Here is a 56578-nt window from a genome sequence, read left to right as displayed (position 1 = left end):
CATAAACACGTCATCAGTACCGTCCTTGCCCTAGCAAATCTCATAACTGAACGCCCCGCCCCCAGGCGTCACAGAGGTGAACCTTGGAAACGTCGCTCGTCGCTCCCGCGCGCCCGCTTTCGTTGGTCGACGCGCCGTCGCGCAGTTCAATTGCGACTACTCACCGACACTGGCCCCGCCTTGTGGTCTTCGCGATACTGTCCTTCGCCGCCTACGCGTTCACGATCGCGGATACCCTCGGCGACGCGCTGGCCGGATCACGCGTTGTGGTGTTGCTCGTCCTACCGATTCTGATCGGCGTCATCGCCTCGGGTTACCGCCAAGCACCGCGCGGCGTAAGCGACACCGAGTCGGACTGGATCGTCGCCATCATCGCGGGCATCGTCGGGTTCACCGGCATCTATCTATTGCGCAATCGCATGCCGACGTTGGCCGTCCAATGGCAGATGGACCTGTGGGGCGTACTGCTCTGGATCGCGTGCTTGGTGGCGGTCATGTTCGGAGTCCGGCATGTGGTGCGGATGTGGCAGCTGTGGTTGTTTGCCCTGTGTTGCGTCAGCCCACTGCCTTTTCTGCTGACGGCCGCAGCGGTCGGCGGTTCGGACACCGCGGTGGCATTGCTGACCGCGGCTCTCGGCGCGACGGCAGTGTTTCTCGCCGGACGCTGCGCCTCGCTGGGGCGGCGACTGTCGGCCACCATGGTGTGCCTGGTCAGCGCAAGCACGTTAGTGCTGCTCGTCGAGAACCACTTGAGTCTCGCTGCCACGGTTCTGCTGGTCGCCGGCATCGTGCCCGTCGTCGTCACCGCGGTCATGTTGCTGCGTGATGCGCACTTGATGAGTAACGCGAGCAGCGCGTGGTCCGACATGCCGCACCGTTCACCGCTGGCCATGTTGATGCTGATCCTTCTGGCGGTGATGCTGCTGCTGATCAATCCTCCGCACGCGCGCAGCCAATACGCTTCTCCGGTCGCCGCCGACTGGGAGCAGCGCGCGGGCCTCATCGAGGCGGCGCACTTCCCGTTCATCACAAGGTATGTCGGCGCTGACGCCACATTCGTCCGCTACGGCGTACCTGCCAAGCGCGGAATGCCCGCGGCGGCCGTCGACGTCATCACCACTCACCGACTGCCCGCGCTCGCCGACTTCGACGACGCGATCTGGTATCCGAGCAGTAGGCCGATCGAATACCAATCGGCCGAAGGCCATTCGATGCCGGCTGGGGCCCGGATCATCCACAGCAATGCCGACGCCACCACTGACGCGGCCGATGCCAACTGGTATGCCGTCACTTGGATGTGGAAGACCGGAGATGCGTACCAACGTGTCACCGTGATCGTCAATCAGGCGCTCAGTAGCGATGCGCAGCCGCCGGTGCCAGCGGCGTTGTCCTTCCTCGATACGTCAATCAGGCCCGCGTTGTGGTTGGCTCGCCAGCAGCCTGACGGCGCCGGTCAGGTCGACCCGCTCGTCGTTGCGGGCGCAGACGCAGTGGTGAAGCTACTCGTGAATGCCTCAGAGACGGCGTCGAGGGTGCCGACCGGTGAATGAGACCAGCGACGCAGTCGTGCTTCCGGCGCATATGTCGGCACGCACACTTCTCGGCCGTACCTCGCTGGTCATCATTGGCTGCGCAGTGTTGCTTCTCGCAGGCACCGTGTACACCCTCCCACATCATGTGCCTCCGCTGATCACCCTGCTGATCGCAATGCTGTATCTGTGGTCGACGATCGACCGAAACTATCTGGTGCTCAAGGGCTTGAAGGCGTCCGCGCTGGTTCACGTGAGCGACGAAGAAGCCATGGCGCTGACCGACGACGAGCTCCCGGTCTACACCGTGCTGCTGCCCGTCTACGACGAACCTGCCATCGTGTCCAACCTCATCAACGGAGTGGGCAGGCTCGACTACCCCGGCGACAGACTGGAGATCCTGCTGCTGGTAGAAGAAGACGACATCGCCACGCAGACAGCGCTCTTCGATGCAGACCTCCAGTCCGTGCGGATCGTCCTGGTGCCACACAGCTTGCCCAAGACGAAGCCCAAAGCATGCAACTACGGTATGTCGCTGCCCGACCTCAAAGGCGAGATGGTGACCATCTACGACGCCGAGGACATTCCAGATCCGCTCCAACTTCGGCGCGCTGTCGCCGCATTCCGTCGTGTGTCATCTGAAATCGGTTGTCTACAAGCGCGGCTCGCGTACTTCAACGAGCGGCAGAATCTGCTCACCCGGTGGTTCTCGCTCGAGTACGACCAGTGGTTCGGAATCGTACTACCCGCTGTCGAAAAGTTGCGAGGCGTCGTCCCCCTCGGCGGCACCTCCAACCATATGAGAACCCGAGTGTGGCGCGAGATCGGCGGCTGGGACGAGTTCAACGTCACCGAGGACGCCGACCTGGGCGTTCGCCTCGCGCGGCACGGTTACCGGACACTCATCCTGGATTCGATCACGTTGGAGGAAGCCAACTCCGATGTGGTCAACTGGATCCGACAACGGTCGCGTTGGTACAAAGGTTACCTGCAGACGATGCTGGTCCACCTGCGTAGCCCGGTCAAGCTGCGCGATTCCATCGGCATCAAAGCGACTCTACGACTGATAAACATGACCGGCGGAGTTCCTCTGACTGCCGCCACCAACCTCGTCTTCTGGTTCATCATGCTGGTGTGGGTGCTCGGCCGACCGCAGTTCGTGGCTGAAGTATTCCCGCCGGTCACGTATTACATCTGCCTCGTGCTGTTCATTGTCGGCGCACCGCTGTCGATCTTTGTCGGCCTGGTCGCTACCCAAGCCCTCGGTAAACCCTATCTATGGTGGGCCGCGCTGCTGGCGCCACTGTACTGGCTCCTACAGTCTGTCGCCGCACTGAAAGCGCTGTACCAGTTGGTATTCCGGCCATTCTTTTGGGAGAAGACGGTGCACGGCCTCACCCATTCCACAGCCTCGACCCCCACCACTGGAGGAAGCTAATGCGCGCCATCGCGCGGGCGCTCATCGTGCCGCTTGCTGTCGTCGGCACCGCAGCAGTTCCGATCGTGCTACCTGCTGGTCCTATCGCATCAGCACAGCCCTATGAGACCGCGGCCGCCGAGCCGAATGTCACACCAGCGATCAGCCTGAGACAGTTGGGGCTTCCCGACAAGCTGGAACTGATCGGCTCCAATCAGTCTTTCGACACATCGATCCCAGTACCCCAAGGCATCGGACCGTCAATGTTGACCGGCCAGATCGGATCGGTAGTCAACGTAATCGATGGCCGTGTCGATGTCCTGGACGCGCGCGGCATCGTGCTCGGCAGCATCCCTGTGCCTGTCGGTGTGTCGACAGTGCCGTTCGCCGTCGAGATTACTGCCGCACAGGTGACCGAAGGACGCGCGCCGCTGAGTTTCATTCTGCGCGATAACAATCCACCTTCAAATAGCTGCACCCAACTGCCTTCGCTGAGCTTGAGTCAGCTCATGACCACATTCTCTGGTCCTACGCCAGACCCCATGACAATCGCGGGCTTCCTTCCACGCTACCTCGACCAGATCACGATTGGAGTAGGGCCGAACCCGAGTCGTGATCAGCAGCAGGCGGCGCTCGCGCTCGTTGCGAAGCTCACGCAATTGAGTCGACCCATCCCGGTCCGTATCGACGTCGACACTTCGTCTACACCGGTTGGGCGCACTGGCGGACCAACACGACGGTCGATCGAGATCCGCGAGGGCGACAACCCAGGGATCGCAGTCGAGAATCCCGGAACGCAAGGAGCGGTCCTCGCGATCACCGGGAAGGGTGAAGAACTCATCCGTCAGGTCGACCTCTTCGCCGACCGTCGATACGAGCTCGCACAAACATCGACTGCTTCGGTCACTTCAATGAAGACTCAGCTTCCTACAGCGGCATACACGCGCAGTTTCGGCGAACTTGATATGGCCGCTGAGGCAGAGGTATTGGGGGTGGACACGCTCTACGTCGGGTTCGATGCATCGGAGTTCGCCGTCGGCTCTATCGACCACGCACAGGTGCATTTCATCTCCAACTACACCTCTGTTACATCGGGAGATGCTTCCATTTTGATTCGCTCAGGAAGCACCGTGCTTGCATCTCGCAAGCTCGACGAGTCGGGTCTCCTCGACTTGTCCTTTGATCTTCCTGCGGAAACCATTGCGTCGAATGTCGGTCTCTCGCTGGAGATTCGCTACAACCCCGAAAGAGACTGCGCCCCACTCACCGACAGAATTACGTTTGCTGTCGATCCGCGGTCGACGGTTACCGTCACACCTGGTAGTCACAATCGCGGCGGGTTTCCGGTTCTACCAATGGCATTTGCGCCTGAGTTCGATGTCGCGATCGACCAGCCGGAGCACATTCGCTATGCCGCGCAGGCAATAAACCTGATGGGGCAACACTCAGCGGTTGCCCTGCGACCTCGTCTTGCGACACTCGACGAAGCCGCCGCGCGTGGCTCCGGCCTGCTGGTCGTCGCGACCGGCGAACAGCTTGCGCGCGCGGGAATGGAGCCGCCGATGCTTACCACTGGCGCCAGCGTCGTCGATGTCAACGGTTCCCCGATAACGGACGTCGATGTTCATGGTCCGCTTGGTGTGGTGCAGGCGTTCTCCCAGAACGGACGGACGGTGCTCGCAGTGAACAGCACGGGTGACTGGGGCCTGGTGGACCAAAGTTTCGATTACATCCGTGGTTTGGAGAATCGCTGGGCGTCATTGATTGGCGACACCGTTGCCACTGGCCCAGCGGGCGACACTGCCAGCCTGGCGGTGCGCGCTGGCGATGCCATGACACCGCAACCTGATCTTGGCGATGGTTGGAGGTGGTGGGTCTGGGCAACCATCGCAGGGGGCGCCCTCGCTGTGCTCGCCGCAATCTCGATCGTCGTCCTTCGAAAGAGACGCGCCACTCTATGAGTCGGCGATGACTGTCTACGTCGCCGAGGATGTCGAGGCGTCCCCGGAGGAAGTGTCGTCACCCAAACGGCGAATATCTTGGCCGCCGGTGCTGCTCTTCATCTTTCTGGTGGCGGGGTACGTCGTCGTCAACGCGGTATTGATCACGCGCTACAACCTCTTCGACGGCGACGGTCCAAGTCGGGTCGCCCACGCCGGCTTTGCGCTGATGAGTAGAGATCCGCACCTATCCGCGATCGGATTCGTGTGGAACCCGTTGCCAAGCCTGATTGAAATCCCGTTACTGCCACTGCACCAGTGGTGGCCGGAACTAAAAACTTACGGTCTGGCTGGCGCGATCCAAAGCGCGGCGTTTATGGCGGCCTCGGCGCTGCTGATCCGTCAAATTGCATTAGATCGAGGCGTCGGGCAGGTATGGCGCTACATCGCGGTGGCCGCGTTCGCGCTCCACCCGATGGTCATCACATACGGTGGCTCCGGTTTGAGTGAAGCCGCTGAGATCTTCTTCGTGTTGTGGTGCATTCGTCACTTACTCAAGTGGATTGATTCGCAGGCTGTCGGAGACCTCGCCCTGGCCGGAATCGCCTTGGGTTTGGGCTATCTCGCCCGCTACGAGGTAATCGTCGCCGCCGTCGGTGCAGCCGTGTTCGTTGCCGGCGTCACGTTGGTTCGCCACTCGTCACGGTCACCCGTGTCGTCAGCGGTTCTCAACGTGCTGATCGTAATGTTCCCTCTGAGTGTGGCATTCGTCGCGTGGGCCGCCACAGGATGGATTCTGACGGGCGAGCTGTTCGCGACGCTAACCTCCCAGTACGGCAACACCAGCCAGGTTGCGACGTCGCTGGCCCGTGACATCGGCATGCTGGATGCGTCGCACGAGTGGATGCTGCTCGCGATCAGAACGCTGGCCATGCAACCCTTCACGGGCTTCGCTGTGGCCATCGCTGTAGTAGTCGTCGTTTCGACCAGGCGAATCGACAGTCTCGTACCGATCGTCACCCTCGGATCGATATTGGCTTTCTCGCTATGGGGCGCCTACACCGATACGACCTTCGGATGGTTCCGCTACTACATGCCAGCGGTCCCAATGGTGATCGTCCTCGCGTTAGTTTGGCGGACCCCGAATGACGAACCGGTGAGCCGTTGGCGAATGAACACCATCCCGAGCAGATTCGGTGCGGCCATTCTCAGCGTTTCGCTCCTCGTTTGCATCCCCGTGTCGGCCATTTCGATGCTCAACAAGGACATCGGCAACCATCACCTGCAGTTCGGTCTGAACTCGCTGCTCGATCCCGATACGTACCCGCCGAACGAACAGTGGTATCGGCGAGTCGGCGTGGACGACCGCATCCTCGCGGCATATCTCGACCGGCAGAATCTGCCCGATGGGTCGGTGCTGATGGACACCTTCATGAACTGGGGAGTTTGGCTGGCTTCCAACGATTCCAAGCAGTTCATCATAGACACCGATTTCGACTACACCGCTGCCTTGAACCGCCCGTGGGACTTTGGAGTCAAATACCTGCTCGTCACCAACCCTGAGTACAACGCTGCGCCGGATACCGTACTTACTCGGTATCCGACGATGTGGGACGACGGCGCGGGAATCGGTGTTCTGGTCCACTCTGCCCAGGGCGCGTTCGGGCAGGAGCAGTGGCGCTTGTATCGAGTCGTCAAACCCGAAGTGGACGAGGAGTTCCTCAGGAACTCACCCTAAACCGGATAGCTGGCGGTCGGGTCGACCGGAACCTCGACGACGGTGGCCAGGCCGCGATGATCGGAGCCTGGCACCGGAACGGTGTACGCCGACGACGCAACGCAGTTGTAGACGAGTACGTGGTCGATGCCGATCATCGGCTTGCGCCACGGCTTGCTCGGGTACGTGCGGGTGAGGCCTGCGCCAACCTGTTCACCCGCATCGCGGTAGCCCTCGTCGAGGAACTTGCGGAACGGCTGCATATCGAAGGTGGAGTTGAGATCTCCGGCCACGATCACCGCACCCGATCCCGCGTCGCGCGCCACGTCGCGCAGGGTCGCCGGAAACCGGGCCATGTCGTCATTGAAGATCTGTAACGGCTGCAGCCACGGAGCGGCCAGATGCACGGCCAACAGCGTCGGCGCGAACCGCACTCCCGGCACCTGGATCCGGGCCCTCAGCATCGGCATCTGATAGCCCTCGATGTGCGCGGGGTCGATGATCGGGTACCGGCTCCAGATCCCGATGCCGAACGCCTTGGCCTCAGGGTTGAGCATCTGGTGCGGGAACGTCTGGTTCAACCCCACCGACGACAACCCGGTCGCGGCCTCCGGCGTCAGCTCCTGGATCACCAGCACGTCGGCCGACGAGCGCGCCAAGTCGGCAACGGCACTCGAATCCGCCTGCCCCATACCGAGATTGGCGGTCACCACCCGCACGGCAACGCTGGGTACATCCATCCGCTCCGGTCCGATGAACCGTGGCAGCTGCACACCGATCGTCGCCACACACAGCAGGGCCGCGGCGATGGACAATACCCAGCGCCGCGCCAGCGCGAACAGGATCAGAGCGACGACGCCCGCAGCCGTCAGGTACGGCGACGCCGCGGCGACCACGAGGACGGCCTCATTGGTGATCGGCAGATAGCGCGACGCCAACCCGACGGCACCGACCACGAACGCGAGCACGCCGAGGACGGTCGCGAACACTCGCCCGGTCAGCCCAGTCGACGCAGCCGCGGCTCCAGATCCTTTTGGAACAGCTCGAGGAAGCGGCGCTGATCGTGCCGGGGGTCGTGGAACACAAGGTGATTGAGGCCCCATTTGACGTACTGGCCGACCATTTCGACCGCCTCGTCAGGGTCCGATGCGACGATCCACCGCTTGGCCACCTGCTCGATGGGCAACGCGTCCGCCGCCTTCTCCATCTCGATGGGGTCGTTGATGCTGTGCTTCTGCTCGGCGGTCAGCGACAGCGGCGCCCAGAATCGGGTGTTCTCCAGCGCCAGCTTCGGATCGGGATCGTAGGAGATCTTGATCTCGATCATCCGGTCCACGCTGTCGGGGTCTTTGTCGGCGACCTCGGCACCCTCCAAGACAGCAGGGATCAGCTTGTCCTTGTACAGCTCCTCCCCCTTGCCCGAGGTGCAGATGAACCCGTCGCCCGCGCGGCCCGCGTACTTGGCGACCTGAGGTCCGCCCGCAGCGATGTAGATCGGGATGCCGCCCTCGGGCACGTCGTAGATCGAGGCGCCTTTGGTGTTGTAGTACTCGCCCTCGAAGTCGACACGATCACCGAGCCACAGCTCGCGCATCAGCCGGATGGACTCGCGCAAACGGGCATATCGCTCCTTGAACTCGGGCCACTCGCCCTCATACCCCGTGGCGATTTCATTGAGCGCCTCACCGGTGCCCACCCCGAGGAAGATCCGGTCCGGATACAGGCAGCCCATGGTCGCGAACGCCTGGGCGATGACGGCGGGGTTGTAGCGGAACGTCGGTGTCAGGACCGACGTACCGAGGAACAGCCGCTCGGTACGCTCGCCCACCGCGGTCATCCACGCCAGCGAGAACGGCGCGTGACCACCCTCGTGGCGCCACGGCTGGAAGTGATCGCTGACGGTCGCGCTGTCCATCCCGTGGGCCTCGGCGGCCACGCCGAGTTCGACAAGTTCTCGCGGGGCGAATTGCTCAGCCGACGCCTTATATCCGAGTTTCAGTTCAGGCACCATTTATTTCTACCCTCCTGCCTAGACTCGCGACATGGCAGCAGTCCTGGACGCCATCACAGACCGTGTCCACTTCGCCTACACCGACCTTGTCAACTGGACACTGGTCGCCGACGACGCAGGCGTGATCCTGATCGACACGGGATTCCCGGGTAACCGCGACGACGTGCTGGACTCGATGCGCCGGCTCGGTTTCGGCGTCGACGACCTCCGCGCAATCCTGTTGACGCACGCGCACGTCGACCACTTCGGTTCCGCTATCTGGTTTGCGAAAACCCATGGCACCCCGGTGTATTGCCACGCCGCGGAGGTCGCCCACTCCAGGCGGGAATATCTGGAACAGGCCTCGCCGGTCGACATCGCCAAGCACATCTGGCAGCCCCGCTACGTGAAATGGTCCGTCGCGATCACCCGCAAGGGCGCGTTGACGCACGACGGCATCCCGAGCGCTCAGGCGCTGACCGAAGACGTCGCCGCGGGGCTTCCCGGCGCGCCGGTGACTATTCCGACACCGGGACACACCAGCGGACATTGCTCCTACATGGTGGATGGCGTGCTGGTCTCGGGCGACGCGCTGGTCACCGGCCACCCGCTGGCGTCGCGGACCGGCCCGCAGCTGCTACCGAAGCTGTTCAACCACGACGAAGACGGCTGCCTGCGCAGCCTGAGCGCGCTCGGCCTTCTGGACACCGAGGTGCTGCTTCCCGGTCACGGCCCCGTGTGGCGGGGTTCGATCGCCGACGCCGCCAATCAGGCCGCCGCCGGCTGAGCCGGCAATCAGGCCAAAGTGTTGTAGCCCAGCAGGAACAACGCGGTGAGGCAGAGACCGCAGGCCACCACCACGGTGGGCATCAGGATCATGGCGTCGAGTTCGTCGTCGTCGAGCACGTCACTCTCGAAACGGCCGAACAACACCCGCGCGATGCCGGTCTTGCGGAACGTGCGCACCATCGCCTGTACCGGCTTGGTCTGGCGCCTGCGGCCGATGTACACACGCGAGGCCAGGCCGAGGATCGCCGTCAACGCGGCGGCGGCGAGAAGCAGAAACCCCACCGCAGGCTGTGACAAGGCCATCTCCACCCCCGGTGCCGCTTCGGCACCTGAAAAGCCAGCCTATAGCCCGAGATGATCCCGCAACGTGAGCCCGCAGTATCCGGTGCGGAACGTGCCACGCTCCTGCAGCAGCGGAACCACGCGGTCGACGAACTCGTCGAGCCCTCGCGGCGTGAGGTGGGGAACCATAATGAATCCGTCGCAGGCGTCCGACTGCACATGCAGGTCGATCTGCTCGGCGACTTCCGCGGCGGTCCCGACGAACTGCTCGCGACTGGTGACGGCGATGACCAGTTCGCGGATGGACAGGTTGCCCGCCTCGGCGCGCTCACGCCACGCGGCGGCCACCGCTTTCGGATCGCCGTGGCGCACCCGCCCCTGCGTCACGGTGGGATCGTCGGCCGGTTCGACGTCGGGTAGGGGCCCGTCGGGGTCGTAACCGGACAGGTCGCGCTGCCACACCTGTTCGAGCATCGCGATCGCTGTCTGCGGGGTCACCTGTTGATGCCGGATGTGGCGGGCTTTCTCCGCTGCGTCCTGAGCCGTGTCGCCGAGAACGAACGTGGCTGCGGGAAACACCTTCAGGTGGTCGGGGTCTCGTCCGTACGAGGCAGCGCGGGCCTTGACGTCAGCGTAGTAGGTCTGGCCCGCGTCCAGCGACGAGTGCATGGTGAATGCGGCATCGGCGTATTTGGCCAGGAATGCCCGGCCGTCGGCCGAGTCGCCCGCCTGCAGCAGGACGGGATGGCCCTGCGGTGCTCTGGGCAGGGTCGCGGCTCCGCGCACGTCGAACTGCGGTCCCCGATGCTCGACGACACGAATTCGGCTGGGGTCGGCGTAGATTCCGTTCTCGCGGTCGGCGATGACGGCATCGGCTGCCCAGCTGTCCCAGAACTCGCGCGCCACGGTGACGAACTCCTCGGCGCGCTTGTAGCGGTCGGAATGGTCGAGGAAGCCGCCGCGACGGAAGTTCTCGCCCGTGAAGGCGTCCGACGAAGTGACCATGTTCCAGCCAGCCCTGCCGCCGGACAGATGGTCGAGAGTCGCGAATTGCCTTGCCACTTCGAAAGGTTCGTTGAAGGTGGTGTTGATCGTCCCGGTCAGACCGAGCCGGTCAGTGACCGCGGCCAGTGCGGCGAGTACGGTGAACGTGTCCGGCCTGCCGACCACATCGAGGTCGTGGATGCGCCCGCGGTGCTCCCGCAGCCGCAGTCCTTCAGCGAGAAAGAAGAAGTCGAACAGGCCCCGCTCAGCAGTCTGGGCGAGGTGGACGAACGAGTCGAAATCGATTTGGCTGCCCGATTCTGGGGTGGACCACACGGTGGTGTTGTTGACGCCCGGAAAGTGCGCAGCCAAATGGATGGGCTTGCGGTCCTTTCCTTCCCGTCTCCTCATAGCCCCCACCTCTTCGCGAGGAGTTCGTGGCTGCGCAGCCGGTCGTCATGGTCGTGCGTGACGGAGGTGACGACGAGCTCGTCGGCCCCCGTGACTCGCTGCAGGGTCTGGAGCCCGTCAGCGACCTCGTCGGCATCGCCGACGAATTGTGTTGCGGTGCGGTCCTTCACGATCTCTAGCTGGTCGTCCGACAGCGGTTCGACGGTGTCAGGGTTCGGGTACGGGACGGCCCCGCCGCCCGCTCGGATCGAGTGCACCCAATGTCCGTAGCTGGAGGCCAGGTGTCGTGCCGTCTCCGCATCGGCGGCCACCACAACGTCGGCCGACACCACCACGTAGGGTTCGGCCAGTGCCGCCGACGGCCGGAACGCTGCGCGGTATGCGTCGACCGCTTCCAGCGCCGTCGCCGGGGTGATGTGATAGCTCGCTACGAACGGCAGCCCCCGGGCACCCGCGACCTGCGCGCTCTGACCCTTGCTGCTGCCGAAGACCCACGGCGTCAACGCCGTTCCCTCGCCCGGCGTAGCATGCGCATCCACTGTGCCGATCAGATAGCTGCCGTCGATCATGGCGAGAATGTCGCCGACCTGGTCGGCGAAATCCGGTGCGACGGCCTCGGGCTGCTGCAGGACCGACATCTTCGCGCGTAACCGCGGATCACGCATCAGGGCACTGATGTCGAACGGTGGTGGTACCACGACACCGCCGACGTCACGCCATTCCGTAGGAGGCCCAGGTTTCGAGGTTGTGTCGTTGATCGCCTCCCGACGGCGCTGGCCGGACCTGCCGACGCCGAGGTCGATGCGGCCTGGGTACAGCGCGTCGAGTATGCCGAAGCTCTCGACGACGGCGATGGCGGTCGTCTGGCCGAGTTGCACGGCGGCGGCGCCGACTCGAATTGTGTTGGTAGATGCGGCGATCTGACCGATGAGGACCGCGGGTTGCGCGGATGCGACGGCGACGAAGTGGTGTTCGGCGACCCAGTAGCGTTTGTAGCCCCACTGCTCGGCGTTCTGGGCGAGGTCCACGGTGTTGCGCAATGCCGTTGCGGCATCGGCGCCTTCGCTTATGGGCGAAAGGTCCAGTATCGAAAGCGGGATCGTCACGACTGTCCTGCCTTGGCGTAGCGGTTCTCGGCGACGGGCAGACCGAGACGTTCGCGCAGCGTCTCGCCGTCGTCGTACGCGGTGCGGAACAGACCCGCCCGCTGGAGGATCGGCACCACCTCGTCGACGATGACGGGTAGGTCCGTGGCGTTGACGGAGGGTCGCAGCCGGATTCCGTCGATGCCGGCCTGCTGCCATTGCACGATCAGGTGCACTAGATCGGCCGGGGTGCCGTCGAAGACCACCGCATCCGAACGGGGGTCGGTGATGCCGGAGAAAGACACGAGCACGTCGGCGTAGATCTTCAGCACCTTGCCACCGGCCTGCGTGAGCTCATCGAGGATCGAGCGCAGCCCGCCGTCGTCGGCGGGGGTAACGAATACCAGATCTGCACTGCGCGCGGCGAATTCGTAGGCCGGTCGCGCGTGTGCCAGCGCGGCCACCACCGGCTGGCCCTGAGGCGAGCGTGGGGTGATCGAGGGACCCTTGACGGAGAAGTACTTGCCGACGAAGTCGATGTAGTGCAGTTTGTCCCGGTCGATGAAGCGTCCGGTGGTGGCATCGCGGATGACGGCGTCGTCCTCCCAGCTGTCCCATAGTCGACGGGCTACCTCGACGGCGTCCGAGGCTTCGTCGAACAGATCGACACCGCTGATGTCGCGGCGGCCGAACAGCTCGGCTTCGTGTTGGGTGCCGCTGACCCTCACCTGCCAGCCCGCCCGTCCGCGCGAGACGAAGTCAAGCGTGGCAATGGCTTTCGAGACGTGGAACGGTTCGGTGTGGGTGACGGTGGCGACAGGTATGAGTCCGATGTGATGGGTCGCCGGGGCCACCCTGGACGCGATGAGGACGGCGTCGGGTCGGCCTGCCAGCCATCGCGGCTCGATCTCGGCACGGCGGCGCCGCTGCGGGGTGAGAGCGTCGTCGAAGGTGACGAAATCCAGCACGCCGCGTTCGGCGGTGGTGGCGAGGTGAGACCAGTAGCGGCCGCTGGTGACGGATTCGCCGTCGGGTGTGTGTCGCCAGGCTTCTGGATGCCAGCCGTAGCCGTCGAGGGCCACGCCGAGATGCAGGTGCCCGGTCATCTGAGCGTCTTCTCGAAGGCAACGGGGTAGGCCTCGCCTGCGGTGGGCAGGGGTCCGGGGAGACGCGTGTAGCCGGCCGACAGATACAACGCCTCGGCCTCGGGCTGGCGGTCTCCGGTCGTGAGGTAGACAGCGCGGTAGCCGCGGGCGGCGATCTCACGCTCGAGTTCGGCGAGCACGGCCTTCGCGTAGCCGCGCTGCCGGTGACCGCTGTCGGTCCACACCCGCTTGAGTTCGGCCCTGGTGTCGTCGAATCGCCGGAAGCCTCCACCGGTGACGGGGACACCGTCGAGCAGACCGATGAGCAGCGCGCCGCCCGGTGGTGTGAAATCGTCGGCGGGGTATTCCTCGAGCAGCCATTTCATGACCCGCGCTTCGGTACCGCCGTAGCGCCCGGAGTACTCGACGGCGAGTTCGGCCAGCAGCGGTGCGGCCAGCGGGTCGTGCTGGCCCACCGCCACGAATCGGAGCTCGTCGACTGCCGTCATACCCATCACTTAACTGTCTAACGTCTGCGTTGCGCCTGCATTCCGGACCTGGGGATTTACTCACCCTGATCTGAACTCAAGGCATGCCAGCGCGCGAAACGCCTATCCTTTCGCCATGGCATCGAGCGTGTCAGGAAAGGTCGCGTTCGTCACCGGCGGCGCTTCGGGGATCGGTGCCGCACTCACCACTGAGTTGGTGCGCGGTGGTGCGCAGGTGTGGATCGCCGATCGCCAAATCGGCCGAGCGCAGGAGCTGGCGCAGGGTCTGAGTAACGGTGGCGCCAAGGTGCACGCGATCGAACTCGATGTGCGCGACGCCGCCGCGTTCGAGCGTGCGGTGGCTGACGCGGTGCGGGAGTCGGGGCGGATCGACTATCTGTTCAACAACGCGGGCATCGGGGTCTCCGGCGAGGTCGATTCGTACACGCTCGCGGATTGGGACGATGTCTTCGATGTAAATCTGCACGGTGTGGTGCACGGAATCCAAGCGGTCTACCCGATCATGATCCGGCAGGGTTTCGGCCACATAGTGAACACGGCCTCCATGGCGGGGCTGACGGCCACGGTGGGCCAGACGAGCTACAGCGCGTCCAAACATGCCGTCGTGGCGATCTCGAGGTCGATGCGGATCGAGGCCGAGCGTCATGGGGTTCGGGTGTCCGCGTTGTGTCCCGGCGTGATTCGTACCCCGATCCTTACCGGTGGCGAGTACGGACGGATCGGCCAGCCGGGCGTCTCCGCCGACGAGTACCTCGAAGCGTGGGAACGGTTGCGGCCCATGGACGCCGACAAGTTCGCCGCGCGTGTCATGAAGGCCGTCCTGCGGAATAACGCGATCATCGTCGTGCCTACCTGGTGGAAGACGTTGTGGTACTTGGACCGACTCGCGCCCGCGGTGTCGTTGCGCCTGTTGAAGATGGTTCTCAAGCGCCAACGTGAAATGGAAGCGACATCCGCCGCTTAGAACGGTGGCGGGTCGGAGTTTTGTGCACGTTCGGCTTTGATCCGTGCTTCGTGGTCTTGAGCGCGGGTGCGCCGGCGTTGGGGCATCATCACGGCGCGGTCGGTGCTGAATGTCTGCGGGTGCCGTGGCGGTGGCAGGTCCCCGGTGTCGGTGTCCCAGTCCGGAAAATAGGCTCGCGACCCCGGATACGTCGTGTACGTGCGCCCGGTCGGCGACGTCCATACCGCCGCCCCATCAGGGCGTAGCTCCAATGCCCAGTCCCCGGCCCAAAAAGTCTTGAGCAAGTGATGTTTTCGGCATAGGCAGGCAAGGTTCGACGCATGCGTGTCCCCAAGCGGGTAAGGGATCACATGGTCGATATCGCAGACCTCCGCGGGGGCGGTGCAGCCGGGAAACCGGCACGTCAGATCCCGGCCCCGCACAAACCGCGCCAGCTTGGCCGACGGCCGATACCCGGTTTCGGCGTCTTTGTCGGGTGTGCACAGGGGCCGTAGCTTCGCGCCGCCACGCAACAACTCGGCCAGCAGGGGTGTCGGCATCACCTCTGTACCACCCAACAGCGCCGTGCCCGCCGACACAGGGGTGTAGGCCGCGGAAGTCTCTGGTGCTGGAGTCTCCATCGGATCCGCGGGCGCAGGAGTCTCGATCGGGGGTTCGGAAGTCTGTGGCGCCGGGCTCTGGGCCGTCTTTGCGGTCAGAGCGTCGAGCGTGGCTTGATCGGTGTAAACGTTGACCACCACCGAGGACTTCGGCACCGGGTTGCCTTGCCGGGCAGGGCAGTTCGGGGAGTCACACCCACACGGCAGGTGGTCGTTGCGGTCGGCCATCGCCCGCAACGCATCCGCGCGACGCTCATGGGCCGATCGCGGATCGTTCTCACACACCGTGGCCACCATCGCCGCGATCGTCTTCTTCAACACCGCCGCATCCGCGGCCGACAACCGGCCCCACACCGACGTGGTCCCGTCCTCATCCTCACGATCACCGACCACGAAATCACGCGAGCGGGCCATGGTCTTACTGACCATCAACGCCGCCGGATCAAACTCCAACACCAACGCATCCACCGCCGCGACCAGCTTGTCCTCGCCCAGCGGACCCCACCGGCTCGCCCGTGCGGCGATCGCACGATCAATGAGCGCCCACACCGCCTCATCGTCGATGAACTGCGTACGCCACGTGATCGCCCCGACCACCCGCGCACTGAGCTCACCCCCGGAAAACAGGGCAGCCACACCGGGCAGGTGATCTCGTAAAGCCACTGCGATCCGCATCTGCCCGGATGCCTTACGCGTAGAGATGTTCATCGCCGCGGCCACCTCCGCCGCCGCGCTATCCCACCAATCACACGCCCACCGCGCCCGCTCATCATCCTCACCGAGCACCCGCCGACGCCTAAGCTCCGCGATCGCCGCCAACCGCCGCGCCGCGGTGGCGGCTTCAGCCCGGGTCAGCTCCGCGACCGCAGCGACGACAGAGGCATCGTCACCGCCGACGAACTCAGACTCGAACATATGTTCGACCCTACAGCCACCCACCGACACGGCGCCCCGCCCTTTCCGGCCGTCTTCACACCAAAACTTGACACGTGTAAAGTTTGGCCGCATGGACAACATCCAGGGCAAAACCATCGCGATCACCGGCGCCGCTCGCGGCATCGGGTACGCCACCGCCAAGGCATTACTGCAGCGGGGCGCGCGGGTGGTCATCGGTGACCGCGACGTCGCCCTCCAGGAATCGGCCGTCGTACAGCTCACCAAGCTCGGCCAGGTCTCGGGCTATCCGCTCGACGTCACCGACCGCGAATCCTTCGCGACATTCCTCGACAAGGCCCGCACCGAAGGCCGCGGCCACATCGACGTGCTCATCAACAACGCCGGCGTGATGCCGATCGGACCGTTCCTCGAGCAAACCGAGCAGGCCATCCGCTCCTCGATCGAGGTGAACCTGTACGGCGTGATCGCCGGATGTCAGTTGGTGCTGCCCGACATGATCGCCCGCCGCAGCGGCCACATCATCAACATCGCCTCGCTGTCCGGGCTCATCCCCGTCCCGGGTCAGGTCGTCTACGTCGGCGCCAAGTTCGGCGTCGTCGGGTTGTCCGCCGCGCTGGCCGACGAGGTCGCGCCGCACGGCGTCGAAGTCTCAGTGGTCATGCCGCCGTTCACCAACACAGAGCTCATCTCGGGCACCACGAGCAGCGGAGCCATCAAGCCCGTCGAGCCCGAGGACATCGCCAAGGCCGTCATCAAGACGTTGAACAAGCCGAAAACCCATGTGGCCGTACCGCCGCCGCTGCGCTTCACCGCGCAGGCCGCACAGATGCTGGGCCCCCGCGGTCGTCGATGGCTGAACAAGAAGCTCGGACTGGACCGCGTGTTCCTGGACTTCGACACCACCGCGCGGCAGACCTACGAGGACCGTGCGCGTGCCGCGCAGGGTGTCGTCGAGGGTCCCGAAAAGACCTAGTCGAACTGCGGGATCGGGTTCCCGATGCGGAAACCCTCGATCGCATCCAGGTTCTCGAACAACTCGTCGAGCCCGAACTGGTAATCGTCGGCCGTGCCGACGAACACGACGTGCACCACGTCGGCTTCGTCAGACGTCATCGCGATCGTGGTCACCGGCACTACATCCCCGTCCTCGGGAACCTCGGCCGTCGACGGAATGAAGTACCAGAGCGCGGACTCCTCATCGGAGAGCTCTTCATCAAAGACCCAGCCGCGCTCGGTGATTCGCTCGTCGAGCCGCTCCAGCACCGCGGCCAGTTCGATGTCGTCGGAGAGCTCGTCGAGCACGGTGTCGGGTATCCATCGCGAATTCTGGGCCGCCTGCCGCTTCTTGCGGCGGGCCTGTTTCGCCTGCGACTTGCGAGACACCTAAGCCAATGCCTGGTCGAGATCGCCGATGAGATCCTCAGTTCCCTCCAGCCCCACCGAGATTCGCACCACCCCATCGCCGAGACCGATCGCAGCGCGTCCCTCCGGCCCCATCGCACGATGAGTCGTGGTGGCAGGATGCGTGATCAGCGACTTGGAATCGCCGAGGTTGTTCGAGATGTCGATGATCCGCAGCTTGTCGAGCACCTCGAACGCACGGCCCTTGCTGCCACCTTCGAGTTCGAACGTGACAACCGTTCCGCCACCGGTCATCTGGCGCTTCGCGAGGTCATATTGGGGGTGCGATTCCAGGAATGGATAGCGCACCCAGCTCACGGCGGGATGCTTCTCGAGGAACTCTGCGACGCGGTGCGCCGACGAGTTCTGGTGCTCCACGCGGAGCGACAGCGTCTCCAGACCCTTCAGCAGCGTCCACGCATTGAACGGGCTCAGCGCGGGACCGGTGTGCCGCATCAACTTCTGCACGGGCTCGTCGATGTACTGCTTGTCGCCGAGGATCGCGCCACCGAGCACCCGGCCCTGTCCGTCGATGTGCTTGGTTCCCGAATACACCACCACATCGGCACCCAAGGGCATGCCCTGCTGCAGGATGGGTGTGGCAAAAACGTTGTCCAGCACCACTTTCGCCCCTGCGGCATGGGCCAGATCGCAGACCGCTTCGATGTCCACCAGCTGCTGCATCGGGTTGGACGGTGTCTCGAAGAACACCGCCTGGGTGGGCACCGAAAGTGCCTCCTCCCACTGCGAGAGGTCGTCGCCGTCGACGAACACCGTCTCCACACCCCAGCGCGGCAGGATCTCGTTGCACACCACGAAGCACGACCCGAACAAGCTGCGAGCCGCAACCAATCGGTCGCCCGCGGCCAACAGCGCGCCCAGTGACGTGAAAACCGCCGCCATGCCCGTCGCCGTCGCGAAACACGCTGGCGCACCCTCGATCAGACGCAGCCGCTCCTCGAACATCTGGATCGTCGGGTTTCCGTAGCGCGAGTAGACGTAGCGGTCGATGTCGCCGGTGAACGCCTTCTCCGCCTCCGATGCCGAGGAGTAGACATACCCCGACGTCAGGTACATCGCCTCCGCGGTCTCCTCGAAACCCGACCGAAGCAGACCGCCACGCACACCGATGGTCGCTTGGCTCACGCCGTCGGGCAGTTCGGCCGGCTGACGGACGGAGGGAACCTCAGAGCTCACGACTGCCTCCACGGCAGGCCGACGGCCTTCCAGCCGGTCCCGCCACGGTGCCGATTCTCGTCGAGGTTGCCTTCGAACCCGTCCAGCACGTTGTACGACGGAGCGATGCCTGCCTCGGTCGCGGTCTCTGCGGCTCCGATTGAGCGGTTCCCGGAGCGGCACAGAAACACCACCGGCCGGTCACCCACAGTGACTCCGGCGTCCTTCAGATCGTCGACGAAATTGTCGTTGTGCTTGCCATCCGAACTGTTCCATTCAACGTAGACGACCTCGCGATCGAGGCTCGACAGATCAGCCACCCCGACGAACCGCCACTCGGCCTCGGTACGACAGTCGACCAGCACAGCCCGGGGGTCATCGGTCAGCAGCTTCCATGCCTCCTCAGGCGTGATGTCTCCGGCATAGCTCACGATCGTGAGTGTCCCACAGCTAGCTGGGCTCCTGCGTACAGACCTTCCATGCCCCGTCCTCGAGCACGAACGTCGTTTGCACCTCGGTTTTGACGTCGGATGTCTTGTCGAATTGATAGGTCACCTTGGCCGTGGCGCTGTCACCGTTGACCACCACTTCGGTGACGTCGTCGATGAGCCGCTTGCCCTGTCTTTCCTTGGAATCACGTTGATCGGCAAGCACTTCGGTTTCGGTTCCCTGCTCCGAGCGGCAGGTGTTGGCGCGGAAGTCGGCGTAGTTCTCCTTTTGCAGCGCATCATTCTGTGCCACTGCCGCCCGCACGATCTGCTGCTGCGGGGATAGCTCGTCAGTCTGGAGGTAGTTCACCAACGCAATTCCGATCACGACAATCGCAATGATTGCCAGCGCAGCCAGGAACGGTGCCGCGGAAGGCCGGTCCGCAGTCGGCTCGGGATCGGGCTCGGATTTGTTCATGGCTACCAGAGTCTGCGCAGCGCAGCGGACACCCGGCGGGCCCGGTCCCTGGCAATGATCGGGTCTGGTGCCGTCGCAAGCGCCACCCCCAGGCGACGCCGCCCCTCGGTCTCGTCTGGCCTGCCGAACAGCCGGACATCGCTTTCCGCGACCGCGAGGGCCTCGGTGAGCACCACGTTCAGGTCGGCGTCGCCGCTTTCGGTCGCATCGGCTCCGGCGTAGCTGACCTCCGCCGCCGCCGGCGAGACCATGATGGTGTCCACCGACAGTCCGAGGATCGCGCGCGCATGCAGTTCGAACTGCGAAAGTCGTTGCGAGCGAAGCGTTACCAGACCACTGTCGTAAGGCCGCGGCCGGACGTTGTCGAAGTACACCTCGTCGCCGCGAACCAGCACCTCGACACCGAACACACCGCGCCCACCCAGCGAGTTGACGATCCTCGCGCCGATCGACTTCGCGGCGTCCAGCGCAGCGGGTGACAGCTGCTGGGGCTGCCAGGACTCGAGCATGTCGCCGCCCAGCTGCCGGTGGCCGATCGGCTCGCAGAACTGCACGACGGGCCCGGTCGGCCCGATGGTGCGGACGGTCAGGATCGTCACCTCGAAATCGACCTCCACGACCGCTTCGGCCATGACCCGGTTGTGCGGTATCCGGCCCGCGGCGACGGCACGGTGCCACGCCGGCTCGACGTCTTCGGGACGGACCAGCACCGACTCACCCTCACCGGGTGCCGCCGCGATCGGCTTGACGACCAGCGGATAACCGGCGTGCCGCGCCACGGCGGTCAGCTCGTCGGCGGAACTCGCAAACCAGAACGGCGCGGTCGGCAGGCCGAGTTCGTCGGCGGCGAGCCGCCGCAGCCCCTCGCGGTCCAGCGACAGCCGGGTGCTGCGTGGTGTCGGGAACACGTCGACGTCGCCACGTTCGGCCACCGTGATCAGCGCGTCCGCGGCGATCAGATTCGCCTCGGCAACCACGTACCTCGGCCGCTCCTTCTCGATCACCGCGGTCAGCGCCTCGGCATCGTTCAGCTTGACGACGGCCGAGCGGTCGGCCACGCCGTGCGCGGGCGCATCGGCGTAGCGGTCCACCGCGATGACGGAAGCCCCGAGCCGCTGGAACGCCAGCGTCAGCTCCCGGCTCAGTTCACCCGACCCGAGAAGCATCACCGTGGTCGGTTCGGGTTTTGGCTCAGGACTGGGTTCGGGCGCCGTCTCGACCTCGTCTGAGTCGATGTCGGAGTCGATCTGCGCTTCCAGCTCGTCACTGTCGGTCGTTTCACTCATCGCGGGTCCAGCCTGCCAGATGTCATCCCACCCGCGCGTCGATGTAGCACCAGCGCCAGTTCTCACCCGGTTCGACGGAGCGCATCACCGGATGACCGGTCTGCTTGAAGTGCTCGTCGGCGTGCTGGTGCGGGCTGGAATCGCAGCATCCGACATGCCCACACGTCAGGCACATCCGGAGGTGGGCCCAGGCGTCCTTACCGTCCTGGACGCAGTCCTCGCAATGCCCCGGGGTACGCGGATCCGGCTCGGCGGCATCAATCGCGACGCCGAGGTGTTCGCACGTATCGGGAGGGACCTCGGCGGATTTCACCTCGCGCACGCGTGATCTCCTCAGCATGCTGATCAACGATACGGATGACGACACAGGAGGCTCGGCGACGTGGGTGCATCACTGCTGGCGGCTCTGATGCTGTCCATCCTGCTCGCCGCCGTCGCCCGCCGCTTCGATGTCTCAGCGCCACTGGCTCTCGTGATCGCGGGGCTGCTGGCCAGCAACGTGCCGGGGCTGCATGACATCGTGCTCGAACCCGAGCTGGTCCTGTACGTGATCCTGCCGCCGCTGCTGTGGTCGGCGGGCACCGAAAGCAGCTACGTCGCGCTGAGGAAGAACCTGCGTCCCATCGGTCTACTCGCCATCGGGCTTCCGCTCGCCACGACGTTCGCGGTCGGGTTCGTCGCATACAAGACGGTCCCTGAACTCACCGCGGCGGCGGCCCTGGCGCTCGGTGCGATAGTGGCACCGCCGGACGCGGTGTCGGCGACCGCGATAGGCCGGCGGCTGGGCCTACCGCGACGGACGATGGTCCTGCTCGGCGGTGAGAGCCTGCTCAACGACGCGACGGCGCTTACGGCCTACAAGGTGGCGCTCGGCGCCGCTATCGGCACGGCGGCAACCTGGGGCACGGCCATCGGCACGTTCGCGCTGGCCGCGGTCGGCGGTGTCGCCGTCGGGTACGCGTTCGGCTCCCTGATCTCCTACATCCGGTCCAGGCTCGACGATCCGGTCGTGGAGAGCGCGATCGCCTTGATCGCCCCGTTCGGTATCTACCTCGTCGCCGAGCTGATCCACGGGTCCGGTGTGATCGCCGTGGTGGTAGCGGCCCTGATGCTGGGCCAGCGCTCGGCACACGCCGGCTACGCGACGCGTCTGCAGGACTTCGCGCTGTGGCAGTCCGTCGTGCTGATCCTGGAGTCGTTTGCGTTCCTGTTGATCGGACTGCAACTGCCCGGCGTCATCAGCGAGCTGGAAGGTATCCGCGCCGCTGTGTTGATCTGGTCGTCGCTTGCGGTGTTCGCCACCGTGATCGGCGTTCGGATCGTGTGGGTGTTCACGTTCGCGTACCTGCCGCCGCTGCTCTCGCGGCGCATCAGGGAACGCGAACCCACACCCCCGCCGTCGCAGGTGTTCGTCGTGGCGTGGGCCGGCATGCGCGGCGTGGTGTCACTGGCGGCCGCGGCCGGTGTGCCTTTGGTGACGCTGTCGGGCGATCCGTTTCCCGGCCGGCCACACCTCGTGTTCCTCACGTTCGTCGTCGTGGTCGGTACCTTGCTGCTGCACGGGCTGACGCTGCCGTGGGTCATCCGGCTGCTGCGCGTACAGGGCGACGACCCGCAACAGGACCGGCTCGCCGCGGTTCAGGCGCAGGACCGGGCGGCGCGCGCGGCCGCCGACCGGCTCGACGAGCTGTTGGCCGAGTCGCAGGCCATCACCGACACACCCGAGCGCGCCGCCGAGGTGCTGCGGACCTGGAACACGCGGCGCCTCAACAGCGCGTGGGAGCGGCTCGGACGAACCGAAGAGGAGATCGGTGAGAGCCCGGCAGCCGCGTTCCGCCGCCTACGTCTGGAAATGCTTGCCGCCGAACGTAAAACGTTCATCGAGGAGCGCGACGCGGGCCGCATCAACGACGAGGTGTTGCGGTCGATGTTGCACGGGCTCGATCTCGAGGAGGCGACTCTCAACCGGACGTAGCGTCGAGCTGGGTGCGGAATGCGTCCATCGCGTCGATGAGCGCCGTGAACGTGCGATGCGCAGCGTGCAGATCGGCGTCGGACAGACCGGCGAGCGCAAGGCGGGTCTGTTCGGCCAGCGGAGTGAAGAAGCCCCGTGCGACGTCCATTCCATGGTCGGCGACGCGCAGGATGACCTTGCGCCGGTCGGCGGGGTCGGACTGCCGCAGCAGGTGGTCGGACGCGATCATCCGCTCGACGAGGTAGGTGATCGCCGCACCGGACATGCCCATCCGTTTGCGCAGTTCGCCCGCGGTCAACGGCGTTCCGGCGGATTCGGCGACCATGATGTACAGCAGTGCGCGGAAGTCGTTGGCCGCGACATCGTGGCGGCCCGCGAAGTGCCTGCCGATCTGGTCGGACTCGGCATTCATCGCCCGTACATCGGCGGCGATCATAGACTCCAGCGCGTCGCGATCATCGGCCACATGGGCAGCATAGGCCGCAAACATTCATTTGATTAAAAGTTAAGTATCTGAAATATTGGGGCAATGTCACGCCGCTTGTCATGGGTCCTGGCAGTGCTGGTGGTCGTCGTCTCCGGCGTGCTGATGGCGTTTATCGGTGATGACGACTCGAGCTCGCAATCCCCGGTCCCCGTCCCCGACAGTGCCGAATCCGCGCGCGCCGACGCAGTCCGCACTCAGTTCCCCGGCGGCGACGAAGTCCCGGCGATCATCGTCATCACCCGCGACGACGGCACACGGCTGACCCCCGCCGATCTCGCCGCCATCCAACAGAAATGGCGCGTCCAGGTGTCCGAGGACGGTGCGGCCGCGCTGACCGTCGTGCCGTTGAACGCCGACCTCACCGGGTTCGCACTCAACGATGCGGTCAAGGAGCTTCGGCAGTCGGCGGCCGAAGGGTTGCCCGACGATCTGCGGACCGAGGTCACCGGTGGACCGGCATTCGGCGCCGACATCGCAAACTCGTTCTCGGGGGCCAACATCACGCTGCTCGCGGTTACCGCTGCGGTCGTGGCGCTGCTGCTGATCGTCACCTACCGGTCCCCGGTGCTGTGGCTGGTGCCGCTGCTGGTGATCGGCTTCGCCGACCGGGTCGCCGCCGTCGTGGGTACCGCGGTCGCCAGCGGTCTCGGGATGAATCCCGATGGTTCGACATCGGGTATCACCAGCGTGCTGGTGTTCGGCGCGGGAACCAACTACGCACTACTGCTCATCTCCCGCTATCGGGAAGAGTTGGGCCGCTTGGATGTTGGAGAAGATCACCGTGCTGCATTGGACGTCGCGGTGCGACGGGCGGGACCCGCGATCATCGCGAGCAACGCGACCGTGGTGCTGGCGCTGCTGACGCTGCTCTTCGCGTCGTCACCGAGCGTGCGCAGCCTGGGCGTCCAGGCTGCCGCAGGTCTGGTGGTCGCCGCAGTATTCGTGCTGCTGGTGCTACCGCCGCTGCTCGCACTGTTCGGTAAGCGATTGTTCTGGCCCTTCATTCCGCGAGCCGGCGCGAAACCCCTTACCGACAGCGGGATCTGGCACCGCATCGCCGAAGCCGTGGCGAAACGGCCCGGCCGGGTCGCGATCGTCTCCATCGCCGGCCTCGCGCTGCTGTGCACGGGCCTGATGACGACACCTGTCGGCCTGTCGCAGACCGAGCAGTTCCGTGTGCAGGCCGAATCAGTCAGCGGCTACGAGACGTTGGCCGAACACTTTCCAAGCGGGCTCACCGATCCCACGCGCGTCATCGCGCCGACGGGGCGGGCCGCAGACGTCGAGCGGGCTATCACCGACACCCCGGGCGTGCTATCCGTCACCCCAGCCGGACAGAGCGCGGGCGGCCTGTCGCAATGGTCGGTGGTCATCGACGCCGAGCCCGCGTCCGAGCGCGCCTTCGAAACCATTGATGCCCTGCGCGATTCGGTGCACGCGATCGATGTAAACGCATTGGTCGGCGGGTCAGACGCGACCGCACGCGATGCGGGCGCGGCGGCCGATCGTGACCGGATCGTCGTGGTCCCCGCGATTCTGGTGGTCGTGCTAGCGGTCCTCTACGTGCTGCTGCGCTCAGCGCTGGCGCCTCTGATCCTGGTCGCGGTGACGGTGCTCAGTGCACTGGCGGCGCTGGGGCTGGGCGGCTGGGCCAGCGTCCACCTGTTCGGCTTCCCGGCGTTGGACAACACCGCGCCGCTGTTCGCGTTCCTGTTCTTGGTGGCGCTCGGCGTGGACTACACGATCTTCCTGGTGACCCGCGCGCGCGAGGAGACCCCGGAACACGGGACCCGCGACGGCATCGTCCGCGCCGTCTCGGCGACCGGTGCGGTCATCACCAGCGCAGGCATCGTGCTGGCCGCGGTGTTCTGCGTGCTCGGCGTGCTCCCCCTGATCGTCCTGACTCAGGTGGGCATCATCGTCGGCCTAGGCATCCTGCTCGACACCTTCGTCGTCCGCACGGTGATCATCCCTGCGCTGTTCACGCTCATCGGGCCGGCAATCTGGTGGCCCACTCTCAGGACCGGCGACTACCGTTCGGATGGTGGACGAACAGCAGGTCGACACCGCGCTCGGGAAGGTGCGGATCCGCACTAGGGGAACCGGTGAGGCCATCATGTTCTGGCCGAGCCTGCTGATGACCGGCGACATGTGGTCGGCCCAGGCCGATCATTTCGGTGCGACCCGCCACGTCATCCTCGTCGATCCGCCTGGTCACGGCGGTAGCCAGAAGCTCACTGCGCCATTCACTTTCGACGATTGTGCCCGCGTGATCGTCGATATCCTCGACAGCCTCGGCATAGAACGAACGCACTTCGTCGGCAACTCGTGGGGCGGAATGATCGGCGGCACCTTCGCCGCGACATACCCCGACCGTATCGGCCGCGCTGTGTTGATGAACTGCACCGCTTCGGCCGCGGGACCTAGGCAGAAGCTCGAATACGGGCTTTTGCTGCGCGTCGCCAAAGTCCTCGGCGGGGTCCGACCGCCGCTGACCCGATCGGTGCTCAAAGCGTTTCTCGGGCCGACCACCTTCCGCACCCGCCCCGACGTCGTCCGCTATGTGCGGGACACCGTCGAAGCGGTCGACATCAGGTCCGGATCCTGGGCGGTGCGCAGCATCGTGCCTTCCCGGCCGGACCAGCGTTCGCTGTTCGCGAACATCTCGACACCGGTACTGGTGGTGGCAGGCGCTGAGGATTCGACGTTCGGACTGCAGGAGACGGCAGCAATGGCCGAGGCCATTCCGGGAGCACAGCTCGTTGTGCTGGACGGGGTCGCGCACCTTGCCGGGCTCGAAGATCCAACTCTGGTCGACAACTTGATCGAGGAGTTCGTTTTTCGCGGGTAGCTTCGATAGATGACCGGCGCATCCGGAACCCAAGCTCCGCAGCTGCCGCTGCACATGCAGCGCAACGCGTTCGACCCGACTCCGGAGCTCCGCGAGATCCGCGAAACGACCGGGGTGCGCACGGCCACCAACTCGTTCGGCATGACGGCGTATCTCATCACCCGATACGAAGACGTCAAGGCGGTGCTGTCCGATCACGAACGGTTCTCCAACAGACGTCCTCCGGGGTTCTTCATGCCGGGGGCACCGCAGTTGTCCGACGAAGAGGTGGCCAATTCGCGGGCGGGCAACCTACTTGCCCTCGACCCTCCGGAGCACCAGCGCTTGCGTCGTCTTCTCACCCCTGAATTCACCATCCGCCGGATGAAGCGGCTGGAACCGCGCATCGTCGAAATCGTCGATCAGCACCTCGATGCGATGGAAAGCGCAGGGCCGTCAGTCGATTTGGTGGAGAGCTTCGCACTGCCGATCCCGTCGCTGGTGATCTGCGAGCTGCTCGGCGTGCCGTACGACGACCGTGACGACTTCCAGCGGCGCAGCGCGCGCCAGCTGGATCTGTCCATCCCGATCGCTGACCGTTTCGACCTGCAACGGCAGGGCCGTGACTACATGCAGTCGCTGGTCGAGCGGGCGCGCAGGCATCCGGGAGACGACATCCTCGGAATGCTGGTCCGCGAGCACGGCACCGAATGCACCGACGCCGAACTCATCGGCATCGCCGGCCTGCTGCTGCTCGCCGGGCACGAGACCACGTCGAACATGCTGGGCCTCGGCACCCTTGCCCTGCTGCGGCATCCCGAGCAACTCGCCGCGGTCCGTGACGATCCCGACGCCGTCGGTCCTGCCGTCGAGGAGCTGCTGCGCTGGCTGTCGATCGTGCACAGCGCCATCCCGCGGTTCACCACCACCGAGGTGGAGGTGGCGGGCGTACGGATTCCGGAGGGTGAACTCGTTTCAGTGTCGATGCCGTCAGGCAATCGGGACCCCGACTTCATCGACTCCCCCGAGACGTTCGACATCGGCCGCGGCGCACCGGGTCATCTGGCGTTCGGCCACGGTGTGCACCATTGCCTCGGCGCCCCGCTGGCACGCATGGAGATGCGCATCGCGTTCCCGGCGTTGCTACGTCGCTTCCCCACCCTGGCGCTGGCCGAGGACTTCGACGACGTGCAGTTCAGGTCGTTCCATTTCATCTACGGCCTGAAGTCGTTGGAGGTGACGTGGAGATGACGCCGTGAGAGCTCTGGCGGACCGCGACGTGTGCATTCAGGCGGGCAACTGCGTCATGGTTGCCGATGCCGTATTCGATCAGGACGACGACGGCGTCGTGGTGGTTCTGGTCGAGGACGTCCCCGATGACCAACTGGACCATGTGAGAGAGGCCGTGAAGCTCTGTCCCTCACAGGCTTTGCGACTTGTCGACTAATGGCCGTCGCGGTCGAGATCGATGACGCCTGAGCGGTTCAACAACAGCACGCTGACGACGAGCACCCAGGTGGGAAAGGTCAGCGTCAGCCACATCGTGATGTCGGTGGCGAGGATGCACACAACAGCCACCACATACGTGGCGATAACCAGCCATCTGGGCATCAGGCCCGTTTTCAGCCAGATCGTCGCCAGCGACATCATGAACACCGCGGCCATCCTCAACGCATAGGTCTTGCTCAGCACGAGCAGCAGCTGGCGCCCAAACTCGGCGCTCTCACCACCACTGTGAGTCAAGGCCGCACCCACCGCCGACGCAGCGAAAATCATGGCCAGAAACAGCAATCCGCTGCCGATGAAGACCGATGAGAAGAACTTGTCCTCGTAGCCCCCGAAGCCGTCGCGCACCACGCCTATGAACCACAGGAACGCGATGCCCGCGAACGGCATCAGCAGCGACGCGATGCGGATGTTGTGGTCGCTCTGCGTCCACTGTGTACCGGGTGCCGCACCCTCGGGAAGGGACGTGCGGATCAGGACGAGTGCAGTACCGAACAAGAGCGCGAACAAGACCCCGGCGACCGCAGCGGCACGCGGTGTCGACAGATTGCGGAAATGGACGATGAGCGATTCTTGTCCGGGGTTGGTTGTCACCGGGTCATCGTGGCACTTCTATGGCTGGCCGGGGAGCAATCGGATCATCAGCCCGTTCGCCTCTGCCAGGAGCTTCTCCTCCCGGTCGCGCAACTCGGCGTTGACGAACGCCTTGCGCCCCTCGACTTCCCGCACCCATCCACGCGCGATGAGCGGGGTGTCGATCGGCGTCACGTTGCGATAGTCGACATGCAGGAACGCGGTGCGGCTGATCGGCCGCCCTGCCGCGTGGATCACCATGCCGAACACCGAGTCGAACAGCAGCGGCAGCACGCCGCCGTGCACGGCGTAGTTACCGCCGACGGAGAAGCGGCTGAAATGGACGTCGAGTTCGACGCCGTCGGCTTCGAATCTCCTGACCCGGTAGGGCGGCATCAGCAGGCTGCCCGAACCGGGCAGCGACGGCACGCGGTTGGCCGGGCCGACCCCCTCGGCCGCTTCGAACGGATCGAGGAGCTTGACCAGTTCCTCGGCGCGGTCGGCGGCCTGTTCCCACGTGTCGCTGTCCGGATCGGCCGACACCGCCAGATCCTGGGCGCGCCGCATCGCGGTCAGGAAACGACCGAATCCCGGACCAGGTTCGGCCGCCTGGAAGTTCGGGAACCCGCCGTGTTTGTCGTAGTCGGGGTCGACGAGCCTGGGATCGTCGGTCACTTAGCCGCCAGAATGTCGCGGCGCACAATCGTCTGTTCGCGCCCAGGACCCACGCCGATACACGAAACATGTGCGCCGGCAAGCTCTTCCAGACGCAGCACGTAGTCGCGGGCCTTCGCGGGCAGGTCGTCGAACTCACGCGCGTCGGAGATGTCCTCCCACCAGCCGGGCAGTTCCTCGTAGATGGGTTCGGCCCTGGCGATATCGCTCTGCGTCATCGGCATGTCGTCGACGCGCTTGCCGTCGACGGTGTAGCCGACGCACACGGGCACCGTCTCCAGGCTGGACAGCACGTCGAGCTTGGTGAGGAAGTAGTCGGTGATGCCGTTGACTCGCGTCGCGTAGCGCGCGATGACGGCGTCGAACCAACCGCACCGGCGCCGGCGTCCGGTCGTCACGCCGACCTCGCCGCCCGTCTTCGACAGGTATTCGCCCTTCTCGTCGAACAGCTCGGTGGGGAACGGCCCCGAGCCGACGCGGGTGGTGTACGCCTTCAGGATTCCCAGCACCGTCGTGATGCGCGTCGGGCCGATTCCGGACCCGACCGCAGCACCGCCTGCCGTCGGATTCGATGATGTGACAAAGGGATACGTGCCATGGTCGACGTCGAGCAGGGTGCCCTGCGAGCCTTCCAGCAGAACCGTTTCGCCCCGCTCGAGCGCGGTGTTCAGCAGGTATCGGGCGTCGGCGATACGGTGCTTGAAACCCTCGGCCTGCTCCAGGAGACCCTCGACCACCTCAGCGGGGTCGAGCGCCTTGCGGTTGTAGATCTTGACGAGCACCTGGTTCTTCAATTCCAGTGCGGCCTCGACCTTTTGGGCCAACAGCTCCTCATCGAGCACATCGGCGACCCTGATCCCGACACGCGCGATCTTGTCCTGGTAGCACGGACCGATGCCGCGGCCGGTGGTGCCGATCTTCTTGCTGCCCGCATATCGCTCGACGACTTTGTCCATCGCGACGTGATACGGCATCAGCAGATGCGCGTCGGCGGAGATCAACAAGCGCTCGGTGTCCACGCCGCGGTCCTCGAGACCCTTGAGCTCGGTGAGCAGGACTCCCGGATCGACGACGACGCCGTTGCCGATGACGTTGGTGACACCGGGGGTGAGGATGCCCGACGGGATCAGATGAAGGGCGAAGTTCTCGCCTGTTGGCAGCACCACCGTGTGGCCGGCATTGTTGCCGCCCTGGTAGCGCACCACCCACTGCACACGACCACCGAGTAGATCGGTGGCCTTTCCTTTGCCCTCGTCGCCCCACTGTGCGCCGATGAGCACGATTGCCGGCATCGCGTACTCTCCCGCTTGATCTGCCCAAAGTCTGGGTCCAGCCGGTGACCCACCCTATCCCAGCAGACCCCGAGGAGTTCGCGCGGACGAAAGGAGCACAACAATTGATGGCGTCAGCCGCTGACGTTGCGGTGTTGCTGTTCAAGGGCAGGAGGATGCCCCGATCGCTGCGGGGGCTGGCCACGATCAGCGAGGACGCCGTCACCGACAGCCGGCGCGTCATAGTGGTGGGTTCGCAGGCCGATCTGGCCGCCGTGCTGAGCCGATTGCTGCGGGCCGATCGCCTCGATGTGGAAGTCGCGCACGTGCGGTGGCCGTGGCATGCCAGGCGCGCCCGCACCGCACCCGCCACGCGAATCCCGCTGATCAGGGACGAAACCGGCAAGGTGATCACCGGAGCCGCACACTGGCTGCCGCCGGACGAAAGCGCAGCGATCCGCGGCGAGGCCACCGTCGACGACATCGTGCTGTTCCACGGCGACGCCACCGGGGTGCGCATCGAACCGACGCCGACCATGCCCGGGCTGCGGGCTGCTGCACTGTCGTCGCGCATGCGCCCGAAACGTTGGGTCGCGGGCCGCGCCGCTCAGCTGGGCACCGAGGCGGCGCTCGTGGTCCGCGATGGGGTGGCCGGGCAGCGGCCTGTCCGCCGGTCGACGTTCTACCGGCATACCGAGGGCTGGCTGCGGGTGCGCTGAGCAGGCGATTTCATCATCCGACAAACACTGCAGAACGCCGCACGCTCATCGTTGAACCATGAGTGATATTCGAGTCGGCATGTTCGCCCCGATAGGGCAGTTCGCGACGCCGACGGATCAGCGCGACGTCAAACTTGCCCGCATCGCCGAATCCGGAGTCGACCACGTGTGCGTCAACGATCACGTCAGCTTCTTCGTCGGTGCGGGAGCCGACGGACTGATCGACGCCGCGTCACTTCTCACCCACTACCCGGATCTGCCCTGTTACCTGGCGCTGTACCTGCTGCCGCTACGCCACCCGGTCCTGGTGGCACGTCAACTGGCCAGCATCGCGCAGCTCGCGCCCGGCAGGCTCACATTCGGCGTGGGACTGGGTGGCGAGGACCCTCACGAGCTCGAGATCTGCGGGGTGGACCCGCACACTCGCGGACGGCGTATGGACGAGTCCCTGGAGTTGTTGCGCGCACTGTCGGCCGGCGAGCCGGTCAGCTATGACGGCGAGTTCTTCTCGCTGACGGACGCGCAGATCCTGCCTGCGCCGTCGCCAGCGGTGCGGATCACCGTGGGAGGCCGCTCGGATGCCGCGGTGCGGCGGGCGGGCCGATTCGGCGACGGCTGGCTGGGAATCTGGGTGTCTCCCAACCGGTATGCCTCGGTCGTCGGCCAGGTCACCGAGCATGCCGACGAAGCGGGCAGGAATCCGAACGAATTCGAGCACGCGATCAACGTGTGGTGCGGATTCGGCGAGACCCGCAACGCCGCGCGAGCGCCGCTCGCCGAAGCGATGTCGCGCTTCTACCAAATGCCGTTTGAGCCGTTCGAACGTTATTCGCCGTACGGCAGACCTGAGGACATCGCTGAGTTCCTGCACCCGTATATCGAGGCGGGCTGTTCGGTGTTCAACGTGATCGCCTGCGCCGACGACCCGGAAATCGCCGTCGCCGGGGTAGCCGAGCTGCGCGGTACTTTCGTGAGGTGAACGTCCGCCCGTTGCACCCGCGGGCCTCGGTACGCCCGAGCCCGATCTTCCTGGCGATCGTCGCGCTGACCGCTGTCGGCGCCTGGCTGGCCTGGATCTCGGCCGCCGAGTACCGAGCGCCACTGGCCTACGCCGGTGTGTTCGTGTTCGTGATCGCCGGCTGGATCGTGTCGCTGTGCCTGCACGAGTTCGGTCACGCGTTCACCGCATGGCGGTACGGCGACCATGACATCGCCGTTCGCGGCTATCTCACGCTCAACCCGTTCAAGTACACCAATCCGCTGCTATCGCTGGGCTTGCCCGTGCTCATCACCCTGTTCGGCGGCATCGGCCTGCCCGGCGGCGCGGTGTGGGTGCGTACCTCGTTCATGACCGAACGACAGCGGTCGATCGTCAGCCTCGCCGGGCCCTTCATGAATGTGGTCCTCGCGATCGTTCTGCTGGTCGCGACACGGCTGTTTTACGACCCCGCACACCTGGTGTTCTGGGCGGGCGTGGCGTTCCTGGGCTTCCTGCAGATCACCGGCGCGGTGCTCAACCTGCTGCCGATTCCGGGGTTGGACGGGTACGGGGCCCTGGAGCCGCATCTGAGCCCCGAAACGCAGCGCGCGCTTGAGCCGGCCAAGGCTTGGGCGTTTTTCGTCTTCCTGTTGCTGCTGATCGCGACACCGCTGAACCAGTACTTCTTCTCGGTCGTCGGCTGGCTGTTCGACCTCTCCGGGGTGAACAGCGGGTTGATCGGTGCCGGATTCAGCCTGACGCGCTTCTGGTCCGCCTGGTTCTGAGCGAGGCGCTTGCAACATATGCGTGTTTACGCATAGATTGCCCGGTATGGGTGCTGGGCACGACCACGGGACGCGCGATGCGCGGGTGAGTCGAATGGTGATCGCCGCGGCGATCCTGACTGCGTTCTTCGTGATCGAGCTGGTGACCGCGTTGTGGATCAACTCGATTGCCCTGTTGGCCGACGCCGGCCACATGCTGACTGACCTCGTCGCGATGTTCATGGGCCTGACCGCGGTACTCCTCGCGAAACACGGCAGCGCGTCCCCGGCGCGCACCTACGGCTGGCATCGTGCCGAGGTGTTCACCGCGGTCGCCAACGCGGTGCTGCTCCTCGGGGTGGCGGTGTTCATCCTGTACGAGGCGTTCGAGCGACTCGGCGACGCGCCCGAGATCCCCGGCGTTCCGATGATCGTCGTGGCGGTGGCCGGTCTGATCGCCAACGCCGTCGTCGTGCTGCTGCTGCGCTCGCACTCCGAGAGCAGCCTCGCCGTCAAGGGCGCTTACATGGAGGTCGTCGCCGACACCGTCGGCAGCATCGGCGTGCTGATCGCGGGCATCGTGACGGTGACGACGCAGTGGCCGTATGCCGACGTGGTGGTCGCAGTGTTCGTCGCGCTGTGGGTGCTGCCGCGCGCCATCGCACTGGCCCGCGCCGCTCTGCGGATCTTGTCCGAGACGTCGCCCGCCCACATCGACGTCGACGAACTACGCAAGGCGCTGTGCGACGTGGACGGCGTCACCGAGGTTCATGATCTGCACGTATGGACGCTGGTGCCCGGCAAGGACATGGTGACCGCGCACCTGACCAGCGCGCGGAATGCGGCTCTTGTCCTCGACGACGCGCGCGCGGTGCTCGCGGCGCGCGGGCTCGACCACGCCACGGTTCAGGTGGAACCGCCTGAGGGCGCCGCCGACTGCAAGTGCGAGGCGGAAACCTGAGTCAGCCCAGCCCGAGCGCGGGCCTGGCCTCGGGGTCGCAGTCGTCGAGCAGATCGACGCAGCGCTGATACTCGTCGCGTTCGCCGATCTGGTCCGCGGCCCGCGCCAACGCGGCCACGCAGCGCAGGAAGCCGCGGTTGGGCGCATGGCCGTAGGGCACCGGACCGAAGCCCTTCCACCCGTTGCGACGCAACTGGTCCAGTCCGCGGTGGTAGCCGGTGCGCGCGTAAGCATAGGCGGTGACGGCCTTGTCGTCGGCGAGCGCCTCTTCGGCGAGCGTGGCCCATGCGACCGATGCCGACGGATGCGCGGCGGCCACGATGGCCGGGTTTTCGGCGGCGGCCAGTTCAGCCTCTGCCGCCGGATCGCCGGGAAGCAGGACCGGATCCGGTCCGAGAAGGTCACCCATCCGTGTCATATGGCCCATTCTGCCGTGCGGCTTCCGGCAACCGTCCCTCCGGATGGTTAAGCTTTGCGGCCGAAGCGTTGTAACGGAGGACTGCAGCAGCGATGTCGAATCCACAGGGGCCTGACCAGCCGGATGAGGTCACCGAAAAGGCGACCGAGGAGTCTGCGCCGGCCACCGAGGTGATGGGGTCAGCCAAACCCGAGCAAGAAGCCGCGACCGAGGTGATCTCGACCGAGGCGCTGTCTGCCGAGCCCGAGTCGCCCGAAGAGCCGGAGCGCCGGTTCACCGCGCCCTCCGGTTTCGACGCGGGGGTGACGACGAGGATCGACAGACCGTCCGAACCGGCAACCGAGGTCATGGCCACGGCGACCGCACCGGCGGTGAAACCCGTTTCACCACAAGTCATTCCGCCACGGGGCGAGGTGCCCAAGCCGCCGCCGACGAAGCGCCGCAGCTGGGGTTGGGTGATCGCGGTGGTGCTGGTGATCGCCGCGCTGGTGGCCGTTGCGGTGCTGGGCACGCTGCTCCTGACCCGCGGATCGGAGCCCAAGGTCTCCCAGGAGGACCGGGTGCGGTCGACCATCGAGAATTACGACGCCGCGATCGCGAAAGGTGACCTGGCCACGTTGCGCAGCGTCACCTGCGGCAAAGCCCGCGACGACTACGTCGCCTACAACGACCGCGTATGGTCCCAGACCCACTCGCGGATCGCGGCCGCGAAGAGGTACCCCGTGATCGCCAGCATCGACCAGGTCGTCGTCAACGGGGATCATGCCGAGGCCAACGTCACGACGTTCATGGCGTACGCCCCACAGACCCGTTCGACGCGGAGCCTGGATCTGGAGTTCCGCGACGACCAGTGGAAGATCTGCCAGGCGCCGACCAGCTAGCGCTAGCCGGCGGTCACGGACCGGCCCGCACTGTGCAGGTCCCGGCACGCCTCGATGACGCGCTCGGTCATCGACGCCTCGGCCTTCTTCAGGTAGCTGCGCGGGTCATAGGTCTTCTTGTTGCCGACTTCGCCGTCGACCTTGAGGACACCGTCGTAGTTCGAGAACATGTGCCCCGCAACGGGACGGGTGAATGCGTACTGGGTGTCGGTGTCGACGTTCATCTTCACCACGCCGTAGCGCAGCGAGTCCTCGATCTCGGACTTCAGCGAGCCGGACCCACCGTGGAAGACGAAGTCGAAAGGCTTTGCGTCGTCGGATAATCCGAGTTTGGCGGCGGCCACCTTCTGCCCCTCGGCGAGGACCTCCGGGCGCAGCTTCACGTTGCCCGGCTTGTAGACGCCGTGCACGTTGCCGAACGTCGCTGCCAACAGGTACCTACCGTGCTCACCCGCGCCGAGCGCCTCGATGGTCTTCTCGAAGTCCTCGGCCGTCGTGTAGAGCTTGTCGTTGATCTCGTGAGCCACACCGTCTTCTTCGCCGCCGACAACACCGATCTCGATCTCGAGGATGATCTTGGCGGCCGCGGCCTCCTTGAGCAGCTCGCGCGCGATCTCCAGGTTCTCGTCGATCGGCACCGCCGAGCCGTCCCACATGTGCGACTGAATCAGCGGGTTACCCCCGGCGGCGACCCGCTGCTGCGAGATCGCGAGCAGCGGCCTGACGTAGGTGTCGAGCTTGTCCTTCGGACAGTGGTCGGTGTGCAGGGCGACGGTGACCGGATACTTCTCGGCGATGACGTGCGTGAACTCGGCGAGCGCGACCGCGCCCGTCACCATGTCCTTCACACCGAGACCGGAGGCGAATTCGGCTCCCCCGGTGGAGAATTGGATGATTCCGTCGCTACCGGCATCGGCGAAACCCTTGATCGCGGCGTTGACCGACTCGGAGCCGACGCAGTTGATGGCGGGAAACGCGAAGGAATGTTCCTTGGCCCGGCTCAGCATCTCCGCGTAAACCTCGGGCGTTGCGATGGGCATATGTGTTCCTCTCGATCCGTACGTGTAGTGATTCTCTCAGGGCTCGGGCTAGCCCGCCTGGCATCGACATTTCGGGAGTAACCGGCCGGACCGGTATCTTGGGGCCTTGTGACGACCTCCGCTCTGGCGGCTGCCAATCAGCTGGCACTCATGCCGGACTTCCTCGACCCGATGACGTTGCTCGGGTATTTCGGCACGTGGGCCCTGGTAGGCCTGCTGGTGGTGATCTTCGTCGAGTCGGGTGTGCTGTTCCCGATCCTGCCTGGCGACTCGCTGCTGTTCGTGGCGGGCATGCTCGCCGCGGGCACCCAGGCGCTGCAGGCCGACGGCGGCGAGGTGATCAACTTCCAGCTCTGGCAGCTCCTGGTGTACATCCCGATCGCCGCGGTGCTCGGCGGGCAGGTCGGCTACTGGATCGGCCGCAACGTCGGGACGGCGATGTTCAAACCGAACGCCAAGGTCCTCAAGCAGAAATACCTCGACGAGGCCCACGCGTTCTTCGAACAGCGTGGCCCGTTCGCGATCGTGATCGCGCGATTCGTGCCGATCGTGCGGACGCTGGCGCCGCTGACCGCAGGAGCCGCGAAGATGAACTACGCGGCGTTCACGTTCTTCAACGTCCTCGGCGCCGTCGTGTGGGGTGTCGGGCTGACGCTGCTGGGCTACTGGCTCGGCCGGTTCCAGATCATCCAGGACCTCCTCGAACCCATCGTGATCGGCATCGTGATCGTGTCGATCCTGCCGATGGTCTACGAGTGGTACAAGCGACGCAAGGCCGCCAAGCGCGAAGCGGGCGAAACCGCCTAGCCACTCACCGGCGGACGGCCGCTCCTGACGCCCAGGCGGTGAAGTTGCGCGACGGCGCGAACCGCATCATGGTCCGCATCAGCTTGTTGGCCACGCCTGGGATGCACGCCGGCTTACCTGCCATCATCGCCGCATAACCCGCCCGCGCCACCCTTTCGGCGTCCATCATCATCGGCTCGAGTCGCTTGATGTCCGAAAGCCCGCAGTGTCGAAGAATTCGGTGCGCGTCGGCCCCGGCGCCAAATGGGTGCAGGTGACCCCGGTGCCCTTGAGATCCTGCGCCAGACATTCGGAGAAGCTGACGACAAACGCCTTCGACGCCGCATAGCCGCACTCCACACCGTGGGGTACGACGTAGCCCGATATCGAGCTGACGTTGAGGATCCGGCCCGAGCCGCGCGGGACCATGTCGCGCACACAGGCTTCCGTCAACTCGGCCAGCGAGGCCACGTTGACCTGGACCATCCGCGCCAGTTCACCAGGGGCGTACTGCTGCAGCGGGATGCCGACGATACCGAAGGCCGCGTTGTTGACCAGGTAGTCCAGCAGCCCCTCGGCCACGACCGTGTCGTACAGCTGCGCGGCCGAACCGGGTCTCGCGAGGTCTACTGAGACCGTCTGTACGCCAACGCCATAGCGCGTCCGCAGGGTGTGCGCCAGCTCTTGGATCCGGGTGGCACTGCGTGGTGACGACGTGATCGCCACGTCGATACCGTCCGCGGCGAAGAGGTGGGCGAATTGCACGCCCAGACCAGTGGATGCGCCGGTGACGAGTGCGCGGCGGTTCATCGGCGGCCTTCCTCCAACGCCCGGATCAAGCTGGCCGAATCCCACGGACCCTTGTGCCGCTTACCGTTGACGAAAAACGTCGGTGTCGAGTTCAGATCCATCGCCTCGGCGTCCTGCGCGTCGTCCTGCACGCGGTGGAGCACCTTCGACGGATGGACACGAACGTCCTGATCGAACTGTTCGAGATCCAGTCCGACCGCGTTGGCGTAGCGGTAGATATCCGACCATTCCAGGTCGTCCTGGTGCGCGAACAACTCGATACTCATCTCGAAGTACTTGCCCTGCAAGCCGGCGGCTTCGGCGGCGCGCGCCGCGTCGAAGGCACGCGGGTGCACCCGCTCGAGCGGGAGGTGCCGCCACACGTAGCACAGATCGTCGCCGAAATGATCTCGGACTTCGTCGATCCCACCCGTGGCGCGGCTGCAGAACGGGCATTCGTAATCGCCGTACTCCACCAGCGTCAGCGGGGCGTCAGGGTCGCCGCGGATGTGGTCGCGTTCAGGGTCCACGGACCGAATCAACTTGAGACCGATTGGTTCTGGCGGGCTGACCAGATCGGTGATGTGGAAGATCGCCCACCCGAAAACGAGCGCGATGATCGATGCGGCGATGACGCCGATGCGCGCCTGGTCCTGCCTGGCGGGTTCGCTGATCGCGATGTCGACGATGAAAAGTGAGATGGTGAAACCGATTCCGGACAGCGCAGCACCTCCGGCGACCCGGCGCAGCCGAAGACCCGGAGCCAGCTGACCCAGCCCGGAGCGACTCATGAACCACGTCGCCCCGGTGATGCCGATGAACTTGCCGAGCACGAGGCCGGCGACGATCCCCCACGTCAACGGTGAGCGGACCGCGGCGCTCAGGCTTTGCGCGTCGAGCCGGACCCCGGCGTTGACCAATGCGAACACAGGCAACACCAGGAACGCGACGTATGGCCCGATATCGGTCTGCAGGCGTTCATTGATGGAAATCGACTGGCGCAGACGGCGGGTGGCCGCGCGTGCGTACTGAGAGTTCGGCGACTGCCGGAACGCCCGCATCACCTCAACCGCGTCTTCGACCTGCCTGCGCTCGGGGGCGAACACCGGAATCAGCAGCGCGAGCGCAACACCAGCGAGCGTCGGGTGGATACCCGCCAGATACAGCGCGACCCACAGCGCGAAGCCCAGCATCGCATATGCGGGTCCGCGGGCGACCGGCAGGAACCGCACCAGCGCGATCGCGATGAGCAGCAGGGCCGACACCACCAGCGGCGCCACCTGGATCGAATCGGAATAGAACAGCGCGATCACGATCAGCGCACCGACGTCGTCGACGACGGCCAGCGTCAGCAGGAAAATCCGCAGGCGCCCAGGGAATTTCGGTTTGATGATCGCGAGCGCACCCACCAGGAACGCCGTATCGGTAGAGATCACCACACCCCAGGCGTGGGCGTTCTCTCCGGAGGGATTCAGCGCCAGGAAGATGACGGCGGGCACCACGAGTCCGGCGATCGCCGCGACGACGGGTACCGCCGCTCTGGCCCGGTCGGTCAGCTCGCCGATGGCGAACTCCCTTGTCACCTCGAGCCCGACGATGAAGAAGAAGAACGTCATCAACCCGTCGTTGATCAGATGCTTGACGGTCATCTCGAAGTGATGCTCGCCGAATGCGACGCCCACGTGAGTGTCGAGGAGGCTCCAATAACTCTCCGCCCATGGCGAATTCGCCCAGAGGATGGCGACGAGGGTGGCCAGCAGAAGAAGCCCTGCCGCGGCGTTCTCCGAGGGCTTCATCGACTTGAGGTCGCGGCCGAACCGCCTCACGCGTTGGATACCGCGTGCGCAGCTTCCATCAGCATCCAGCCCGCCAGCTGCACGGACAGATCGCGTTCGGGAATCTCCGATGCGTTGACCGCGCCCTCGACGAACTCGGCCTCTTTGCCTGCGGCAGTAGGAATCTCAGCGGTGCGCTCCCAGAACGCGGCGAACAGCGGCAGGCTGTCGACGGTCTGCCGGTTGTCCCACGCCGCTTTCGCGGAGTCCAGCACGAGCTTGCTCGCGGCATCGCGAGCCTCTTGGTCATCGTCGTCGTTCTGCGGCAGGGAGGTGGCGACCAGCGCGAGGTAGCGGGCAAGGATCCCGTTGAACAGACCGCCGTCGCCGCCACCCGCGCCTCTGATGATCCCCTCGGGAGCCATGTTGTCTCGCACCGCGGCGACGAGGCGATGCACCCGCTTGGCGTGGTCGGCATCCTCGGTGCGCATCGCGAGTTCGGTCTCCAGCCCGAGCACCACCCCCTGGCAGTAGGTGTACTGCGCGCGCACCATCGAACCGCCTTTGATCCCGTCGAACACCAAATGGGTCTCCGGGTCGATCAGCGTCTCATCGAGCCAGTCCGACATCTGCTGGGCGCGGCGCAGCCGGTCATAGCGCGCCAGGAAGATGGCCGCCGGACCGTTCGCCGGGGCGTTGAAGAACTGATCCTGCTTGCGCCACGGGATGCCGCCGCCGTCCTCGGGCACCCACGAATTGAGGAACTGCTCGGACAGCTTGTGCAGCGCCTTGGGCCTTTCGACGCCGGCGAGCCGACCGGCCCGTTCCAGGGCGATGGCCAGCCACGCCATGTCGTCGTAGTAGTCGTTGGTCCAGCGCAGGTTGTTGCGCACCCGATGACCACGGATCTGCCGGGCAATCTTCTCCACACGTTCCGGCTGCGGGTCGCGCAGTTGGGCGTCGACCAGGCAATCCAACAGGTGCGCCTGCCACCAGTAGTGCCACGTTCCGAACATCCGGTACTTGCGCGCCGCCGGCCACGCGACGACGCCGAGCTGCGTGCCCGGTATTCCCCACACCTTTTTCAGATGCCGCTTGGCGATCGCAGCCTCGGCGCTGGCGGCGCGGTTGGCCCATAGCTGATCCATGACTTGATCCTGCCCTACGCGGCCTGGGAAATGTGCCCGGCTGGGAGGCTGAACGAAATCCTCGGTGAGACATTTTTGTCTCATTTGAGCTATAGTCGTCTCATGCCGACTGACCGTGAAGAGCTGCTGCGCGCCGCGGCCGACTTTCTCGGGCGCAGGCCCAACGCGACGCAGGACGAGATCGCGTCCGCGGTCGGGGTGAGCCGCGCCACGCTGCACCGCCACTTCGCCGGGAAGCCCGCATTGCTGGCCGCATTGGACGAGCTCGCGATCGCCGAGATGGCCCATGCCCTCGAAACTGCTCGCGTACACGATGATTCGGCCGTCGAGGCGCTGCGTCGGCTGATCACCGCGTGCCAGCCGGTATCGCCCTACCTCGCACTGCTCTACAGCCAGACTCAGAACCTCGACGTCGAGGAGTCCCTGCAGGGCTGGGCGGACATCGATGCCGACATCACCGCGCTCTTCACCCGCGGCCAGCGCGACGGTGAATTCCGTCCCGACCTCACCGCCGCGTGGCTGACCGAGGCGCTCTACTCACTGGTGGCAGGAGCGGCGTGGGCCGTCCAGGTCGGACGCGTCGCAGGCCGCGACTTCGACCACATGATCACCGACCTTCTACTGCACGGAGCACTGAAATCATGATTCGCCGCTGGTCTGCGCTCGGCGTTCTCACACTTGCTGTCCTGCTGATCGGCATCGACGGCACGGTACTGGCGCTGGCGACGCCGTTCATCAGCCGGGACCTGGACGCCACCGGAATCCAGATCCTGTGGATCGGCGACATCTACTCATTCGTGCTCGCCAGCCTCCTGATCACGATGGGCGGCCTCGGCGACCGGATCGGCCACAAGAAGATGCTGCTGTGGGGTGCGACGGCCTTCGCGGTGGTCTCGGCCGCAACGGCTTATGCACCCACCGCAGAGCTGCTGATTGCGGCGCGGGCACTTCAGGGCATTGCGGGCGCGACCTTGGCTCCCGCGACGCTGGCGCTCATCCGCGGCATTTTCGCCGAACCTCGCGAACGGACACTGGCCGTGGGTATCTGGGCGTCGGCATTCTCCGCCGGCGCTGCGTTCGGCCCGATTCTCGGCGGGATACTCCTCGAGCACTTCTGGTGGGGCTCGGTGTTTCTGATCAACGTGCCGGTGATGGTGGTCCTGGTGGTCGGCGGCATCGCGCTGGTGCCCGAACACCGCAACCCCGACCCCGGACCGTGGGATCTAGCCAGCGTCGTGTTGTCGATGGCGGGCATCCTCGGTGTCGTGTATGCGATCAAAGAGGCTGCCGCACAGGGCTTTCACCTCGACGTCGCCCTCGCCGCCCTCGTCGGTGCGGGTGCGTTGACACTGTTCGTCCGCCGCCAGTTGCGACTGCCGCACCCTCTGATCGACGTGCGCCTGTTCGGCAACCGAGCGTTCACGGGTGTGGTCGGCGCCAACCTGCTGTCCGTGCTCGGACTGTCGGGTCTGGTCTTCTTCCTGTCGCAGTACTTCCAGCTGGTGCAGGGGTTCAGCCCGTTGAAGGCCGGCCTCGCTGAACTGCCTGCAGCGGTGACGGCGACGGTATTCGGTGTGCTGGCGGGGATCGCGGTGCGCTATTGGTCCCAGCGCGCGGTACTCACCGCGGGCCTGGCGATGGTAGGTGTCGCCATGGCGACATTGACGGTCATCAGTCCCGATACCTCCTACCCCCAACTCGGCGTGACACTGTTCGTCGTCGGTGTCGGCCTTGGCTTGGCCTTCACCGTTGCGAGCGACGTGATCCTGGCCAGCGTGCCGAAGGAACGCGCGGGTGCGGCGGCAGCGGTTTCAGAGACCGCGTACGAGCTCGGGATGGCGCTGGGAATCGCCACGCTGGGCTCGATAGTCACCGGCGTCTACAGGAATTTCACTGCGCCCGAGGGTGTTCCGGCTGCCGTAGTAGCAGAATCGCGTGATTCCCTTGCCGCGGCGGTTGAGGCCGCGAAGACGCTGCCCACCGGTCAGGGCGCGGATCTGCTCGACGCGACGAAGCAGGCGTTCACCTCGGGGCTGGCGATAGCTTCGGGCGTCGGCGCGACGCTGATGCTCGTCTCGGCGGTGGCCGTGTGGCTATTGCTGCGCGAGCGGCTACCAGGCGCGGCCGAGGTCAGCGTGGGAACGGATCCAGGTATGCATGGCGATGCCCGCGGCGACTCCCGCATTGATGCTGCGGGTGGAGCCGAATTGTGCGATAGACACGGTTAATTCGGCGCCCGCACTGGCCGCCGAGGTGATGCCTGGACCTTCCTGCCCGAACACCAGCAGGCAGGCTCGCGGCAACTCGACATCCTCCAGGCGCGCGGCACCCGGCACGTTGTCGACGGCGACGACGGTCAGTCCTGCGTCGGCGGCGAAGGCCAGCAGCTCGTCGGTGGTGTCGTGGTGACACAGTCGCTGGTACCGGTCGGTCACCATGGCCCCGCGCCGGTTCCACCGGCGGCGGCCCACGATGTGCACGGTGTTCACCGCGAACGCGTTGGCCGTGCGGACCACCGCACCGATGTTGGCGTCGTTGCCGAAGTTCTCGATCGCGATGTGCAGCGGATGTCTGCGGGTGTCGATATCGGCGATGATGGCGTCGCGCGTCCAATACCGATATGCGTCAACAACATTGCGGGTATCGCCGTCGCGCAGCAGCGCCGGATCGTAGCGGGGATCGTCGGGCAGCGGGCCCTGCCATGGACCGACCCCGGGACTCTCGCCCCATTCGGTCGGGCCTGCCTCACTCACCCTTGGTCCACAGTGCGGCGTGCGTGCCGACCACCGACAGCGTCGGATACAGCAGCGCCTCGTTCATGTCTCCCTGAGTGCACAGCGTCACGCGCGTGAAGACGGCGTCGCGGGTGCTGTCGGGCAGCACCAGCGTCGACGCACCGTAGACGTCGCACGCGTGGCTCAGCCCGGGCGGAGGTAATGTCGGAGCCATCACCACCATCGTCGGCCCACCGCGGCGTGCCGATTCCTCACGGTATTGCGTTGCCTGACCGGAGATCTCGAGCCCGAGCAGCATGTAGCCGCCGCCCGTGAACTCGTTGGGGTCGCCGAGCGCACTCGGGTCGATCATGGAGCCGTCCGCGCGGAACGCATCCACGCTGGTCGTCTTCAGGGACAGTCCGGTGGGTTCGTCCTCGACCGCAGGCAGCCCGACGGGAAATGCCACCGGATGAGCCATCGTGGTACCGGGCATCCGGTCGCGGGTTGAATAGACGTAGACCCCGCGTACCTGGAGCTGATCGCGCTGGGGACCCACGCACACCGTGCCCGTCAGCCGATCCGGCGTCGGCGCTGACAACGGCTGCACGTCAAGGTCTGTCACGTCGCCACAGCCGCCGATCGCCGGCGCCTCGAGCGGATGCGCCAACGCACCGTATAGACCGAACCTCAGATCCTTCGGGTCGGCATGCGGACCGTCACCCGACGGTGCTGCGTCGACGTCGATCAGCACGCTTTCACCTTCGAAACGAAGATTCGACACCGACATGTTCCAGCCAAGAAACGCCAGCGATTCGCCGATCGTCGCGGTCTGGGCGGAATAGGGGTCGACCTTGGCGTCGTCGCTCGAGCAGGCGGAGGCAACAAGGACAACGGTGGTGAGGACAGCGAGAACCGAACGTACGGACACTGAGCGCGACTTAAGTTCGATCCCGGCCCCGGCCAACGACTTTCGTCATCGCCCGCACCACGTTTCGCGGCACCATGCGCCCGCCGGTGGTCAATGCCTTGTATTGCAGGCCGGGCACGATCACCACCTTGCCCCGCGCGACGTCGGCCATCGTTTCGCGAACCACGTCGTCCACCTCCAGCCACAGGAACGACGGCGTGTTCGCCATGTCGATGCCCGCTCTTTCGTGGAATTCGGTGTGCACGAAGCCGGGGCACAGCGCATGCACGCCGACCCCGGTGCCACCCAGACCGTTGGAAAGCCCCTCGGAGAACGCGACGACCCAGGCTTTGGATGCCGAGTACGTCGAGCCGCGGCCGGGCAGCAACCCGGCGACGCTGGCAACGTTGATCACGGTACCTTCGCCGGCCGCCAGCATCGGCGGCATCGCCGCGTGCGTCAGATGCATGACGGCCGTGACGTTGACGTCCAGCTGGGACTGCAGCACTTCGAGGTCCGCCGTCCAGAACTCACCGGAGGTTCCGAAGCCGGCGTTGTTGACCAGAACACGCACCCCGGCGGCAAGCCGATCGGCCACCTTCGAGCGGTCGGCGGCCACCGCGAGATCGGCGACGAGAATCTCGACGTTGGCGCCCGCCTCGTCGTGCAGTTCGGCGCCCAAGGCCTCGAGCCGCTTGGCGTCGCGCGCCACGAGCACGAGGTCGTAGCCGTCCATGGCATACCTGCGGGCGAATCCCGCGCCCAGCCCGGACGTCGGTCCGGTGATCAGTGCTACAGGGCGTGACATTCCCTAGAGACTACTTACCGCTGAAAGTGCGGGGACTGCCGTCCGTTGCGCGGCTGCGGGGGCTGCGGCGGCGCCGCGGGGCGACGCTGCTCGGGACGAGCGGGCGCCTGGGCATACCGAGGTCCAGAGGCTTCGGCACGGCCGGCGGGCACCTCGGATCGCTCGGGACGTTGGGGGCCCGGCTTGAGCGGGCGGCTCGGCGACCCGCTGCGGCGTGTGACGGGCTGACCCACGGTGGCCTGCGACGTCGGCGGCAGCACCCGCAACAGGTCGTTGAACTGCCGCACCGTGCGCAGGCCCTCGTCCCACTGTGCGCGCGTGCTGGTGACCGGCATCGAGACCAGCGTCCAGTGCTGCTCGTTCCACATGATCTCCGCGCAATCGGGCGCGGTATGGGCGAATGTCACCATGCGGCGGTCGCAGGCGCGCCGTGCCGCGTCGAGGTTGGTGGAATACACCATCCGAGGACCGATCGCGCCGAGCAGCCAGATGTCGTTCTCCCGCGGCTCTTTGATTCCCTTGAGCCGCAGATCGACGACGACGTTGGTACCGACCTTGCGGTGCAGGGCGATGACGGTGGCGACGTCCTCGAGGTCGAAGATGAACACGGCTTCGCCGCGGATCTGACCGAGGACGACATTCTTGGCGTTGATATCGCCGACGGTCGACATCACGCCGCGCTTCCAGCGCTTGAGGATGTCGCTTGACTCGTGCTCGTAGTCGAAACCGTGCGACTTCGCCCACGACTTACGACGACGGCCCAGTCCGCGTCGACGGTCGATGTCGACGTACAGAAGCACTGCCGCACCCACAAAACAGAGTGCGGACAGCGTGAACCAAAGCGGGACCATTACCCCTAGCCTACTTGCAGGTAGTCCCCATTTCCGAACTCGAGCAGATCACAGGCTCGTCACATAGCGTCTTGACATGTCGCGTCACGTCGCGAAACGGCATTCCAGCAGGGAAAGTGCAAGTGACGGCCTCACGAGCGCTGCGGAAAGCTCGCCTCGGCGAGCTGGAGGATCTCGGCGCGGTCAGCCGCCACGATGAAGCCCGCGTCGATCGCCCGGTCCAGCGCGTCGGTGAAGCGCGTCAGGTAGTCGGCGGCACCGCCGGGGTAGAGCCTGCGCAGCGTCGCACCGTCGAATACTTCCCCGGTGCCGAACAGGAAGGACATCGGGCTCTCGTCGGGCGCCAGCCCCGATGTGCGCGCAACCGGGACGTCGACCCATGGCGTGCGGACACCCCCGACGGCGAGTTGGTGGTCGTCGAGCACCAGCGCCGGGATGTCACCCTCGGTCAGGGCGATGGGCGGCGCGGTGGGAGCAGGCGCGCCGGTACGAACCCAGTTGTTCAGCGCCGCGATCGCGGCCTGCAGCACGTAGTGATGCTGAGGCGCGAAGTTGATGCAGTAGGAAAGGCTCGTCCCCATCAGTTCGTTCGTGGGTGCGTAGGCCGCGACCAGGCCATCCACCGACACCGAGCCGTTGTCGATGAAGCCGACGCGAATCGTGTAGTTGTCTGCGTGCGCGGTGCCAGGGATCTCCCACACCCGCAGCCGATCGTTGTCGGGCCTGCGGGCGTGGTGGTAGCCGAGCAAATGCCCGTCGACCAGATCGGTTTCGGTGATGACCGAGAGCACCGGGACGCGCACGTCGTCGCGGAAAGGCGCCGGACGCGATTCTTCCAGCGCACTTCCGCCGCCGAGCGGGGCGGCTGGACCGAACCGCGAATGCACGAGGAAGCCGTCGTAGACCGCCGCGTCAGGGTCCACCTCGTTCACATAGGTGGTCAGGAACATCGCCGACTGCGACTCCCCCACCGCGAGAACCGCTTTCGGGTGTAGTCCCGGAACCCCACCCTCGCGGACCAGTCGGCCGACCTGGGAATAGATGTCATACGCGAACTGGTCGCCCGGATGGTTGAGCTGCGAATAGCGTTTGGAATCTTGGGCTTTCAGCGACATGTCGATGCCCATCAGATTGTCGCCACCCTCGATGCCGACATACTGCGCGGACACTGCGACATAGGCGTAGCCGGCGCGGGCGATCTCGCGATGCGCCATGAGCCAGACCGCGGGCGCATCGATGCCGCCGCTGACGTTGAGCCATTCGACGACGGCGGTGCCGTTGGACTCGCCTCTCGGGCGGCACACCACGATGCGGGTCGTGTAGTCCGCCGTCTCGTCGCCGGCGTACGACCGCGCGGTGCCCGAGACGACGAACTCCTCGGCGTCGTAACCCAGCGTGGCCAGGTCGTAGGCGCCGAGCAGCAGGCTGGGGTTACCGGGAAGCGGCGAGATGCGCATCATGGGAGGCTCGCATGCTGGCATCCCGGCCCGAGGGGCGGGGCCTTGCCGATCAGGTCCTTCAGCGGCCGGATGCCATCCGATGTCCTGAACTCGGTCACCGGGGGCAGCGACAGGTGCAACTCGTAGGCGACGCTGCCGAGGCCGGTCACGTTGCGGCAGCTGAGCCGAACGCGATCCCCCGCCCCGGCGCCGAATTCCCGGCTCAGCTCCGTCTGAACGTCGCGCAGCTGTATCCGGCCGCCCTCGTTCGCGGCGAAGATCGGATCGAGAACGTCCCGTGCCTGTTCGGTGAGCGCGACCGCGTCGCCGAAGTACACGTCCGGCGTCACTCCGGAGCACGTGCCGTGCGCATACCACTCGTGCGGAGCAAGGACTGAGGAGTCCGACATCATCGACTGCAGTGCGTCCTTGGTGTCGCGACCGATGTCCACCGACGGCAGTTCGTTGCGTATGTCGCGCGCGCGATCCATGAGCCCCTTCGGCACGCCGCAGTACTGATTGGTGGCCGGCTGCGGCCACAACCCGTGCAGCACCCAGGTCTGCCCCATGTCCTCGACGTGACCGGACGCGCATCCCGGGCTGGACGACGCGGCGATGCACAGACTCGGGCCCCACGTCAGGACAAGCCATGTGGACGGGCTGTCGACGGGTTCGAATTCAACGGTGACGGGGGTGCGATCCAGAACGCGGACGCTGAAGGTGACCGCCACCACGACGATTGCCGCCAGCACAGCAGATATCGCCAGTACGGTTAGATCGCCTCGCCGCATGGTGCACCCTAACGAAAGGCCGCCAGAGTTTGAACGACGTAGACCGGTGGTTCGAGAAGGCAGCCCGTAAAGAAGATCGTTCCGTCTCTCTGTACGCGAGCCTGCTCACCGGCAGGATCTTCGAGTACTTCGGCTATCGAATGCGCTACGCGCTCTTGCTCGACGGCACGCGGTACGTCATTCACGTCGCCGAATTTCTGATCATCCTCACCAGCCTCGGTGGCATCGCCGCGTTCACCGTGATGATCCTGCGGGTCGGCAGCCTCGTCGTCAGCGGCGCCTGGTGGGGCCTGCTCGAGGTGATGCGTGAACGCCTTCGTGCACTGGCCGCCGCCGGGCAGCGCGATGCGATCGGTCGCGAGATCGGTAGTTGGCTCGCGCTGTCGGCGATCGTGGCCGCGGTGGTGACCGTCGGCGGCGGCGCCGCGCTTCTGCTCCTGCTGCCGTCCAACCACGACGGGATCGGAACCCTTTACGCGTTCCTGGTTGTCATCGAACTGGCGTTGCGAATCCCGGTGCGGGTGCTGCATTCCGGCATGTTCGCGACCCGGCGCGTGTACCGCCCCCTGTGGTCGATGTTCGCTCCAACCGCCGTGTCGATTCTGGTGATCGCCGTCGGCGTCTTCATCTATCCGACCGGCGCGATCGTGTCGGCCATCGTCCTGTCGAACGCGTTCAGCATCTGGATCTCGTTGCGCTACACCATGCGTGCGTACAAACTCACCGGGCTCTGGCCGCAGTTCGTCGGCCGTTCACTACTGCGCATGCTGCCATCGATTCCACCTCGCTTCGGCATCGAGGCGACGCTGTCGGGACTTGGTCTGCGCATGGACGCGGTCGCTGTTCTCCTGATCGCGGGCATGTACTCGCTGAACAACAGGGCCTTCGACCTGACCGCCGGCTATTCGGAATGGCGCGGGGTCGATCCCTTCCAGTTCTTCTATCTGGTGCTGCCGCTGCTGCGTGGTTCGTACGAGGCCACCACCGTCTTCTACTTCGATTTCGTCCGGCTGCGACGCCTGCCCGCGTTCCGCCAGTTCCAACTGTGGTTCTTCTACCGGCTGTTGTGGACGACCCCGGTCATCACCCTGTTCTTCTGGTCGTTGGCAATACCTTTGGGACTGTGGGTGCTGCCCGACATCCCGTTCAGCTTCGTGCTGGCGCTACTGCCGCTGTTCGTGGTTCGCAGCCTCATCGGCGTCTACCAGATCCGGCTGTTCGCCGAAGGCCGCTTCCGCGCGCTGAACGCCACCATCGTGTTCTCGGCAGGGCTGTTCGCACTCGTGTGGTTCGACATCAACCCCGCCTCCGATCTCGTTCAGTTGACCGCGGCGATGATCCTGCTACTCATCATTCACATCAATGTGCAGCACTGGCAGGATCGTTCGACGGCGACGCCGACGATGCTGTCGCTGAGGGACTGGATCCACGAGCTGACCGCGGAATCGGGTCCGGTGCGTGTTGGCAAGATTTCCATACCGGAGTGGATCGATGCGCGACAGAAGTCGAACGCGGTCGCGCTGATGCGTGAGACTTTCGACGGTAGCGGACATCTGGCGTATCGGTCGTCGTCGAATCTCGTTTTCTACGAACGAGTTACCGCCGATAACGCTGCCCGTCAGCCACATCTGGCGTTACAGGCGGCGACCGGTGGAGCGGCGAACCGCGCCGCACTCATCCCGGCGGACGAATGGATCGAACCCGTGGGTGGGTCGGACGGGCTGGTGGCGCTCGAAGCCGAGTTCCGCACGATCTTCCCCGTCGGCACGGCCGTCGATCTGGCGAGTCGTGAAGGCCGAAAGGTATTGGGCGATCTGGAGTCCAGCCTCCTGGTCGGCATCTTGCCCATGGCGATGAAGAGCCTCGACGAGGGTGCCGCCGTGATGCCGGTTTCCGGGCGATCGATGTCGGCGATCTTCCACGAGGGGAAGTTGCGCCTGATTTTCATCCTGCCGCCTGAGTTCGACGGCGACGATCTGCGACGCTGGCGACGCGCCGTCAACGAGTGGCAGGCTCATGATCACAGCCAATGAACCGGTCGACATCGAGGCATGCCTCGCCGATCCCAAGACCTACGAAGACACTATCCTGCGGATCTTCGCCAAGCGAAGCGAACGCGGTGCAGGATTCAGTGAGGCGCAGGGCGGGGTCACATACTTCAGCACCGCCGCCGAACGCCAAAGCTTGTCCAAGGCGATAGCCCGCAGTGTCGCCGCGGCTGAATTCCGGCCGCAGCCAGTCGATCTGTGGATTCTGGAGACCGGCGGAAAGCGTCGCGAAGCGCACCTGGCGGAGTACGCCGACCATGTCGTGGGTGCCGCGCTGTTCAAGCTGCTGACGCACAACGCTCGTTGCCAGGGCATGCCCGGCGTCTACTCGTATCTGTCGGGTGTGACGAACGTCAGCGCGATGCAGACGTTCGCCAACTACATTCGCGCCCATCGCGATACGGCCAGCCGACCGCCACTGTATGTGCTGCAGTCGGACTTCGAGAAGTACGGGGACAATCTTCCGGTCGGCCCAGGCGCCGCACTCTGGCCGATCGTGCGCTCGGTCGCCGAACTCGGCAGCCCGAACGGGGAAATCAGTTCGTCCACCTGGGACCTGATCACCAATCTCATCCGCCCGGTGGTGCGCGAGAGCGACGGGACCGAGTTCACGCGGCTCAAGGGGGTGGCGATGGGGACCCCCATGGTGCCGCTGCTCGGCAACCTGGCGGTCGCGCCGATGGACGAGGCGATCACGTCGATCAAGGGAATCTTCTACGCGCGGTACAACGACGACTTCATCGTCGCCCATACAGATCTGGCCGCCATCCACGAGGCGGATGCCCGGATCGACTCGCTGACAAGTGAATTGGGTGTCAAACGCAAGCTGTCGAAGGAGATTCGCACCGCGCTGAGCGGAAACGGTCGACCATCGGTCGACGATCCGGCTTACCTGGGACGCGACCGTATCGACTGCCTTGGGCTGACCGTCAGCCACCGGGGCACCCTCAGCCTGGGCCCGCATCGGTTGAGCCGCTTCATCGCCCGTGTTGCCCGGCGCCTGGACGCTGCCCTGCCGGCGCTGGCACAGTCGACCGTCGACGAGCGGGCGCGCCACCTCGTCGCGGCGACCAACGTCATGCTCGACGCCGCGAGCCCGTTCGCCGTGGTGGGCCTGTCATCGATCCTGGACACCACTACCGACCGTGGATCGCTCAAGGATCTCGACTTCCGGATTGCGCGCAAGATCGTGCAGGTCGCCACCAGGAAGCCGGGGGTTCGCGGCTTCCGGCAGCTATCCCCCGCGACGCTGTACCGGGACATGGGACTGGTGTCGCTGGTGCAATTGCGCAACCTTCGGTGAGTTACAGTTCTCCGCAGGCGCGGATCCCGCTTCACGGCGGAAACTCCGAAGGGCTATAGAGGTTGCGGCTTTCGGCTCTTCAATTTTGGCGTTTTACCCCGCGCCCCCAAACTTCTTTTGAGGACGCGGGGTCGCCGCGTGAAACTCAGCCCAGGATCAGCGAATCGCCGTCGGCGCTGACGTTCACTGGCACGACGTCGCCGTCGTGCACCTCACCGGCAAGCAGCATCTTGGCGAGCTGGTCGCCGATGGCCTGCTGGATCAGCCTGCGCAGCGGACGCGCACCGTAGAGCGGGTCGAACCCGCGCTCGGCGAGCCACTGCTTGGCAGGCAGCGACACCTCGAGGGTGAGCCTGCGCTGCTGCAGTCGCTTGGCCAGCTGCTGCAGCTGGATGTCGACGATCTCGACGAGCTCGCTTTCATCCAGCGGATCGAAGACGATGACGTCGTCGAGCCGGTTGATGAACTCGGGCTTGAACGCCGCCCGCACCGCGGCCATCACCTGCTCCTCGGTGCCACCGGCGCCGAGGTTCGACGTCAGGATCAGGATCGTGTTGCGGAAGTCGACCGTGCGGCCCTGGCCGTCGGTCAGCCTGCCCTCGTCCAGCACCGCAAGCAGCACGTCGAACACGTCCGGGTGGGCCTTTTCGATCTCATCGAAGAGGATCACCGTGTACGGACGCCGCCGCACCGCCTCGGTCAGCTGGCCGCCCTGGTCGTAACCGATGTAGCCGGGAGGCGCACCGACGAGGCGGGCCACCGAGTGCTTCTCGCCGTACTCGCTCATGTCGATGCGGACCATGGCGCGTTCATCGTCGAAGAGGAACTCCGCCAACGCTTTTGCAAGCTCCGTCTTACCGACACCGGTCGGGCCGAGGAACATGAACGAGCCCGTCGGACGATTCGGGTCGGCGACGCCGGCACGGCTTCTGCGAACCGCATCGGAAACCGCCTGCACGGCCTTCTTCTGGCCGACGACGCGCTTGCCGAGCTCATCTTCCATGCGCAGCAGCTTGGCCGTTTCGCCCTCGAGCATCCGGCCCGCGGGGATCCCGGTCCACGCCGACACCACGTCGGCGATGTCGTCGGGTCCGACCTCTTCCTTGAGCATGACGTTCTCACGCGCCTCGGCCTGAGGCACCGCCGCGTCGAGCTTCTTCTCGAGTTCGGGGATACGCCCGTACCGAAGCTCGGAAGCCTTGGCCAGGTCGCCGTCGCGCTCGGCCCGGTCGGCCTCACCACGCAGGGTGTCGAGCTGCTCCTTGAGCTCGCGCACCACGTCGATGGCGTTCTTCTCGTTCTGCCAGCGCGTGGTCAGTTCCGCGAGCTTCTCCTTGTAGTCAGCGAGTTCGGCACGCAGCTTCACCAACCGGTCCTTGCTGGCGTCGTCCTCCTCCTTGGCCAGCGCCATCTCCTCGATCTCCAGCCGGCGCACCAGGCGCTCGACCTCGTCGATCTCGACCGGCCGTGAGTCGATCTCCATCCGCAGCCGGGACGCGGCCTCATCGACGAGGTCGATGGCCTTGTCCGGCAGGAAGCGGCTGGTGATGTAGCGGTCGGACAGCGTTGCCGCCGACACCAGTGCGGAGTCGGTGATGCGCACGCCGTGGTGCACCTCGTAGCGGTCCTTGAGACCGCGCAGGATGCCGACGGTGTCTTCGACGGACGGCTCGCCGACGAGCACCTGCTGGAAACGGCGTTCGAGCGCCGCGTCCTTCTCGATGTACTTGCGGTACTCATCGAGCGTGGTGGCGCCGACCAGCCGCAGTTCGCCGCGCGCCAGCATGGGCTTGATCATGTTGCCCGCGTCCATCGCCGATTCGCCGGTCGCGCCGGCGCCGACGATGGTGTGCAGCTCGTCAATGAAGGTGATGATCTGGCCTGCCGAGTTCTTGATGTCGTCGAGCACGGCCTTGAGCCGCTCCTCGAACTCACCGCGATACTTCGCACCGGCGACCATCGAGCCGAGATCCAGTGAAACCACGGTCTTGTCGCGCAGACTTTCCGGAACGTCGCCGGCCACGATGCGCTGGGCCAGGCCCTCGACGATCGCGGTCTTTCCGACGCCCGGCTCACCGATCAGCACCGGGTTGTTCTTCGTGCGACGCGAGAGCACCTGAACCACGCGGCGAATCTCGTTGTCGCGCCCGATAACCGGATCCAGCTTGCCCTCTTTGGCGCGCGCGGTCAGGTCGGTGGAGTACTTTTCCAGCGCCTGGTACGTGCCTTCGGGCTCGGGGCTGGTGACGCGTGCGCTGCCGCGCACGTTGCCGAACGCGTCGCGCAGCGCCTGCGGTGAGGCACCGTGGTTCGTGAGCACCTTGGCGACGTCCGAGTCACCGGTCGCCAGGCCGACGAGCAGGTGCTCGGTGGAGACGTATTCGTCGTCCATCTCGGTGGCCAGGTTGGTGGCCACCGAGATCGCAGAGATCGCAGCCGAGTTCAACTGTGGCTGCGAGCTCGACCCGGATGCGCTGGGCAGCCGGTCGAGAAGTCGTTGCGTCTCAGCGCGGATTGTCGCAGGTTCGACGCCGACGGCCTCCAGTAGAGGTGCGGCAATGCCATCGTTCTGGGTGAGCAGAGCCATCAACAAATGGGCGGGCGTGATCTGCGGGTTGCCGGCGGCAGTAGCCGCTTGCAGCGCCGAAGTCAGGGCCGCCTGGGTCTTGGTCGTCGGATTGAACGAGTCCACGACACCTCCCTTTCCGTGTAAAAGGGCCGCACAAGGGCCCTTGAAATGCTTGTCGTGTTGTTCAACGTCGTCAAGGTTGAGTCTGTTCCGCTCAACTTTAACTTTTTTTCGGCAATATTCGCCAGACCCTCTTCCACTGGTCCAGCAACTAACCCTCACGTCCCTCTACGATGGCGGAATCCAACTCTGGCAAAGCCGCATGGGGGAAGCGTTTGGACCTCAACACCGTCACCGATGTGGTGCGCCAGCCGCTCGATCCGCCGGGTGCACAGTGGCGCGCCGGCGACGCCTTCCTCGCGGGCGGCACGTGGCTTTTCTCCGATCAGCAACCGGATCTGCGGCGACTGATCGACCTGGCGCCACTGGGTTGGGACACCCTCACGGTCGACGACTCCGGGCTCGAGATCGGCGCCACGTGCCCGATTCGCGACCTCTACGCACTGCAGGCGCCCGACCACTGGCCCGCCGCGTCGCTGTTCACGATCAGCTGTGAGGCGTTCCTGGCCTCCTTCAAGGTGTGGAACGCCGCGACGGTCGGCGGCAACATCTGTATGTCGCTGCCCGCGGGCCCGATGATCACGATGACGGTCGCGCTGGAGGCCGCCTACACCCTGCGCGCTCCCGACGGCTCCGAGCGCATCATCGACGCGAGCGACTTCGTCACCGGGAACAACGCCAACGTTCTGGCGCCCGGCGAGGTGCTGCGGAAGGTCGACATCCCGGCGAGCGCACTGCGAAAAAGGCATACCCACCGACGGTTCACCCTCACCAAGCTCGGCCGTTCGACGATCTTCATGATCGCGACGCAGGAGACCGACGATCTCCTGCTGACGATCACCGCGGGCACCACCCGACCGGTTCGCATGAGCTTCGATTCGATGCCGGACGCGAACGCGCTGGCGCAGCGTATCGACGAACTGCCCGGCGAGCTCTGGTTCGACGACCCCAACGGCAGTCCGGACCACCGGCGCCACCTCGCCACGCACTACGCCGAGGAGATCCGCGCCGAGCTCACCGCGCAGGTGGCGTCGTGACCTACACCGTCAACGGCAAGACCTTCGACGAACAGCCACGGCCGGGCCAGTGTCTGCGCACCTTCGTGCGCTCGCTGGGGTGTCACGGCGTCAAGAAAGGTTGCGACGCAGGCGATTGCGGCGCCTGTACGGTGTGGCTCGACGGAGATCCCGTGCACAGCTGCATCACCCCCGCTTTTCGCGCCGAGGGTCGCGAGGTCACGACCATCGAAGGGCTCGGCACACCAGAGAAGCTGCATCCGATGCAGCAGCAGTTCCTCGACGGCCCTAGCTTCCAGTGTGGTTTCTGCACCGCGGGAATGATCATGACGTCGGCGACCTTCACCGACGAGCAGAAGCGGGACCTGCCGCGGGCTCTGAAGGGAAACCTCTGCCGCTGCACCGGATACCGAGCCATCGAGGACGCGATCAGCGGTGTAAAGGGAGTCGAGGACGCGGCACCCGGTCAGGCGATCGGCGCCAACGTCGTGGCGCCGGGTGCCACCGGCGTGGTCAACGGGACGGTCGAGTTCACCATGGATACCGACATGCCGGGGATGCTGCACCTCAAGGTGCTGCACTCCCCGCACGCCCACGCGCGCATCGTCTCCATCGACACGTCGGCGGCACTCGAGGTCCCCGGCGTGCAGCGGGTGTACACGTGGAAGGACGTCCCCCGCAAGCGTTTCAGCACAGCCATCCACACCGATCATCTGGTAGATCCCGACGACACCTACATGCTCGACAACGTCATGCGGTTCGTGGGTCAGCGGGTGGTGGCGGTGGTCGCCGACTCCGTCGGTGCCGCCGAGGAGGGTTGCCGCAGGGTCGCGGTGGAATACGAGATCCTGCCCGCGGTCTTCGACCCCGAGGAGGCGATGGCCGACGGCGCACCCCAATTACACTGCTACGACGACCCGTTCGCGCACGACAAGGCGCGCAACATCTTGCTGGAGCTGCACGGCGAGGTAGGCGACGTCGCGGCCGGATTCGCCGCGGCCGACGTAATCCACGAGGGCACGTACTTCTCACCCCGCGTCCAGCATGCCCACCTCGAGACGCACGGTTCGATCGCCTGGATGGACGACGGCCGGTTGCACGTGCGCACCAGTTCGCAGTCGCCGTCGGTCGCGAAACTCAAGCTCTCCCACCTGTTCAACCTTCGGCCCGACGAGCTGAGGGTGTTCTGTAAGAGGGTCGGCGGCGGGTTCGGCGGCAAGCAGGAAGTCATTTCCGAAGACCTTGTGTCGCTGGCGGCGCTGGATCTCGGCAGGCCCGTCTGCTGGGAATACACCCGAGAGGAGGCATTCACGACGGCCTCACCGCGTCACCCGATGAAAGTCACCGTGAAGCTCGGCGCGAAGGACGACGGCACGCTGACGGCCGTCCAGTTCCGCAACGTCTCCAACACCGGGGCCTACGGCAACCACGGCGGCGAGACGCTGTTTGCCGGCGGCGCCGCCCT

55 protein-coding genes (1 of these 55 running past the window's edge) are annotated in these 56578 nt (G+C 65.5%); 24 read left to right on the top strand and 31 right to left on the bottom strand.

From position 1 onward, the window contains the following. Nucleotides 1-182 precede the first annotated feature (182 nt). Genes ACIA48_RS04690 through ACIA48_RS04675 form a run of 4 tightly spaced genes read left to right on the top strand, consistent with a single transcriptional unit; the run spans nt 183 to nt 6624 of the window. Nucleotides 183-1550: a hypothetical protein gene (locus tag ACIA48_RS04690; RefSeq protein ID WP_396728072.1), complete on the top strand. Its 1368-nt coding sequence runs from the start codon at nt 183-185 to the stop codon at nt 1548-1550. Between the two features lie 31 nt (nt 1551-1581). Further along, nucleotides 1582-2967 (top strand): glycosyltransferase, encoded by a 1386-nt coding sequence (locus ACIA48_RS04685; protein WP_396728515.1) that lies wholly within the window; start codon nt 1582-1584, stop codon nt 2965-2967. Further along, nucleotides 2967-4907 carry a hypothetical protein gene (locus tag ACIA48_RS04680; protein ID WP_396728070.1) on the top strand — a complete coding sequence of 647 codons (1941 nt, stop codon included), beginning with the start codon at nt 2967-2969 and terminating at the stop codon, nt 4905-4907. The genes ACIA48_RS04685 and ACIA48_RS04680 overlap by 1 nt, the downstream gene beginning before the upstream one ends. Before the next feature lie 7 nt (nt 4908-4914). Beyond that, complete coding sequence (locus ACIA48_RS04675; protein WP_396728068.1) at nt 4915-6624, top strand: hypothetical protein; 1710 nt, start codon at nt 4915-4917, stop codon at nt 6622-6624. Here ACIA48_RS04675 and ACIA48_RS04670 read toward each other — a convergent pair. Continuing rightward, entirely contained in the window at nt 6621-7592 is a 972-nt protein-coding gene (locus tag ACIA48_RS04670) for an endonuclease/exonuclease/phosphatase family protein (protein WP_396728066.1), read from the bottom strand. The two genes, ACIA48_RS04675 and ACIA48_RS04670, sit on opposite strands and share 4 nt — an antisense overlap. An 8-nt stretch (nt 7593-7600) precedes the next feature. Beyond that, nucleotides 7601-8611 carry a glucose-6-phosphate dehydrogenase (coenzyme-F420) gene (fgd, locus tag ACIA48_RS04665; RefSeq protein WP_396728513.1) on the bottom strand — a complete coding sequence of 337 codons (1011 nt, stop codon included), beginning with the start codon at nt 8609-8611 and terminating at the stop codon, nt 7601-7603. Between the two features lie 34 nt (nt 8612-8645). On the opposite strand from fgd, the gene ACIA48_RS04660 reads away from it, so the two are divergent. Beyond that, complete coding sequence (locus ACIA48_RS04660; protein ID WP_396728064.1) at nt 8646-9380, top strand: MBL fold metallo-hydrolase; 735 nt, start codon at nt 8646-8648, stop codon at nt 9378-9380. Nucleotides 9381-9388: 8 nt separating this feature from the next. Here ACIA48_RS04660 and ACIA48_RS04655 read toward each other — a convergent pair whose 3' ends face one another. Genes ACIA48_RS04655 through ACIA48_RS04635 form a run of 5 tightly spaced genes read right to left on the bottom strand, consistent with a single transcriptional unit; the run spans nt 9389 to nt 13744 of the window. Beyond that, on the bottom strand, nt 9389-9685 hold the full coding sequence (locus tag ACIA48_RS04655) for a hypothetical protein (protein WP_396728062.1): 297 nt from the start codon (nt 9683-9685) through the stop codon (nt 9389-9391). A gap of 39 nt (nt 9686-9724) precedes the next feature. After that, the gene (locus tag ACIA48_RS04650) at nt 9725-11059 is read right to left on the bottom strand and encodes an NtaA/DmoA family FMN-dependent monooxygenase (RefSeq protein ID WP_396728060.1); all 1335 of its coding nucleotides are present in this window, start codon (nt 11057-11059) and stop codon (nt 9725-9727) included. Then, complete coding sequence (locus ACIA48_RS04645; protein ID WP_396728058.1) at nt 11056-12165, bottom strand: LLM class flavin-dependent oxidoreductase; 1110 nt, start codon at nt 12163-12165, stop codon at nt 11056-11058. The genes ACIA48_RS04650 and ACIA48_RS04645 overlap by 4 nt, the downstream gene beginning before the upstream one ends. After that, the gene (locus tag ACIA48_RS04640) at nt 12162-13250 is read right to left on the bottom strand and encodes an LLM class flavin-dependent oxidoreductase (protein WP_396728056.1); all 1089 of its coding nucleotides are present in this window, start codon (nt 13248-13250) and stop codon (nt 12162-12164) included. The genes ACIA48_RS04645 and ACIA48_RS04640 overlap by 4 nt, the downstream gene beginning before the upstream one ends. Then, nucleotides 13247-13744, bottom strand: coding sequence for a GNAT family N-acetyltransferase (locus ACIA48_RS04635; RefSeq protein ID WP_396728054.1), 498 nt, complete (start codon nt 13742-13744; stop codon nt 13247-13249). Before ACIA48_RS04635 ends, ACIA48_RS04640 begins: the two co-directional genes overlap by 4 nt. Nucleotides 13745-13853: 109 nt before the next feature. On the opposite strand from ACIA48_RS04635, the gene ACIA48_RS04630 reads away from it, so the two are divergent. Next, entirely contained in the window at nt 13854-14702 is an 849-nt protein-coding gene (locus ACIA48_RS04630; RefSeq protein ID WP_396728052.1) for an SDR family NAD(P)-dependent oxidoreductase, read from the top strand. On the opposite strand, the gene ACIA48_RS04625 is transcribed toward ACIA48_RS04630, so the two are convergent. Continuing rightward, entirely contained in the window at nt 14699-16216 is a 1518-nt protein-coding gene (locus tag ACIA48_RS04625) for a DUF222 domain-containing protein (protein WP_396728050.1), read from the bottom strand. The two genes, ACIA48_RS04630 and ACIA48_RS04625, sit on opposite strands and share 4 nt — an antisense overlap. A 91-nt stretch (nt 16217-16307) precedes the next feature. Between ACIA48_RS04625 and ACIA48_RS04620 the strand changes: the two genes are divergently transcribed. Beyond that, the gene (locus ACIA48_RS04620) at nt 16308-17171 is read left to right on the top strand and encodes an SDR family oxidoreductase (RefSeq protein ID WP_396728048.1); all 864 of its coding nucleotides are present in this window, start codon (nt 16308-16310) and stop codon (nt 17169-17171) included. Here ACIA48_RS04620 and ACIA48_RS04615 read toward each other — a convergent pair. The 6 genes from ACIA48_RS04615 to ACIA48_RS04590 are packed head-to-tail and all read right to left on the bottom strand — an operon-like array spanning nt 17168 to nt 21307. Continuing rightward, entirely contained in the window at nt 17168-17581 is a 414-nt protein-coding gene (locus ACIA48_RS04615; protein WP_396728046.1) for a hypothetical protein, read from the bottom strand. The two genes, ACIA48_RS04620 and ACIA48_RS04615, sit on opposite strands and share 4 nt — an antisense overlap. Further along, a complete protein-coding gene (locus ACIA48_RS04610; protein ID WP_396728044.1) occupies nt 17582-18796 on the bottom strand; it encodes an O-succinylhomoserine sulfhydrylase in 1215 nt (404 codons plus the stop codon). Then, nucleotides 18793-19206 (bottom strand): rhodanese-like domain-containing protein, encoded by a 414-nt coding sequence (locus ACIA48_RS04605; protein WP_396728040.1) that lies wholly within the window; start codon nt 19204-19206, stop codon nt 18793-18795. The genes ACIA48_RS04610 and ACIA48_RS04605 overlap by 4 nt, the downstream gene beginning before the upstream one ends. A 19-nt stretch (nt 19207-19225) precedes the next feature. After that, a complete protein-coding gene (locus ACIA48_RS04600; protein ID WP_396728038.1) occupies nt 19226-19681 on the bottom strand; it encodes a lumazine-binding protein in 456 nt (151 codons plus the stop codon). A gap of 2 nt (nt 19682-19683) precedes the next feature. Then, nucleotides 19684-20967 carry a formate-dependent phosphoribosylglycinamide formyltransferase gene (purT, locus tag ACIA48_RS04595; RefSeq protein ID WP_396728036.1) on the bottom strand — a complete coding sequence of 428 codons (1284 nt, stop codon included), beginning with the start codon at nt 20965-20967 and terminating at the stop codon, nt 19684-19686. Between the two features lie 22 nt (nt 20968-20989). After that, nucleotides 20990-21307, bottom strand: coding sequence for a UBP-type zinc finger domain-containing protein (locus tag ACIA48_RS04590; RefSeq protein ID WP_396728034.1), 318 nt, complete (start codon nt 21305-21307; stop codon nt 20990-20992). Nucleotides 21308-21349: 42 nt separating this feature from the next. Between ACIA48_RS04590 and ACIA48_RS04585 the strand changes: the two genes are divergently transcribed. After that, entirely contained in the window at nt 21350-22942 is a 1593-nt protein-coding gene (locus ACIA48_RS04585; protein ID WP_396728032.1) for a Na+/H+ antiporter, read from the top strand. Here ACIA48_RS04585 and ACIA48_RS04580 read toward each other — a convergent pair. Next, nucleotides 22929-23432: a MarR family winged helix-turn-helix transcriptional regulator gene (locus ACIA48_RS04580; RefSeq protein WP_396728030.1), complete on the bottom strand. Its 504-nt coding sequence runs from the start codon at nt 23430-23432 to the stop codon at nt 22929-22931. The two genes, ACIA48_RS04585 and ACIA48_RS04580, sit on opposite strands and share 14 nt — an antisense overlap. A 39-nt stretch (nt 23433-23471) precedes the next feature. On the opposite strand from ACIA48_RS04580, the gene ACIA48_RS04575 reads away from it, so the two are divergent. From ACIA48_RS04575 to ACIA48_RS04560, 4 genes are read left to right on the top strand one after another with little or no spacing between them, the layout of a single operon-like run. Beyond that, on the top strand, nt 23472-25526 hold the full coding sequence (locus tag ACIA48_RS04575; RefSeq protein ID WP_396728028.1) for an MMPL family transporter: 2055 nt from the start codon (nt 23472-23474) through the stop codon (nt 25524-25526). Next, entirely contained in the window at nt 25471-26280 is an 810-nt protein-coding gene (locus tag ACIA48_RS04570) for an alpha/beta fold hydrolase (RefSeq protein ID WP_396728026.1), read from the top strand. The genes ACIA48_RS04575 and ACIA48_RS04570 overlap by 56 nt, the downstream gene beginning before the upstream one ends. A 9-nt stretch (nt 26281-26289) precedes the next feature. Continuing rightward, nucleotides 26290-27510 carry a cytochrome P450 gene (locus ACIA48_RS04565; protein WP_396728024.1) on the top strand — a complete coding sequence of 407 codons (1221 nt, stop codon included), beginning with the start codon at nt 26290-26292 and terminating at the stop codon, nt 27508-27510. Between the two features lie 4 nt (nt 27511-27514). Beyond that, the gene (locus ACIA48_RS04560) at nt 27515-27706 is read left to right on the top strand and encodes a ferredoxin (RefSeq protein WP_396728022.1); all 192 of its coding nucleotides are present in this window, start codon (nt 27515-27517) and stop codon (nt 27704-27706) included. On the opposite strand, the gene ACIA48_RS04555 is transcribed toward ACIA48_RS04560, so the two are convergent. From ACIA48_RS04555 to ACIA48_RS04545, 3 genes are read right to left on the bottom strand one after another with little or no spacing between them, the layout of a single operon-like run. Further along, nucleotides 27703-28359 (bottom strand): hypothetical protein, encoded by a 657-nt coding sequence (locus ACIA48_RS04555; protein WP_396728021.1) that lies wholly within the window; start codon nt 28357-28359, stop codon nt 27703-27705. The genes ACIA48_RS04560 and ACIA48_RS04555 overlap by 4 nt on opposite strands. A gap of 18 nt (nt 28360-28377) precedes the next feature. Next, nucleotides 28378-29013: a PaaI family thioesterase gene (locus ACIA48_RS04550; RefSeq protein ID WP_396728019.1), complete on the bottom strand. Its 636-nt coding sequence runs from the start codon at nt 29011-29013 to the stop codon at nt 28378-28380. Next, a complete protein-coding gene (locus ACIA48_RS04545; RefSeq protein WP_396728017.1) occupies nt 29010-30305 on the bottom strand; it encodes an adenylosuccinate synthase in 1296 nt (431 codons plus the stop codon). The genes ACIA48_RS04550 and ACIA48_RS04545 overlap by 4 nt, the downstream gene beginning before the upstream one ends. A gap of 107 nt (nt 30306-30412) precedes the next feature. Between ACIA48_RS04545 and ACIA48_RS04540 the strand changes: the two genes are divergently transcribed. Genes ACIA48_RS04540 through ACIA48_RS04525 form a run of 4 tightly spaced genes read left to right on the top strand, consistent with a single transcriptional unit; the run spans nt 30413 to nt 33707 of the window. Further along, nucleotides 30413-31003: a peptidase M50 gene (locus ACIA48_RS04540; RefSeq protein ID WP_396728015.1), complete on the top strand. Its 591-nt coding sequence runs from the start codon at nt 30413-30415 to the stop codon at nt 31001-31003. A gap of 58 nt (nt 31004-31061) precedes the next feature. Then, nucleotides 31062-31982: an LLM class flavin-dependent oxidoreductase gene (locus ACIA48_RS04535; RefSeq protein ID WP_396728013.1), complete on the top strand. Its 921-nt coding sequence runs from the start codon at nt 31062-31064 to the stop codon at nt 31980-31982. Further along, the gene (locus ACIA48_RS04530; RefSeq protein ID WP_396728011.1) at nt 31979-32767 is read left to right on the top strand and encodes a site-2 protease family protein; all 789 of its coding nucleotides are present in this window, start codon (nt 31979-31981) and stop codon (nt 32765-32767) included. The genes ACIA48_RS04535 and ACIA48_RS04530 overlap by 4 nt, the downstream gene beginning before the upstream one ends. A 46-nt stretch (nt 32768-32813) precedes the next feature. Continuing rightward, on the top strand, nt 32814-33707 hold the full coding sequence (locus tag ACIA48_RS04525; protein ID WP_396728009.1) for a cation diffusion facilitator family transporter: 894 nt from the start codon (nt 32814-32816) through the stop codon (nt 33705-33707). Nucleotide 33708: 1 nt separating this feature from the next. Here ACIA48_RS04525 and ACIA48_RS04520 read toward each other — a convergent pair whose 3' ends face one another. After that, nucleotides 33709-34125 (bottom strand): DUF3151 domain-containing protein, encoded by a 417-nt coding sequence (locus ACIA48_RS04520; protein ID WP_396728007.1) that lies wholly within the window; start codon nt 34123-34125, stop codon nt 33709-33711. A 92-nt stretch (nt 34126-34217) separates the two neighbouring features. Between ACIA48_RS04520 and ACIA48_RS04515 the strand changes: the two genes are divergently transcribed. Continuing rightward, entirely contained in the window at nt 34218-35006 is a 789-nt protein-coding gene (locus ACIA48_RS04515) for a DUF4878 domain-containing protein (protein ID WP_396728005.1), read from the top strand. 2 nt (nt 35007-35008) lie between these two features. On the opposite strand, the gene fbaA is transcribed toward ACIA48_RS04515, so the two are convergent. After that, nucleotides 35009-36046, bottom strand: a complete 1038-nt coding sequence (gene fbaA / locus ACIA48_RS04510) for a class II fructose-bisphosphate aldolase (protein WP_396728003.1) — start codon at nt 36044-36046, stop codon at nt 35009-35011. A 150-nt stretch (nt 36047-36196) separates the two neighbouring features. On the opposite strand from fbaA, the gene ACIA48_RS04505 reads away from it, so the two are divergent. Further along, complete coding sequence (locus tag ACIA48_RS04505; RefSeq protein WP_396728512.1) at nt 36197-36853, top strand: VTT domain-containing protein; 657 nt, start codon at nt 36197-36199, stop codon at nt 36851-36853. A gap of 4 nt (nt 36854-36857) precedes the next feature. On the opposite strand, the gene ACIA48_RS04500 is transcribed toward ACIA48_RS04505, so the two are convergent. From ACIA48_RS04500 to ACIA48_RS04485, 4 genes are read right to left on the bottom strand one after another with little or no spacing between them, the layout of a single operon-like run. After that, complete coding sequence (locus ACIA48_RS04500; RefSeq protein ID WP_396728001.1) at nt 36858-37025, bottom strand: hypothetical protein; 168 nt, start codon at nt 37023-37025, stop codon at nt 36858-36860. Beyond that, nucleotides 37022-37642, bottom strand: coding sequence for an SDR family NAD(P)-dependent oxidoreductase (locus ACIA48_RS04495; RefSeq protein ID WP_396727999.1), 621 nt, complete (start codon nt 37640-37642; stop codon nt 37022-37024). Before ACIA48_RS04495 ends, ACIA48_RS04500 begins: the two co-directional genes overlap by 4 nt. Next, a complete protein-coding gene (gene nhaA, locus ACIA48_RS04490; RefSeq protein ID WP_396728510.1) occupies nt 37639-39417 on the bottom strand; it encodes a Na+/H+ antiporter NhaA in 1779 nt (592 codons plus the stop codon). The genes ACIA48_RS04495 and nhaA overlap by 4 nt, the downstream gene beginning before the upstream one ends. A gap of 26 nt (nt 39418-39443) precedes the next feature. After that, nucleotides 39444-40544 (bottom strand): glycoside hydrolase family 76 protein, encoded by a 1101-nt coding sequence (locus tag ACIA48_RS04485; RefSeq protein WP_396727997.1) that lies wholly within the window; start codon nt 40542-40544, stop codon nt 39444-39446. Nucleotides 40545-40646: 102 nt separating this feature from the next. Between ACIA48_RS04485 and ACIA48_RS04480 the strand changes: the two genes are divergently transcribed. Beyond that, nucleotides 40647-41189 (top strand): TetR/AcrR family transcriptional regulator, encoded by a 543-nt coding sequence (locus ACIA48_RS04480; RefSeq protein ID WP_396727995.1) that lies wholly within the window; start codon nt 40647-40649, stop codon nt 41187-41189. Beyond that, entirely contained in the window at nt 41186-42772 is a 1587-nt protein-coding gene (locus tag ACIA48_RS04475) for an MFS transporter (protein ID WP_396727993.1), read from the top strand. The genes ACIA48_RS04480 and ACIA48_RS04475 overlap by 4 nt, the downstream gene beginning before the upstream one ends. Here ACIA48_RS04475 and ACIA48_RS04470 read toward each other — a convergent pair. From ACIA48_RS04470 to ACIA48_RS04445, 6 genes are all read right to left on the bottom strand, one after another. Then, on the bottom strand, nt 42656-43297 hold the full coding sequence (locus ACIA48_RS04470) for a TrmH family RNA methyltransferase (RefSeq protein ID WP_396727991.1): 642 nt from the start codon (nt 43295-43297) through the stop codon (nt 42656-42658). The two genes, ACIA48_RS04475 and ACIA48_RS04470, sit on opposite strands and share 117 nt — an antisense overlap. Further along, nucleotides 43290-44189, bottom strand: a complete 900-nt coding sequence (locus ACIA48_RS04465; protein WP_396727989.1) for a hypothetical protein — start codon at nt 44187-44189, stop codon at nt 43290-43292. Before ACIA48_RS04465 ends, ACIA48_RS04470 begins: the two co-directional genes overlap by 8 nt. Nucleotides 44190-44199: 10 nt before the next feature. Beyond that, nucleotides 44200-44976, bottom strand: coding sequence for an SDR family NAD(P)-dependent oxidoreductase (locus ACIA48_RS04460; protein ID WP_396727987.1), 777 nt, complete (start codon nt 44974-44976; stop codon nt 44200-44202). Nucleotides 44977-44990: 14 nt separating this feature from the next. Beyond that, on the bottom strand, nt 44991-45827 hold the full coding sequence (gene ttfA / locus ACIA48_RS04455) for a trehalose monomycolate transport factor TtfA (RefSeq protein ID WP_396727985.1): 837 nt from the start codon (nt 45825-45827) through the stop codon (nt 44991-44993). A gap of 131 nt (nt 45828-45958) precedes the next feature. Then, nucleotides 45959-47287: an alpha/beta hydrolase domain-containing protein gene (locus ACIA48_RS04450; RefSeq protein WP_396727983.1), complete on the bottom strand. Its 1329-nt coding sequence runs from the start codon at nt 47285-47287 to the stop codon at nt 45959-45961. Next, the gene (locus ACIA48_RS04445; RefSeq protein WP_396727981.1) at nt 47284-48057 is read right to left on the bottom strand and encodes a ribonuclease T(2); all 774 of its coding nucleotides are present in this window, start codon (nt 48055-48057) and stop codon (nt 47284-47286) included. The genes ACIA48_RS04450 and ACIA48_RS04445 overlap by 4 nt, the downstream gene beginning before the upstream one ends. 29 nt (nt 48058-48086) lie before the next feature. Here ACIA48_RS04445 and ACIA48_RS04440 point away from each other — a divergent pair, with 29 nt between their 5' ends. Both ACIA48_RS04440 and ACIA48_RS04435 read left to right on the top strand, forming a co-directional pair. Next, the gene (locus ACIA48_RS04440; RefSeq protein ID WP_396727979.1) at nt 48087-50090 is read left to right on the top strand and encodes a hypothetical protein; all 2004 of its coding nucleotides are present in this window, start codon (nt 48087-48089) and stop codon (nt 50088-50090) included. Then, on the top strand, nt 50074-51408 hold the full coding sequence (locus tag ACIA48_RS04435) for a hypothetical protein (protein ID WP_396727977.1): 1335 nt from the start codon (nt 50074-50076) through the stop codon (nt 51406-51408). The genes ACIA48_RS04440 and ACIA48_RS04435 overlap by 17 nt, the downstream gene beginning before the upstream one ends. Nucleotides 51409-51553: 145 nt before the next feature. Here ACIA48_RS04435 and clpB read toward each other — a convergent pair whose 3' ends face one another. Further along, nucleotides 51554-54100, bottom strand: a complete 2547-nt coding sequence (gene clpB, locus ACIA48_RS04430; RefSeq protein ID WP_396727975.1) for an ATP-dependent chaperone ClpB — start codon at nt 54098-54100, stop codon at nt 51554-51556. Between the two features lie 212 nt (nt 54101-54312). On the opposite strand from clpB, the gene ACIA48_RS04425 reads away from it, so the two are divergent. After that, a complete protein-coding gene (locus ACIA48_RS04425) occupies nt 54313-55134 on the top strand; it encodes an FAD binding domain-containing protein (protein WP_396728508.1) in 822 nt (273 codons plus the stop codon). Continuing rightward, a protein-coding gene (locus ACIA48_RS04420; protein WP_396727973.1) for a molybdopterin-dependent oxidoreductase crosses the window boundary here: on the top strand, nt 55131-56578 show its 5' portion. Its footprint extends 1261 nt past the window's final position; only the first 1448 of its 2709 coding nucleotides appear in the window; it begins with the start codon at nt 55131-55133; the stop codon falls past the right edge of the window. Before ACIA48_RS04425 ends, ACIA48_RS04420 begins: the two co-directional genes overlap by 4 nt.

The sequence above is a fragment of the Mycobacterium sp. NPDC051804 genome (assembly GCF_044452905.1).
Classification (GTDB): Bacteria; Actinomycetota; Actinomycetes; order Mycobacteriales; family Mycobacteriaceae; genus Mycobacterium.
Note: the sequence above shows the minus strand (reverse complement) of the source record. Positions and strands in the feature narration are given on the sequence as shown.

Excerpts from the sequence above, each read along its gene's own strand:
- ACIA48_RS04495 (WP_396727999.1), bottom strand. The coding sequence starts at position 37,642 with ATGAACCGCCGCGCACTCGTCACCGGCGCATCCACTGGTCTGGGCGTG.
- ACIA48_RS04450 (WP_396727983.1), bottom strand. The coding sequence starts at position 47,287 with ATGATGCGCATCTCGCCGCTTCCCGGTAACCCCAGCCTGCTGCTCGGC.
- purT (WP_396728036.1), bottom strand. The coding sequence starts at position 20,967 with ATGAGTGAAACGACCGACAGTGACGAGCTGGAAGCGCAGATCGACTCC.
- ACIA48_RS04475 (WP_396727993.1), top strand. The coding sequence starts at position 41,186 with ATGATTCGCCGCTGGTCTGCGCTCGGCGTTCTCACACTTGCTGTCCTG.
- ACIA48_RS04540 (WP_396728015.1), top strand. The coding sequence starts at position 30,413 with ATGGCGTCAGCCGCTGACGTTGCGGTGTTGCTGTTCAAGGGCAGGAGG.
- ACIA48_RS04570 (WP_396728026.1), top strand. The coding sequence starts at position 25,471 with ATGGTGGACGAACAGCAGGTCGACACCGCGCTCGGGAAGGTGCGGATC.
- ACIA48_RS04520 (WP_396728007.1), bottom strand. The coding sequence starts at position 34,125 with ATGACACGGATGGGTGACCTTCTCGGACCGGATCCGGTCCTGCTTCCC.
- ACIA48_RS04620 (WP_396728048.1), top strand. The coding sequence starts at position 16,308 with ATGGACAACATCCAGGGCAAAACCATCGCGATCACCGGCGCCGCTCGC.
- ACIA48_RS04505 (WP_396728512.1), top strand. The coding sequence starts at position 36,197 with ATGCCGGACTTCCTCGACCCGATGACGTTGCTCGGGTATTTCGGCACG.
- ACIA48_RS04500 (WP_396728001.1), bottom strand. The coding sequence starts at position 37,025 with ATGATGATGGACGCCGAAAGGGTGGCGCGGGCGGGTTATGCGGCGATG.
- ACIA48_RS04590 (WP_396728034.1), bottom strand. The coding sequence starts at position 21,307 with ATGCTGAGGAGATCACGCGTGCGCGAGGTGAAATCCGCCGAGGTCCCT.
- ACIA48_RS04655 (WP_396728062.1), bottom strand. The coding sequence starts at position 9,685 with ATGGCCTTGTCACAGCCTGCGGTGGGGTTTCTGCTTCTCGCCGCCGCC.
- ttfA (WP_396727985.1), bottom strand. The coding sequence starts at position 45,827 with ATGGTCCCGCTTTGGTTCACGCTGTCCGCACTCTGTTTTGTGGGTGCG.
- ACIA48_RS04630 (WP_396728052.1), top strand. The coding sequence starts at position 13,854 with ATGGCATCGAGCGTGTCAGGAAAGGTCGCGTTCGTCACCGGCGGCGCT.
- ACIA48_RS04575 (WP_396728028.1), top strand. The coding sequence starts at position 23,472 with ATGTCACGCCGCTTGTCATGGGTCCTGGCAGTGCTGGTGGTCGTCGTC.
- ACIA48_RS04545 (WP_396728017.1), bottom strand. The coding sequence starts at position 30,305 with ATGCCGGCAATCGTGCTCATCGGCGCACAGTGGGGCGACGAGGGCAAA.
- ACIA48_RS04625 (WP_396728050.1), bottom strand. The coding sequence starts at position 16,216 with ATGTTCGAGTCTGAGTTCGTCGGCGGTGACGATGCCTCTGTCGTCGCT.
- ACIA48_RS04435 (WP_396727977.1), top strand. The coding sequence starts at position 50,074 with ATGATCACAGCCAATGAACCGGTCGACATCGAGGCATGCCTCGCCGAT.
- ACIA48_RS04480 (WP_396727995.1), top strand. The coding sequence starts at position 40,647 with ATGCCGACTGACCGTGAAGAGCTGCTGCGCGCCGCGGCCGACTTTCTC.
- ACIA48_RS04635 (WP_396728054.1), bottom strand. The coding sequence starts at position 13,744 with ATGGGTATGACGGCAGTCGACGAGCTCCGATTCGTGGCGGTGGGCCAG.
- ACIA48_RS04565 (WP_396728024.1), top strand. The coding sequence starts at position 26,290 with ATGACCGGCGCATCCGGAACCCAAGCTCCGCAGCTGCCGCTGCACATG.
- ACIA48_RS04515 (WP_396728005.1), top strand. The coding sequence starts at position 34,218 with ATGTCGAATCCACAGGGGCCTGACCAGCCGGATGAGGTCACCGAAAAG.
- ACIA48_RS04445 (WP_396727981.1), bottom strand. The coding sequence starts at position 48,057 with ATGCGGCGAGGCGATCTAACCGTACTGGCGATATCTGCTGTGCTGGCG.
- ACIA48_RS04640 (WP_396728056.1), bottom strand. The coding sequence starts at position 13,250 with ATGACCGGGCACCTGCATCTCGGCGTGGCCCTCGACGGCTACGGCTGG.
- fbaA (WP_396728003.1), bottom strand. The coding sequence starts at position 36,046 with ATGCCCATCGCAACGCCCGAGGTTTACGCGGAGATGCTGAGCCGGGCC.
- ACIA48_RS04600 (WP_396728038.1), bottom strand. The coding sequence starts at position 19,681 with ATGAACAAATCCGAGCCCGATCCCGAGCCGACTGCGGACCGGCCTTCC.
- ACIA48_RS04485 (WP_396727997.1), bottom strand. The coding sequence starts at position 40,544 with ATGGATCAGCTATGGGCCAACCGCGCCGCCAGCGCCGAGGCTGCGATC.
- ACIA48_RS04685 (WP_396728515.1), top strand. The coding sequence starts at position 1,582 with ATGTCGGCACGCACACTTCTCGGCCGTACCTCGCTGGTCATCATTGGC.
- ACIA48_RS04675 (WP_396728068.1), top strand. The coding sequence starts at position 4,915 with ATGACTGTCTACGTCGCCGAGGATGTCGAGGCGTCCCCGGAGGAAGTG.
- ACIA48_RS04460 (WP_396727987.1), bottom strand. The coding sequence starts at position 44,976 with ATGTCACGCCCTGTAGCACTGATCACCGGACCGACGTCCGGGCTGGGC.
- ACIA48_RS04680 (WP_396728070.1), top strand. The coding sequence starts at position 2,967 with ATGCGCGCCATCGCGCGGGCGCTCATCGTGCCGCTTGCTGTCGTCGGC.
- nhaA (WP_396728510.1), bottom strand. The coding sequence starts at position 39,417 with ATGAAGCCCTCGGAGAACGCCGCGGCAGGGCTTCTTCTGCTGGCCACC.
- ACIA48_RS04650 (WP_396728060.1), bottom strand. The coding sequence starts at position 11,059 with ATGAGGAGACGGGAAGGAAAGGACCGCAAGCCCATCCATTTGGCTGCG.
- ACIA48_RS04660 (WP_396728064.1), top strand. The coding sequence starts at position 8,646 with ATGGCAGCAGTCCTGGACGCCATCACAGACCGTGTCCACTTCGCCTAC.
- ACIA48_RS04525 (WP_396728009.1), top strand. The coding sequence starts at position 32,814 with ATGGGTGCTGGGCACGACCACGGGACGCGCGATGCGCGGGTGAGTCGA.
- ACIA48_RS04535 (WP_396728013.1), top strand. The coding sequence starts at position 31,062 with ATGAGTGATATTCGAGTCGGCATGTTCGCCCCGATAGGGCAGTTCGCG.
- ACIA48_RS04580 (WP_396728030.1), bottom strand. The coding sequence starts at position 23,432 with ATGTTTGCGGCCTATGCTGCCCATGTGGCCGATGATCGCGACGCGCTG.